The sequence below is a fragment of the Maribacter dokdonensis DSW-8 genome (assembly GCF_001447995.1).
In the GTDB taxonomy this organism is placed as follows: Bacteria; Bacteroidota; Bacteroidia; order Flavobacteriales; family Flavobacteriaceae; genus Maribacter; species Maribacter dokdonensis.
In genome coordinates, this window is record NZ_LDPE01000001.1 from 922,744 (window position 1) to 980,414 (window position 57,671).

The following is a 57,671-nucleotide window of genomic DNA, read 5'->3' on the forward strand; positions in this document are numbered from 1 at the left end:
CAATAGCAACAACCTCATCTGGGTTTACACCTTTAGAAGGTTTTTTACCAAAGAATTTCTCAACAGCTTCTTGTACCGCTGGTATTCTAGTAGAACCACCAACTAGGATAATCTCATCAATATCGCTCTTAGAAAGTCCCGCTGCTTTCATAGCAGTTTCACATGGCTCAATAGTTCTCTTTACCAAATCAGCAATCAATTGCTCAAACTTAGATCTAGTCAAAGTTCTTACTAAGTGCTTAGGTCCAGAAGCAGTTGCGGTAACGTAAGGCAAGTTAATTTCCGTTTGTGCAGATGAAGACAATTCTATCTTAGCTTTTTCAGCAGCCTCACGTAAACGTTGTAACGCCATAGAGTCTTCTCTTAGATCCAAACCTTCTTCAGCCTTGAACTCTTCTGCCAACCAGTCAATGATTTTTTGGTCTACGTCATCACCACCTAAGTGTGTATCACCATCAGTAGCCAATACTTCAAATACTCCATCGCCCAACTCTAATATAGATACATCATGTGTACCACCACCAAAGTCAAACACAACTATTTTCTGGTCGGTATCTTTTTTATCCATACCGTAAGCCAAAGATGCAGCTGTAGGTTCGTTAATGATACGTTCTACAGTTAAACCGGCAATTTCACCAGCTTCTTTGGTTGCTTGTCTCTGTGCATCGTTAAAGTATGCTGGTACAGTAATAACCGCACGAGAAACATCTTGACCTAAATAGTCTTCTGCAGTTTTCTTCATTTTCTGAAGAATCATTGCAGATAATTCTTGTGGAGAATATAAACGGCCATCAATATCTACTCTAGGCGTATCATTATCTCCTTTAACAACTTTATAAGGTACTCTTCCTGCCTCTTTACTTGATTCAGAAAATTTATTACCCATAAACCTTTTAATAGAATAAATGGTTTTATGAGGGTTGGTTACCGCTTGTCTTTTTGCTGGATCACCAACTTTAATTTCACCACCATCAACAAAAGCGATGACAGATGGTGTAGTTCTTTTTCCTTCTGCATTTGGAATTACCACTGGCTCATTACCTTCCATTACGGAAACACAGGAGTTGGTAGTACCCAAATCTATTCCTATAATCTTACTCATTTTATATGTTTTAAATTAAGTGCTTTATTTTACAATCGGTATGTAAATGACAAACAATATGCCAAGCACAAAAAACTGACATGATGTCATTATTATGTTTTAAAGGAAATTAAATATGCCAATTTAGTATGGTAAAAGGTTGCCGAAACATTGTACCTTAGCCTACAAAACTAATAAGATTTGGAGATAGAAAGCATTAGTGTTTTTGATATGTTAAAGATAGGCGTTGGTCCTTCCAGTTCACATACTCTTGGACCATGGCGTGCCGCAGAACGTTGGCTGGCACGGTTAAACTCTAAAAACAATCTTGAAAACGTTGAAGAAGTAGAGGTACATTTATATGGCTCTCTATCATTAACGGGTAAAGGGCATGCCACAGACTATGCCGTAATGTTAGGGCTATTGGGTGCCGATCCGGAATTAGTGCCTATTGAAAGTATAGACCCTATGATATCTTCAATAAAAAATGACCATGTGTTGCTTTTAGACGGTAAGTACAGTATTGTATTTGATCCGGAAAAACATATTATTTTCAATAAGAAGTTTTTGCCCTTTCATGCTAATGGCCTAAAATTTCAGGCAAAATTGAAATCTGGAAGAAAAATCTCAAAAACCTACTATTCTATTGGCGGTGGATTTGTAATTGGAGAAGACCGAAAAAATGCCAAGCGCAAAGTTGACATGTTCAAAAAATTTCCTTTTCCAGTGCAAAAAGGGACTGAGTTACTTGAGTTCTGCAAAAATGAAGACCTAAAGATATCTGACCTTGTTTTGCAGAATGAACGTTCTTTAAGAGAAGATAAGGTCATAGACCACGAACTTAATAGAATTTGGTCTACCATGCTAGAGTGCATGTACACCGGATGCCATACCGAAGGTACTTTACCCGGCGGGCTAAAAGTTAAGCGCAGGGCATTTGAAATGCATAACAAATTAAAAAGTGACCTACCCTACTCTACACCGCAGGAATGGTTGCAAAGTATTAGACAAACCGAGGTAAAATTTAGGCAAATTTTGCAATGGGTAAGCTGTTTTGCCCTAAGTGTAAATGAAGTAAATGCTTCTTTGGGCCGTGTAGTCACTGCACCTACAAACGGTAGTGCAGGTGTTATACCTGCCGTATTAATGTATTACATGGTCATTGAAAACCATGCCGGTAATTTTGAGCATGTAAAACAATTTTTATTAGTGGCGGGAGAAATAGGAAGTATCTTTAAAAAAGGAGCTACAATATCAGCGGCCATGGGTGGTTGCCAAGCAGAGATAGGAGTTTCGTCAGCAATGGCAGCGGGAGCTTTGACCGAACTTTTAGGCGGCACTCCAGAACAAGTTCTCATGGCTGCGGAAATAGCCATGGAGCATCATTTAGGACTTACTTGTGACCCTATAGGTGGTCTGGTACAGATACCATGTATAGAAAGAAATTCAATGGGAGCCATTAAAGCGATCAACGCCGCTGAACTTGCATTGGGTTCTGACCCTTCTGCAGCTAAAGTACCGCTAGATAAAGTTGTACAGACCATGTGGGAAACCGCCAAGGATATGAACTCTAAATACAAAGAAACCTCTGAAGGAGGACTAGCAGTAGGCGTTTTCTTAAGTGATTGCTAAGCTTAAAACAAGCTGGTTTTTGTCATGAAAGCGCAAACATTGTCCGGACCTTTTTTTATCATCTTTAATTCTGCTAACTTTATTTTATGAAAAATCTTATTTCTGAAAGAGTAGCGGATTTTATTAAGAATTACCCTCCGTTCAACGCACTTGACCATAAGTCATTATTTCAATTGGCCGAACACGTAGTCATTATTTATAAAGAGAAAAATAGCATCATTTTCTCTGTTGATGAAAACCAACACGCTCATTTCTATTTGGTTCATAAGGGCGCGATAACGTTGAACAACCCTACGACCTCCAATATTCTTGACTATTGCGATGAAGGCGATATTTTTGGCCTACGACCGCTTTTTGCCAATGAAAACTACAAATTAGAGGCTAGAGCACATGAAGAATCTATTATCTATGGTATTCCTATAGACATATTCAAACCAATTGCAAAACAGAACGAGCAAGTAACGATTTTTTTAATGGAGAGTTTTGCCTCCAATACGCGCAACCCTTACGCCAAAAGTCAAAAAGGTCAGCTTTACGATACGGAAGACAGTGAAACAACCAATAATGAAGTAGTACTACCAGATTTACAATTAGCTAGTTATTCTAAAAAGCTAATTACCTGTTCAACACGTACTACCATACAAAAGGCAGCTGAGATAATGACCAAAAAGCAAATTGGATCCATTCTTGTTGTCAACAAAGAACTACCTGTAGGTATCATAACAGATAAAGATTTTAGAAATAAGGTAATAACGGGCAAACAGCCTATAACCGCATCGGTAAAGACTATTATGGCTTCACCGGTAATAACCTACCCAAAAAATCTAACCATTACACAGGCTCAAATGGCTATGATGAAAAGTAACATCAGTCATTTGGTGATCACCGAAGATGGTACTCCAAACACCCCAGCTTTAGGTATATTATCTAAACATGACGTAATGGTTTCCTTGGGTGACAACCCCGCAGTTTTGGTCAAAGCCATAAAACGAACAACGCGCATAAAGAAAATAAAGCAGCTCAGAAAAAGTATTATGGTGCTTTTAACGGGGTATTTGGAACAAAATATTCCACTAGGATTAATCGCAAAAATTATCTCAGAACTTAATGACACCTGTATAAAACAAGTAGTAGAAATATCCATAGCAAAAATGGACACCCCTCCACCAACCAATTTTGCATGGTTGGCTTTAGGAAGTCAAGGTAGAAGTGAACAATTGTTACACACTGATCAAGATAATGCCTTAGTTTTTGAAGATGTGCCAGAAGAGGATTTACCAAAGACTACCACGTATTTTTTAGAGCTTGCCAAACATATAACCAAAGGACTTAATACTATTGGATATGAGTATTGCCCTGCAGATATGATGGCATCAAACCCTAAATGGTGTTTAAGTTTACAAGAATGGAAAAATAAACTATCATACTGGATCAGCAACCCTGGACCAAATGAAGTATTAATGTCATCTATATTTTTTGATTACAGTTTGGCTTACGGAGAAAGAAGTTTGTTGGACAACATGTCTGAACACATATTTAGAACTGTAGAAAAGTACCCTATTTTCTTGGTGCATTTGGCAAATGGCGCATTACAGAGTCCGTCACCCACCGGCTTCTTTAGACAGTTTTTAGTAGAGCAGGATGGACAGCATAAAGATTTTTTCGATTTAAAAAGTAGAGCATTAAGACCTTTGATAGATGCAGCCAGGGTATTAATATTATCGCATTCAGTAAAAGCTATTAGCAACACTTGGGAGCGTTATGAAAAATTGGCGGAGTTGGAACCAAACAATCAAGAATTATATTTAGCTTGCTCTTACGCTACAAAGGCTTTACTTAAATTTAGAACAAGACAAGGGCTTTTACATCATGATTCTGGTAGATTTATTGAATTGGAGCAATTGACAAAACAGGAAAAAATGAAATTGAAGCGCACCTTTAAAGCGATAAAAGAAATACAAGAATTGATCACGCTTCGTTTTAAGGTCACCAATATTTTAGGATAATGAGGCTATTTAAAAAAACACCCAAGCATTTACCTGATTTTTGGTTGAAATACGAGAACCTCTTTAAAGAACCTCAAAGTAAAAATTTCAATGAACTTGTTTTTGTAGTACTTGATACAGAAACCACAGGATTTAGTTTTGAAGAAGACAGAATACTTTCAATAGGTGCTGTAAAGGTCAAAGGGGAAACCATCTCTGTACAGGAAGTCTTTGATATTTATTTGGAACAAGAAAAATTCAATAAAGAAACCGTTCCTGTTCACGGTTTATTGAAAAATGGACAACGAGAATGTATTCAAGAAATTCTAGCCTTAGAAAAATTCTTGGCATATGTTGGCAATGCCATTATCGTTGCGCACCATGCAGGTTTTGATATGGGGATGCTAAATACCGCTTTAGAAAGGCATGGTTTACCCAAATTAAAAAACAAGGTCTTAGATACCGGTGTAATTTATAAGAAAACCCTTTTAAAATCTTATTTGGTGCAGCCCAAAGCCCAGTATTCATTAGATGAGCTTGCAGAAAAGTTCTCTATCTCCAAAAAAGATAGGCATACTGCATTAGGCGACGCTTACATAACAGCAGTCGCCTTTTTAAAAATCATTTCAAGATTAAAAGAAAAGAAAAACTTTACGTTTAAATCTTTGATCAGGTAACACTATAGACTCTCAAGATAATTTAAAACGTTTCTGTTGATTCTATCATGAATATGCGTAGTATCTGCCTTTACAAAAGGTTCTCCGGTGATATGCTCATATAATTCAATATATCTTTCCGAAACCGATTCAATATACTCATCTGACATCTCAGGTACCGTCTGTCCTTCCAAACCTTGAAAATTATTGGCAATCAACCATTGTCTTACAAACTCTTTTGACAATTGTTTTTGAGGTTCATTGGCATCTTGTCTTTCCTGATACCCTTCAGAATAAAAGTACCTTGAAGAATCTGGGGTATGTATTTCATCTATCAATACAATTTCACCTTCTTTGGTTTTTCCAAATTCATATTTGGTATCCACTAAAATCAAACCTCTTTCTGCAGCTATTTTTGTGCCTCTTTCAAAAAGAGCATAAGTATATTTCTCCAGTAAGGCATAATCCTCTTTAGAGACAATCCCTTTACTTAAAATATCCTCTTTAGAAATATCCTCATCATGATCACCCATTTCCGCTTTGGTCGCAGGTGTAATTATCGGATTGGGAAATTTATCGTTTTCCTTCATTCCGTCTGGCATTGCAACGCCACAAAGCATTCTTTTGCCCAACTTATATTCCCTAGCGGCATGACCAGATAAATATCCACGAATAACCATTTCAATTTTAAAAGGCTCACAAGCTACGCCTACTGCTACATTTGGGTCAGGTGTTGCCGTTAGCCAATTAGGCACAATATCTTCGGTAGATGCCATCATTTGAGTTGCAATTTGATTCAAAATCTGCCCTTTATAAGGAATTCCTTTGGGCATAACCACATCAAATGCAGACAACCTATCGGTCGCTATCATTACCAACCTATCATTTTCTAATGTGTATACCGATCGTACCTTGCCCTTATAGACATCTTTTTGACCAGGAAAATTAAATTCTGTTTCGTAAATAGTATTATTTGCCATGAAATTTTTTAATTGTGATGTTCTATAGTTTTATACGCGTCAATAACTTTTTTAACCAACTTATGGCGTATTACATCTTTGTCATCTAGATATATGACTTCTATACCCTCTACATTATTTAAAATAAGTAATGCTTCCTTTAATCCAGAAATGGTTCTACGTGGTAAATCTATTTGTCCTGGATCACCAGTTATTAAAAATCGTGCATTTCTACCCATTCTTGTCAAAAACATTTTCATTTGGGCATGGGTAGTATTCTGCGCCTCATCTAATATAACAAAGGCATTATCCAAGGTTCTACCACGCATAAAGGCCATTGGGGCAATTTGTATGGTTCCGTTCTCGATATAATGCACCAACTTCTCCGCCGGGATCATATCCCTTAACGCGTCATACAAAGGCTGCATATAAGGATCTAGCTTTTCCTTTAAATCACCTGGTAAAAAACCTAAGTTCTCACCAGCTTCAACCGCTGGTCTGGTCAATATGATTTTTTTAACCTGTTTTTCTTTTAAAGCTTTTACCGCAAGCGCAACACCGGTGTAAGTTTTACCAGTTCCGGCAGGTCCAATGGCAAAAACCATATCATTCTTTTTAGAAGCATCTACCAAGCGACGTTGGTTGGCTGTCTGTGCCTTGATCAACCTACCACTAACACCATGCACCAAAGTTTCACCACTATTCTTTGAAGATTTCAATTCTTCGTCATCAGAGCTGGTAAGTACACGCTCAATACTATTTTCATCTAATTTATTGTATTTGATGAAATGCTGTGTAAGCATATCAAACCGCCTCTCAAACTCTTCCAGAAGTTCTTCGTCCCCAAAAGCCTTTATCTTATTGCCACGGGCAACAATCTTCAACTTCGGAAAGTACTTTTTCAATAAATCAATATGCTCATTTTGCTGCCCAAAAAATTCTCTTGGGCTAATTTCGGTAAGTTCTAGAATTATCTCGTTCAAACAGTCGTTTTTATAATGATTTATAGTTAGCGAATATTAATTTCTAATCGCTGTTTTTTTGTTTAGTTTTGTATATCAAATTTAAGCAAATTTTAAGTTTGACTAACCAAAAACATATCAACATTGCTGTATGGCAATAATTACCCTCACAACAGATTTTGGACTTAAAGATCACTTTGTAGCTGTATTGAAAGGCTCCATATATACCGAATTGCCCGATGCTAAAATTGTTGATATTTCGCATGACATCATGCCATTCAATATTCAAGAATGTGCCTACGTGCTATCTAATTCATACAATAGTTTTCCCAAAGGCACTATACATATAGTTGGTGTAGACTCAGAAGAAACCCCAGACAATAAACATATTGTAGCATTGGTAAACGGTCATTATTTTATAAGTGCAAATACCGGTGTTATAGGGTTGATCACTTCTGAAATGACACCGGAAAAAGTGTTTGAAATAAATTTACCGGATTCCATTGCAAATTCTTTTCCCGTGCTCAATGTCTTTATACAAGTTGCCTGTCATATAGCCCGTGGAGGTACTTTAGAATTGGTAGGCAAGCCATTTACCGAACTAAGGGACCTAAGGGAGTTTTCACCTAGAATTACTGAAGAAGGCAAAAAAATTATTGGCAGTGTCATTTATATAGACAACTATGGCAATGTGGTAACTAATATTAGAAAAAATCTATTTGACGCTTATCGCAAAGATAGACCGTATACGCTATTGGTTCGTAACCATAAAATAAACACGATCCATAAAGCATATAATGATTTTATAGATTACAGTTTAGAGAAGAGCCAGAGAAAAAGTGCAGGTGATTTATTGGCGATATTTAATTCATCTAACTATATAGAATTGGCAATATTTAAAAGTAACCTTACTACCGTAGGCGGAGCCTCTACCCTATTAGGATTAGATTACAGGGATACGATCATGGTAGATTTTGAGTAGCCTTACAAACAGAAATATTTTGTTTTAACAGGTGTACTTTTAATAAAACTCAAAACGGTAAAAGTTAATAACTAATGTACTTATGAAAATTATATGAGCATAATGCCGTAAAAACTAGTAGTATACCGTACCTTGAACAACAACAAACTGTTAATAAGTTTGTTTCCTTAAAAAGGGCAATTAAAATATCTTTGTTGATAATGAAAACTGCCAACATTAAGGATTAAAACCTATTTTTCTTGATGATTTCAGGAACAATATCAATAAAATTTAAAGAATGAAATTTATAGTTTCAAGTACCTATTTGCTAAAACAACTCCAAATATTAGGAGGTGTAATCAACAACAGTAATACATTACCAATACTGGATAATTTCCTGTTCGACTTGCAAAAGGACAAACTAACTGTATCAGCGTCTGACCTAGAAACCACTATGAGTTCCGTTATAACGGTAGATTCGGATAACGAGGGAACCATTGCAGTACCTGCCAGATTACTTTTAGAAACGTTGAAAACTTTTCCGGAACAACCTTTGACATTTGTTGTTGAAGATAACAATACCGTAGAAATTAGTTCTAATCACGGTAAATATGCCTTAGCATATGCCGATGGAGCAGAATTTCCAAAAGCTGTGGAATTAACTAGCCCTAGTTCAACAACGTTACTTGGAGATATTCTTGCCACTGCTATCAACAAAACCATTTTTGCTGCCGGTAATGATGACCTAAGACCTGTAATGAGCGGTGTTTTCTTTCAATTTTCACCAGAGAATTTAACTTTTGTAGCAACAGATGCTCACAAATTGGTAAAATATCAACGTACAGATGTTAGAGCCTCACAGGTAGCAGAATTCATTATGCCCAAAAAACCTTTAACCTTATTAAAGGGAATTTTGGCGGGCAGCGAATCTGACGTTCTTATAGAATACAATGAAAGTAATGCCAAGTTTAGTTTTGAAGACACAGAGCTTATCTGTAGATTGATCGATGGTAAGTATCCAAACTATGAAGCGGTAATACCTAAAGAGAATCCAAACAAACTTACAATAGCCAGAAATCAATTCTTAAGTTCAGTAAGAAGGGTTTCTATTTTCTCAAATAAAACAACGCACCAGATCAGATTAAAAATTGCCGGTGCTGAATTGAACATTTCCGCAGAAGATATTGATTACTCTAACAAGGCAGAAGAAAGATTAACGTGTTCTTACCAAGGTGATGATATGCAAATAGGATTTAACTCAAGATTTTTAACTGAAATGCTGAACAACTTAAGTTCTGACGAAGTTTCTTTAGAAATGAGTTTACCTAACCGTGCCGGTATACTTACTCCTTCAGACGGTTTGGATGAAGGTGAATATGTAACCATGTTGGTAATGCCTGTTATGTTGAACAGTTAATTTCCTAAGTTTAAAATAGTAAAAAGGGTCAGTTTAAAAACTGACCCTTTTTTTATTGCTTTATAAATTAGCTTATGAGATAAAACGTATGGTACCAAAATAACTTGGCGATTCTCCGTTACTAGCTCTTATGGCGTTAATAGCAGGCATTACCAAAGATAAAATTCCTGCAAAAACCAACAATAAGATTCCAAGTCCAAATAATAAAATACCAGGAATACCAATTATAAGATACAAAATCAATGATAATTGAAAATTAATTACAGACTTACCATGTTCATTCATTCCTATAACCGTGTCTTTGGTGGTTAACCAAATTACCAACGGCACAAGAAGTCCGCCAAAGCCTGTTACAAAATCTAAATATTGAGATAAATGCGTTATGACCAATAGATTTCGGTCTTCACGTACTGCGACTGCGTTTTTATTTACTAGTTCCATTTTTGATTGATTTAATGATGAATTCTATAAATAAGACGCACAACCCCCGTAATTGTTACAAAAAAGAATAAATTATAATTTTCTATTCAGTTTTTTTAATTTTTCTTGCTCTTTCATGATCTTCATTTGACCCTTAGCTATCTTATCTTCTTTTTTCTGAATATCCACCGGAGAGAGCGTACCTTTTAACTTTCCTTTCTCTAATTGAGACTGTAACTTTTCAATTTGCTTCTTTTCACTTGAAATAGACTTCTCTTTCGATTTGATCTGCTTTTGAAGTTTCTCCTGCTTTTTTTTCTCAGCAGCTTCTTTCTTTTCTTTCTTGGCTTTCGCCTCCGCTTTTTCTACTTTCTTTTGAACCTCTTCCATTTCTTTCTGTTCCTCTATAGTAATCTCGGTAGAAGAACCATCAGTATCACTTTGAGCAACACCTGTAATAGAAACAAACATAAATACAACTAAAACAAATACTTTTTTCATTTTCTGATTAAAATTTAAACCGTGTAAAATTACTATATAAATGAATACTGAAAACAAAATACCAGTAAAATAAGAAAAGAAGAACAGTTATTAAATGATTATTTTTGCACGATGATTAAAACGGAAACTATCATAGCATTGGCCACTCCTGCAGGCGCAGGGGCAATTGCGGTCATAAGACTTTCTGGTCCAGATGCCATCACAATTGCGTCTAAGCACTTTAAGTCTGCATCAGGGAAAATTCTTAAAGACCAAAAAACCCATACCATTCATTTAGGTTATATCATGGATGGTGAAAATGTTATGGACCAAGCCCTTGTTTCTATTTTTAAAGATCCGCATTCATACACAGGCGAAAACGTCATAGAAATATCTTGTCACGGCTCGCCATATATTCAGCAGCAGATCATTCAGTTGTTTCTTAGAAATGGTTGTAGAACCGCAGACCCTGGAGAGTTTACGTTACGTGCCTTTCTTAACGGAAAAATGGATCTAAGTCAGGCAGAAGCAGTAGCCGATCTTATTTCTAGTGATAATGCAGCAAGCCATCAAATAGCCATGCAACAAATGCGTGGGGGTTTCAGTAATGAAATAAAACATTTACGCACAGAGCTTCTCAATTTTGCCTCATTAATAGAATTAGAACTCGATTTTTCAGAGGAAGATGTAGAATTTGCCGATCGTACCGCGTTCAAAGAATTATTGGCCAGAATTCAAAAGGTACTTCAAGGATTAATTGACTCTTTTGCTGTTGGCAATGTGATAAAAAACGGAATACCTGTTGCAATTGTAGGTGAGCCAAATGTGGGTAAATCTACACTATTGAATGCATTTTTAAATGAAGAGCGTGCATTGGTATCCGATATAGCAGGAACCACCAGGGACACCATAGAAGACGAAATTTCTATTGGCGGCATAGGATTTCGATTTATTGATACTGCCGGAATTAGGGAAACCGAAGATGTTGTGGAAGGAATGGGGATTAAAAAAACCTTTGAAAAAATTGAACAAGCACAAGTTATTTTATTGCTCGTTGATGGATCAAAACTTCTGGTAAATGACCAAAAGTTAAAAAACACAGTAATCGATTTTGAGAAAATAAAAAATAAGAATCCATTAAAGCCCTTGGTTCTTCTAGTAAATAAAGCCGATACCCTTTCTGAAACGGATAAGGAAAAAATTGCATCTCAATTAGACGAAGTAAAATACCTATCCGCAAAAACAGGTGAAGGTGTAGAAGATTTACAAAACAGCCTTTTGGAATTTGTAAATACAGGAGCACTCAGAAATAATGAAACCATTGTCACCAATACCCGCCATTACAACTCCCTTTTAAAAGCTTTAGAAGAAATAGAAAAAGTGCAGTTTGGTATGAAAGCAGAAATTTCTAGTGATTTAATGGCCATTGACGTTCGCGAAGCACTTTATCATTTAGGTGAGATTACCGGTCAAGTAACTAATGATGAGTTGTTAGGAAATATTTTCGCTAATTTTTGTATCGGGAAGTAAAAGAAGTTCACATTTATATAACTACGATTAAATTGTTAAGCTTATGAAAATCCTAAATTTATTACAATTACTATAGATTTTATTATTCCCCAGCGTTGCTTAATTCCAATTTATTAAACCAGATTAACCCCTTTACTCGTGTAGGATTCCAAAATCTTGGCAGAGGGCTCTAGCTCTGTGACTAAATCAGTTAGTGTATTAATTTCACATATTTTATAACGACTTACAGTATTTAACTTTTTACTGATGGTTAAAGCCACCAATCTTTTAGACGAATCTATCATAGCCTTCTTTAACTGCGCAATTTCCAAATCGGTTTCAGTAATTCCTTTTTCACTATCTAAATATCCCGTGCCTAAAAAACAGACATCCACAGAAATATCCGTTAAACTATTAATAGACACTCCCCCAGTAACCAATTGGGATTCCTTTGACAGCTTACCTCCTATTATGTATACTTCATGATGATGAGTTTTATTATTCAAAAGTTCAATTGCCATAGGTAAACTTGGCGTAAAAAAGGTAAGGTCCATTTTTCTAGGAATAAGTTTAGCTAGCTCCAAGTTGGTAGACCCGCCACTTATAAGAACAACATCACCATTTTTTAAAAGAGAGATGCCTTTTTTTGCAATCTTCACTTTACTATCCTGTTCAAAAATCTCCTTAGACCGATCGGAATAGGTATTGAATCCATTAGAGATTGCTCCTCCATGAACTTTTCGCAATTTCTTTAATTCATCAAGCTCTTTTATATCTCGCCTAACGGTATCCATTGACACATTTAGAATGTTGGCTAAATCTGTCAATAACACCCTATTATGTAATTGAACCTCTTCTACTATAACTTGATGTCTATCGGTTTTTTGCAAAATATATTCTTTAAAAACTATTACAAGGATATCAAATTAATAATAAACAACTAGCATTTGCAACAAAATACTGCAAAACATATACTTCATTTTAGAATACAATAAATATTTCTAGATTTAATTGCTTTGTTGCAATAAAATATTGCAAAACATAAAATATTCTGCTAGGTTTGTTAGCACAACTACTTAAAACTAATATTATGAAGAAAACCTATCATGTTCTCTCGGTGCTCTTGCTGATGCTATTTTCACTCAGTACTTATGCACAAACTTCAACAGTCTCAGGTACTGTTATTGCCGAAGACGGTCTTCCGTTGCCAGGCGCTACCATCTTATTAAAAGGAACCACTACGGGGGCTTCCACTGATTTTGATGGTAATTTCAGCATACAGCTTTCTAATGCTAATAGCAAAACACTAGTTATTAGTTACATTGGTTACAAAACAGAGGAAATTGCTCTAACGGGCATGAATCAAACTATCAATGTTACCTTGATGGAAGATTCAAATGCTTTAGACGAAGTAGTCCTAGTGGGTTCATCTGTTACCCAATCTAGAAAAAAATTGGGTAATGCCATTACTACCGTAAAGTCGGTAGAGCTAGTAAAAGCTTCACCTGCAAATATCACGACATCCTTACAAGGTAAAGTTCCTGGTGCACAAATAACACAAAATTCAGGTGATCCCGCCGGTGGTTTTTCTATTAGACTTAGAGGACCAAGTACGATCAAAGGATCTTCAGAACCTTTATACGTAGTTGACGGAGTAATTACGAGTAACTTAACTACCAATGTTACCAACTTAAATGTTGATGCGGGCGATGCTGCCCCAGGACAAAATAGAATGGTAGACATTAACCCCAACGATATTGAAAATGTCAACATCTTAAATGGTGCTGCCGCTGCTGCAATTTACGGTTCTAGAGCATCCAACGGTGTTGTGGTAATAACAACAAAAAAAGGTGGCAATTATGAAGACGGACCAGAATTTTATTTTAAATCTACTTTCAGCGTAAATACAATTCGTAAGAAACTAGATTTAAACCTCATAGGTGAAGAATTTGAAACTGTACCTAACAGTGATCTTTCTGGTAGGTTATGGCCAATTTTTGGTTTTGACCCAAATGACGGAAATGCCCTTACCACATATAGAAATTTATCAACCGATAAGTTTGAAACTACTAGATATGATTATCAAGATGAGATTTTTCAAACAGGTTTTGGTAGCGACAATTATTTCTCAACAAAAGGAGGTAATGAAAAAATGGGCTATATGGCTTCTATTGGCTATTTGACCAATGAAGGTATCATCAAAAACACCAAGTTCGATAGATTTTCTGCAAGAGTTAATTTTAATCATAAAGTAACCGATTGGATGTCTTATGACCTAGGGTTATACTATGCCAATAGTAAATCTGATGAAAAACCAGATGGTAATGTTTTTTGGAGTCCAATCAACTCCATAAATATAACCAACAACACATTCGACATCACTCAAAGAGATGCCAATGGAAATTTAATGGCTGTTGAAAATACCAGAGTAAATCCATTGACTATTATTGAAACTTTTGATATTACTCAAGATGTAAATCACTTTATCCCTAATCTACATCTTAAAATTAAGCCCACGGAAAAGTTATCCATAGATCAAATTATTGGTGTTGACACTTACAATCAAAAAGGTAACATCTATATACCAGTTTATCCTTATGAAAATGTAAACCCTGCGTATTATGACGATGGTTATATAGGTAGTGCCGAGGCGAAGGTATTTAACTGGAACTATGACATTAACATGGCATACAACACCAATATTACAGACAAATTAAACTCGGTTACAACTGCAGGATATAGTTTTCAAAGTAGTGAACTTTCTTTTGAAGGTACTCAAGGAAGAGGGTTGGATAGCAATAATGAACCTACTATTCCATTACAAACACAACCCATTGACACCAACTTGGATATTTACGGATTCTTTTTACAAGAGACCTTATCATGGGATAACAAATTGTTTTTAACACTTGCCGGTAGAATTGATGGTGCTACCAATTTTGATGTTGACGAAAGATCTAATTTCTATCCAAAAGTTTCTGGATCATACGTTCTTTCAAATGAGCCATTTTGGAATACGGAAAGTTTCTTGAATTCCGCAAGGTTAAGAGCATCATACGGTGAAGCCGGTAACTTAACTGCAATAAGCCCTTACGAAAGATATGGTAGCTATACCTCAAATGATTTCTTAGGCTCCTCAACATTACAACAAAATACCAGATTGGGTAACGAAGGATTAAAGCCTGAGCGCACCAAAGAATTTGAAATAGGTACAGACTTAAGTTTCTTTAACAACAGGGCATCATTATTATTTACCTATTACCGTCAAAACATTGAAGACTTAATTGTAAGTCGTGTATTGGCACCTTCATTAGGTGGTTCAACAAGAACAGAAAATGTTGGTACAATGCGTAATAACGGTATTGAGCTTTATGCAAAAATAACACCTATTAAAACTGATGATTTAACATGGGATCTTAATTTCAACTATAGTAGTAATAGAAACAAGGTACTAAGCACGGTAGGTGGCGATATTACTATTGAAAGTGTAACCGGTGCTCCGCCAATTGTAAGAGAAGGTGAAGCTCTGGGCGTATTCTATGGTACTTACTATGCTACAGATGACAATGGCGAATTAATATTAACAGGTGAATCTACAGATGGTAGTCCGGTTGGGGTTCCTCAACAAGAAAGAGGTGACCTTACAACCAATACACCACAGCGTGATGCAGACGGACAACCGACTGGAGATGTTTTAAGAAAAGTTATTGGTGACCCTAATCCAGACTACATCCTTGGAATTGGGACTGACCTTACATACAAGAATTTCAATTTCAGTATGCTTTGGGAAGCGGTACAGGGCTTTGATGTCTTTGATGCTGACAAAAGAACCAGACAAGGTGTAGGTGTTGGTCAATTAGCAGCGCAAGAATTAACAGGAGAGTTACCTAGAGGATATATCGCTGGTATTTATCCTATTGAAGAATTCAGAATTGAAGATGGTTCTTTTGTTAAACTTAGAGAAGTTTCTTTAGGTTATGAATTTCCGTCATTGTTCAACTCTAGTTTAGAAAATGTAAGACTTTCATTGATTGGAAGAAACCTTGTTTCTTTTGACAAATTCTTTAGCTATGACCCTGAAACAAATGCTGGAGGGCAATCAAACTTATTGCGCTCAGTGAATTTTGGTAACGTGCCAATTCCAATGACAATCTCATTATCACTAAGCGCTAACTTCTAAAAAGACAGATATGAAAAATATAGTAAAAACAATAACTATCACATTGCTCATTGCAACCACGTCTTGTAATACTGAATATTTGGATCCTAATTCTACATTAGAACCAGATGTAGTCAACAACACAGATAATCTGGTACGCCTTATCAATGGTGTTCAGCAAAGATGGAGTACAGAAAGAACCGGATTAATTTACACAGGCACACATATTTCTGGATTAAATACTGATGAATTAAGATTATTGAATCCTGGAAATCTTGGTGAAAATGAAATCTTACTTGGAGGAGATGATGTTAGCGGAAGCAATGAATTATTAATTAACACTTGGACCAATGCATTATTAACCCGAAAGGAAGCTACTACAGTGATCGATGCTGCTGATAATGTTAGCGAAAGTACTTCTGTTTCGGGTTCTTTAAAAGCCTACGGTCTATTCTATAGAGCGCTGGCTCACGGTACACTAATTCAATATTTTGAAAGCATACCACTAGAAATTGTTGAGGATGCCGATTTTATTGAACGTTCAGCTGTTTTAGATGATGTATTAGCTGACTTAAACGAAGCTAAGGGATATATTGATGCTGGTTTAGATACATCCATTACTGCAGATATCTTTACTTCTGTTGATATTGAAAATTCTGTAAATGCGCTATTAGCAAGGTTTAATTTAATGGCAGGGAATTATGACGCGGCAATTACAGCTGCCAATAATGTTGATCTTTCAGTAAAATCTACTTGGGAGTATGATGCATCTATCCCTAATCCTTTAGCATTTTGGTTTGGCTCACAAAATGTGACCCAAGCCAAAGATTTAACATTCGGTCTACCAACAGATTTATTACCCGATGAAAATGACGAGAGAATACCATTCTATATAACCGCTGAAGATTTAGAAGCCGAAACACCAAATTACCAGGTTGTAGGTTTTTGGAGTGACAATGTAGATGAAATACCAGTATATCTTCCGGGAGAAATAATGCTGATAAAAGCTGAAGCATATGCTAGAAGTAATGATTTAACAAGTGCTGTAACAGAATTGAATGCTGTGTTAACCAAAACATCCAGTTCTGACATTTATGGTTTAGGTGCAAATCTACCCGAGTATGATGGTGCTTTGGAACAATCTGCAATTCTAGATGAAATTTATAAAAATAGAAGAGTAGAATTATACTTGACCGGACTCTCTTTAGAGGACAGCAGAAGGTTTGATAGACCAGGTGCAACGGAAACGGATGCCGAAAGAAACAGGGACTATTACCCCTACCCTAATTCTGAAAGAGACAACAACACAAATACCCCCGCAAACCCTACTTCTTAGTAAGTTTAAATTCAACAACCACTATCTAAATTAGGGCAGTTTAATAACTGCCCTAATTTTTAATTAAAATTACCAATTGAAACCTACAACAATCATTCTAATTATTGCCTTTTACTTTGCTGTACTTATGATTATATCATATTTCACCTCAAAGAAAAACAGTGATGATACATTTTTTACTGGCGACAAAAAATCACCATGGTATTTAGTAGCATTCGGTATGGTGGGTGCTGGTTTATCCGGTGTCACCTTTGTGTCCTTACCTGGTATGGTGGCAAACAATAACTTCTATTTTTATCAATTTATACTCGGAAACATTGTAGGCTATTTCTTTATAGCCTTTGTATTAACTCCTTTATACTACAAACTTCAACTCGTTTCCATTTACACCTTTCTCAAAGTGAGGTTTGGAAACAATACATACAAGACAGGTTCATTGTTTTTTCTGGTATCTCAATCTTTCGGTGCGGCATTACGTTTAATGTTAGCCGCCAAAATTCTACAATATGCAGTTTTTGACTATTTCAATATTCCTTTTTATGTAACCATAATCATTATTTTGATTTTGGTGTGGCTTTACACAAACAAGTCAGGCATTAAAACAATTGTATGGACAGATACTATGCAAACTATATTTTTAATACTTGGTGCCTCAATAACCATTTATACAATAATAAACACGTTAGACTTAAGTATTACCGAATCCTTTGAACATATAACTTCCCACGAATATTTTAAAATATTCAATTGGGAATCTGATTCTGGAAATAACTTCTACAAACAATTTATAGCAGGTATTTTAGTAGCGATTGCTATGATTGGACTTGATCAAAACATGATGCAAAAAACACTCACTTGCAAAAATGTTTGGGATGCTCAAAAAAACACATTGACCTACAGTATTATTTTAGCAATGACACAATTTCTATTTATGGGTCTTGGAGTGTTAATGTATGTCTATGCAAACGAAATGGGCATACTATTACCCAAGGGCGAAAATGGATTGTTTTTAAATACCGACAACCTTTTTCCTAACCTTGCACTGAACCATCTTGGTACTTTAGCGGGTATATTCTTTATACTAGGCATCATAGCAGCTTCTTTCTCTAGTGTAGATTCCGCACTTACCGCATTGACTACTTCTTTTACCTATGATTTTTTAGATATTTCAAACAAATCAAGTAAAACAAAAAAGCAGTTAAAGAATCTAGTCATAATACTTTTCTCCTGCATAATATTCGTAATTATACTTTCCTTTTCTAATAGCAAGGGAGATGTTATTTCCTTAATATTTAAAGTTGCAGGTTACACCTATGGTCCACTGTTAGGATTATACCTTCTTGGCATGTTTTCAAAAATAAAATTAAAAGATAAATGGGTTCCTGTAATATGCTTATCCGCACCGATAATAACTTATCTACTAGGACAATTCTCAATAAACACATTCAACTTTGATTTCGGATTTATAAACATAGCAGTCAATGCAAGCTTAACCGTAATAGGGTTATTGCTTATTAAAAAATAATACTATGAATACACTTAAACCCACTACAGAACAGTCATCAAATTACGATGATTTAGAAAAAATGACCGTTAACGAATTGCTAGTTAACATGAATCAAGAAGACAAGGCCGTTCCGTTGGCCATAGAAAGAGCTATCCCTAGCATTGAACATTTTGTAGAGCAGACATTAGTTAGAATGAAAAAAGGTGGTAGACTATTCTATATAGGAGCAGGCACCAGCGGCAGATTAGGCGTTCTAGACGCCTCCGAATGTCCTCCAACATTTGGAGTTTCAGATGATTGGATTATTGGCCTTATAGCCGGTGGAGATAAGGCATTAAGAAAAGCCGTTGAAAATGCAGAAGATAATGAAGCCATGGCATGGAAAGATCTTGAGATCCATAAAATAAATGAAAACGATGTTTTGTTAGGTATAGCAGCATCTGGATCTACACCTTATGTTATTGGAGGACTTAAAGCAGCTAAAGACAATAACGTGCTTACAGGGAGTATTTCATGCAATCAAAATTCTTTAGTATCAGAAATTGCAACCTGCCCTATGGAACTAGTTGTAGGTCCAGAGTTTGTTACTGGCAGCACGAGAATGAAAGCAGGTACAGCCCAAAAGCTGGCTTTGAATATGATTTCTACTTCAATTATGATTAACCTTGGTAGAGTTAAAGGAAATAAAATGGTAGACATGCAACTATCAAACAAAAAACTAGTAGATCGCGGAACTAAAATGATAATGGAAGAATTAGGGATAAATGAAAGCCTTGCAAAATCATTATTACTAAAGCATGGTAGTGTTAGAAAGTCTATTGAGTTCTATAAACAATAAAAAGATTATGATTAATCTTAGAATAGTACTTGGAATGATATCATAGATAAAGATATTCACTTGATTATGTTTGAACGAAAGATGATTAGTACATACATTTTTTAAAACTTATTGCTTCTCTATAAGTCAAAAACGCAATAGGAATTAAGCTTCCGCTCTGTACAAAGCGAATAATCAATAACAGATTATATTTAAGACATTATTTTAGAAGTAAATTCCAAATTAAAATCAGATGAAGCATTATTATATAAAACGTAATTAACTATTTAGTATCAGAAAACTTAAACGCACTAAATCGATTTATCCAGCCATTTTCAACAATTGGTTCTGCTTTTAACATCTCACTAATTTCAACTAAATCCACTTGCGTGTTTTCGTTTTGAAACTTTATTTTAAAAGCCTCGTGTTCTTCAAATATTTTAAGAAAATCAAATAAAGCACCTTCTAAAACTTCTTTAGTATATTTTTCAATTTCACTTTTTTGACTTTTAGTCATATTACAAAAGAGATTCTCATAACCTTTTGTTTCCGCAAGATCTGATACGTCATTTTTGATAAATCCATATTGTTTATCAAATACCTCGGATATTAATATTCTTCCAAATTCATCTAAAATTTCTTGATTCGTCTTCATAATTTTATTTTTACTTTCCATGATACAGACTTCCTTCCAAACATAATACTGTCTCCTAAATTAACACCTTAAAACATAAGGATTAATTTACCGGTTTTTTCTGAAGCGAAGAATTCAAATCCAAAATTGATAACCTAAAAATAGAATTTCCTTAATTCTATCAATTCTAGATAAAGTGTACTATAATGCACTTTAAATGATTATTTCAAATAAACAAAATTTAGAATTCCAAATAGTGCATTTTAAAGCACTATTTGTTGTTAAATTGAAATATATAACTATATTTACATAAAAAAGAGCCATATAATGCACTTTGAAAGTCTAATAAATAGTATAAAAGAACGCAGAGAAATACTAAATGTAACTCAAGAAACATTAGCAGATCTTTCAGGAGTAGGATTGCGTACGCTTAAACAGTTTGAAAGTGGGAAAGGTAACCCAACAGCAGAAACTTTGAATAAGTTGGGTAATGCCCTGGGTATGGAATTGACATTCCAAATAAAAACAACAACATCTGAAGAATGAGACAAGCATTGATATTATACAAGAAAGAAGAAGCGGGCAGATTAACTCAACTTAATGATGGAAGTTTCAAATTCAGATATCTAGACGTATGGTTTCAATCAAATGACAAACCAGCTATTAGTCTTACGCTACCTAAAAATAAGCAAGAGTATAATTCAGAACATCTGTTTCCATTTTTTTATAATATGTTACCTGAAGGATCGAACAAACAAAATATATGTTTTGAATTACGTATTGATCCTGAAGACTATTTTGGTCTGTTATTGACTACAGCAAAATATGATACCATTGGAGCCATACAAATTAAAGAAATTAAACTTAACTAAATGATTATAAACAACTGTCCAAGTACTTTAAAGAAAGGTCTTGATACATACAGCAAGACCGCCTTAAATCGTTTATTCAATGGAAGAAAGGTAGGCCCTACCCTACCTTATGAATCACCTATATCAAATACCGATACCGAAGAACTTTTCAAAGAAAACAAAAAACGGTTGTCCATTTCTGGTGTACAAGAAAAATTCTCTGTATTACTAGAAAGGAACAAACTACGCCTGATAAATGAAGGAGAACAAGGTCAGTACATTTTAAAACCTATTCCCAATGTGGGAAGCAAAACAGAACAGATGCCTGCAAATGAACATCTGAGCATGCAAATAGCAAGACAAGTTTTTGGAATTGAAACAGCTGAAAATGGTTTAGTATTTTTTCAAAACGGGGACCCAGCCTATATAACCAAACGTTTTGATCTAAATGAAGACGGAACAAAATTGGCTGTAGAAGATTTTGCAACATTAGCCAAAAGGACACCACAAACCCATGGAACAGATTTTAAATATTCAGGTAACTATTTAGAAATGTTCGATCTTTTAAAACAGTATGTTCCCGCTTATCCAATAGAAGCTTTAAAATTATTTAAATTAATCCTTTTTAATTATCTCATCTCTAACGGCGATGCCCATTTTAAGAATTTCTCAATAATAGAAACATCTATGGGAGATTTTAAACTGAGTCCGGCATATGATTTGTTAAATAGTAGAATACATATTGAGGATAGAGATTTTGCTCTAGAGGATGGACTTTTACCCCTAGATAAGACAACAGGAAAAATTACTGAACAGTTTTTAAAGCTTGCAGAACTTGTAGGTATTTCAGAAAAGCAAAACAGTAAAATATTAAACGAGATCACCTCTCATGAGGATAAAGTTCTGGACTTAATTGAACTTTCATATCTTCATGAAAAAACGAAAAGAAACTATGCTCAAGCTTATCAAACAAGACTTAAAAAACTACTTAGAACCTAAGAAATAAGAATTAAAACAATTCAGCTAGTAAAACCCATTAGTCACTAAAAATGAAACAGAGTTAAAAGTATTTTTAAATTTCTCAGTGAAATTATGGAAGAATAGTTAATTTCATTTCTTGTTAAACTCAAAACGCTAATTTCCGTACACTTTTCAATACTTATTGTACCCCAATTCACCTGAGACACTATATTTATTGACATTACAATTCCTGTATCGGCAAATAACTAAATTTTAATTTTAACCATGTTCAACTTTTTTTCTAAAAAACATTTTTTAATTGATCATCTTGAAGGTTTTATTGATATACACAATCATATTTTACCAGGCATTGATGATGGCGCAAAAACTGTTGAAGATTCCATTGAATTAATAAAAGGTTTTAATGAATTTGGGGTAAATGATTTTATTTGCACCCCACATATTATGGAGAATTATTATCCTAATAATCCATCTACAATTCAAAGTTCTTTATCGTTATTGAAAAATGCTTTAAAGATGAATAATCTTGAGCACATCAATATAGAAGCTGCTGCAGAACATATGATCGATTCAGGATTTGAAACAATTTTAAATGAACATAAAGTAATGTCGGTTGCAAAAAGTTACCTTTTAATAGAGATGTCTTATTTACAAGCTTCCATTAATTTTGATAGCTCCGTTCAAAAAATTAAAACAAATGGCTTATTTCCAATTTTAGCACATCCTGAGCGATACATGTATCTTCATAATAAAATGGATAAGTATAAACATTTTAAAACCGATGGTGTGCTTCTTCAATTAAATTTGTTATCACTTGGTGATTATTACGGAAGTGAAGTGCAGAAAGTTGCATACTGGCTATTAAAGAACAATTTAATTGATTTTGCAGCCAGTGACGTCCATAAAACATCTCAGTTAAACACATTAAAAAAAATAAGCATCAAAGAAAAAACTTTGATGCTTATAAAGCCTATAATTGAAAAAACGATTTATAATTTCAGATAAAGTGGTTTAAAATTTCCACCATTTTTTAGTTGTTTTACTGTAACCATAGCCGTATTTTCCACCATATCCTAATTCATCTAGAGTAACATCATTAACTACAAAAGATATTCCTTTGAGCTTACCTTCATCGCGTAGACCTAGTGGAAACTTTACTGCAGCTTCATCAGTTACACCTGCTCTTGTAACATAAACAATATGATTAGCATATGGAGCAATCAATAAAGTATCACTTACCACCATCATTGGTGCGGTATCCACAATCACATAATCATATAATTCCGAAACCTCATCCAACAAACCTTCAACTTTAGAACTCATTAGAAGTTCTGCCGGGTTTGGTGGTATTTTACCTGAATAAATCACATCTATAGTATTATGATGTACTAGCATAGGCCTAATGATATCTTTAACCTGTATAGAATCATCCAACAAGAACTCTGTTAAACCCGCATCTTTATTTCTTGAAGTAGTTTTTAATTTATCCACTGAATCCCCTGAGAAAAATGAATACAATTTCGGATTTCTAATATCCGCACCTACCAATAAGACTTTTTTATCAGTACTGGCTAAAATCATAGATAAATTGGTAGACACAAATGTTTTACCCTCACCAGGTGTGCTTGATGTTATAAAAACAATATTATTCTTATTACTATTCGTTGCATTTTTAGTCCTAATTAAAAAATCAAGATTTGTTCTAATAATACGTAAAGCCTCTGCTAACACCGACCTATCATCATTAATAATAATTTTATTGTCTTTCTTGGTCAATCTAGGCAGCTCTCCTAAAACAGGAACATCACTAGTATAAGCTTCCAAACTATGTTTGTTATGAATTTTTGTATCCAATAAATCCTTTCCATAAATAATACCAAAAGGAACGAGTAACCCTAAAATAAATGACGCAAGATAAACGATACCATTCTTTGGCTTTACTGGCTCTTGCTGAATCAAATGAGCACTATCAATGACTTTAGATTTAGGCGCACTGGAAGCCATTGCAATTTGAGATTCTTCTCGTTTCTGCAAGAGATATAAAAATAAAGACTCTGTTGTTTGTTGCTGTCTTTCAATATCTCTTAATTGTCGAGAGTTACTAGGAGCCGAATATATTTTTGAATTTATTCGTGAAAGTTGTCCACTTAAATTATTCACCTGCATACCAAGATTCCTCTCCATACCAGACAAACTACTTTTAATTGTTCCTTTTAGACCTGCAAGTTGTTCATCCAAATTTACGATTATTGGGTTTTGCTCATCAGCACTTTTCAACAAACGTTTACGCTCTAAAGCTAATTCATTATACTTTGCCGTAGTATTTGCAATACTGGGATCTGAAAGCCCAACATTGGCAGGTAAAACTTCATAACCGTTTTCCTCAGATATAATCTGATTCATTCCACTAGCAATATTCAACTGAGTTCTAGCATTTTCTAACTCCTGTCTATTTGCTGCACTTAAATTTAATGCGATATTCGATTCATTTGCAATATCAGTAACACCCTTTGAAGTCTTAAAATCTTGAGCGTCTTGGTCTACTGAACTTAATTCTCCTGAAATCTCTTTAATTCGTTCATCAATAAAATTAGAAGTTCTATCTGCAATTATCTTTTTGTCTTCTATCCCGTTTTGATTATATTCAGATATTAATCCATTCAATATATCTAAACTTTTTTGAGGTATGGGATCAATAAGCTCTATATTTATAATATTTGACAACTCACCAGTTGTGGTTATAAGTGTATTAGTTTGATAAGCCTCTGCCATTTTAAAAACAGGGATTAGTTCAATATGAAACCTTTTCCCTACAAATTGTTTAAGAAACTCTGTTTTTGGTGTCAGAACCATATCACCAATTGGTGTCTCTATATTCTTACCGTAAGAATATATTTTTACAGGACCATCTTCCGTGAAATTAAACCCAAAGTTATTAGTATCGTGAATATCTACATAAAAATCCAATTGTGAATTGTTGACTATAGAATCATTAGCAATAAAATTAACATTGAAAGGTCTTCTTCTATATATTTCAGAAGTCTTGACATTACCTAAGACATTATATTTTATATTTAACTTCAAATCCCTTACTACTTCAATAAAATTAGATCTAGAATTCAAAATTTCAATTTCATCTTCAACTTTATTTTTACCACCAATACCCAAAATATCCAAATCACTAAAAGCAGCTAACTCGGATGATGCATTTTTTTCCTCAATTATATGAATTTTTGCTTGTCCAGCATATTGTGGCGTAGCATATCTTAAATATATGGAAGCCAATAAAATTGCGATTACCGCACCGATTAAAAACCATTTCCACTTTTTGGTATAAATATTAAGTATTTCACTTAAATTTTGACCATTATTCAAACTTTCATTCATAAGACAATTGTAAAATTGAAATTATTAAACACTATTAGTTTCTAGTTAAAACTAAAACAGTAGATGTAATTAGAACAGAGGCTATAGATACCCAAATGGTGGCTCTATTGTCCAAGGCAGATGCTGTGATTGCTGACTTATTTGGTTCAACATAAACTACATCGTTCTGCGTTAAATAATAAACAGGTGAATCCAATGCTTCCTTACTAGTAAGATTTATCCTATGATAGACTTTAGTTCCGTCAAAATCACGTATGACCAAAATATTATCCCTTTTACCTTTTATGGTTAAATCATTTGCAAGCCCTAATGCTTCCAAAATTGTTATCTGTTCCCCTATTACAGGGTAAGTACCTGGAGATTTAACTTCTCCTAAAATAGTTACAGTAAAATTCTTAAGTCGAATATTAATGATTGGATCTTTTAAGTAATTGCTTAATTTCTCTTTCAACAATTCCTTTGTTTTCTCAGCCGTTAGCCCAGCAATTTTCACCTGACCAATTACCGGAAAATCAATATTACCACTTTTATCAACAATATAATCTAACTGTTCTGCTCTCATACCGCCCTCATCAATTCCTCCAACTAAATTGAATGGCATACTTGCCTGCGGGTCTAATGTAGAAACATTAATCGATACCACATCGTCCACCTTAAATGTTTGTGAATGATTATTTTCACCAACCTTAGTCTCGTAATCTCCTACCCCTTGAAAATAAACAACATCTTTATGAGAAGCACAAGAGTGCAGCATAACAATAGATATTGATAATAAAAAAAATTTAAATAAGTTTACTTTTAAATGTTTCATTAATGTCTAATTTAAGATGGAGTTTATGATTTTACTACTTTTAGTTTTTGTTCTGGACTTTGATTAGAATCAACTTTATCAAAATCGCATAATTCAGAGTTTTTTGATATGTATTCAGGAACTATTTCCTTCATTAATTTTACCGTATTACCACTAAAAAACATATTCGTTATACACAATTCATCAATTTTCGATCTCACTTTCGCGTATTCCACATCACGAACTTTACTAATCTTTATTTTTTGATGATACGTTGGCAATGTATTCTCCCCGTTGGCTAAAAGCTCTTCATATAACTTTTCTCCTGGTCTCAAACCAGTAATTTTAATATCAATATCTTCTGGGTATCGTAAACCAGAAAGTTTTATCATGTTTTTGGCTAAATCATAAATCTTAACGGATTCACCCATATCAAAAATAAAAATTTCACCACCTTCTCCCATGGCTCCAGCTTCTAGTACTAACTGAGAAGCTTCGGGAATCGTCATAAAATATCGGGTAATATCCTTATGCGTCAGAGTTAAAGGCCCTCCTTTTTCAATTTGTTTTCTAAATAAAGGAATCACGGATCCATTAGAGCCTAAAACATTTCCAAATCTGGTTGTAATAAATTTAGTTTTATTTTCCTTTTGCATGCAACTAATATACATCTCGGCAATGCGCTTTGTTGCCCCCATTACATTGGTCGGGTTAACCGCTTTGTCCGTGGATACAAAAACAAATTTCTCCACGTTATGCAAAATGGATAAGTCCGCAACATTCTTTGTTCCTCCAACATTTATTTTAATTGCCTCGTATGAATTGTATTCCATTAAGGGTACATGCTTGTAAGCAGCTGCATGAAATACTACATTAGGTTTATGCTCACCGAACAAGGCATTCATTCTATTTTTATCTCTTATATCCGTAACAATTGGAATAAAATTATGAAAACCGTTTTGTTTTAATTCCTGTTGTAAATCATATAAGGCAGATTCTGCCGAATCAATAACAATTAAAGATTTATAATCGTAGTTACAAATCTGGCGTACAATTTCACTTCCAATAGACCCAGCACCACCAGTCACCATTACCGATTTATTCATCAGCTCCATGGCAATTTTACTATTTTTAATTGTAATTGGAGCACGATCCAACAAATCTTCAATCTGAACTTGTTTAATTTGCGAAACTTTTAATTCTCCGTTTATCCAATCTTCTATCGGAGGCACTATTTTTACCACTATAGGTAAATCAACCAAGCCTTCTACCGTCTTTCTTAATTTCACAGAATCAATATTCTGTATTGAAAATATAATTTCAGATATATTATTCTTGACAATAAATGCTTCTGTCAAAGTTCTTCTTGCAAATACGGGAACTCCATTTATATTCTTTCCAATTTTTTTCGCATCTCTATCAATATAACCTATAACCTTATATCTACTTTTAGCATTGTTAGCTATTGCTCCATGGGTTAATACACCAGAATCACCGGCTCCATAAATTAATATATTCTTAGATACCTTAATATTACTATTCATTTTGTTGTAAAATGATTTAAAAACAAAACGTGAAGCTGCAAGACCTACGAACGTAATTAAACTGTTAATAATAATAATGGATAATGGAATTGTAAATTGGCTTAGAATATTCATTTGCCCATTAACCATTACAACAAATATGACCAAAATACTAAAAAGACAAACCGCATTAAAAATATTATAAACATCTCTGACTCCCGTATGACGGACAACTCCTTTATATGAGCCAACAATCAAAAATGCTAATAATGAAGTAACAGCTACAAGTGGTATTTGCACTAATAAGTTCTTAACTTCAAAATTCAAGGTTAAATTAAATCGTATAAAATAAGATAAGATAAAAGAAAAAATTACCGTTATCAGGTCAATACATAACACAAGCCATTTAGAAGCATATCGCTGTGCACTATAATTAAGATATTTCTGTATCATGATAAAACGTTTTTGATAGTTGTTACTACGCGATCCAAATCTTCTTTAGTTAAGTTAGACCCGCTAGGTAAACAAAGCCCTCTTTCAAACAATGATTCTGAAGTACCATCTACATAATGTTGATTTCCATTAAAAATAGGTTGCAAATGTAAAGGTTTCCATAAAGGTCTAGATTCTATATTCTCATCTAAAAGGCTCATTCTAAGCTTTTCCCTAATTTCAAATGATGGCGTTAAGATACAACTTAACCACCTATTCGAAAAATAACCCTCCGGTTCCCCTAGAAATTCTAATTGAGAAAATTCCTCAAGAGAATCCGTGTAAAATTGATAATTAGCCCTACGAGCATTTACTCGATCATCCAAAACTTCCATTTGACCTCTTCCTATACCAGCTAAAACATTACTCATCCTATAATTATAACCTATATTAGAATGCTGATAATGAGGTGCATCGTCCCTAGCTTGCGTTGCTAAAAACACAGCTCTCTCTACAAACTCTTTATTTTTAGAAACTAATGCTCCTCCTCCTGATGTTGTAATAATTTTATTACCGTTAAAAGATAGAATACCTATATCTCCGAAAGTGCCACAAGGTATTCCTTTATAAATACTTCCCAATGCCTCTGCACTATCTTCTAGAATAGGAATCTGAAATTCATCCGCCACCGTCCGTATTTCGGCAATTTTATACGGCATCCCGTATAAGTGAACAGCTATTATTGCTTTAGGCTTTTTACCTTTTTCAATTCCATTTTCTATAGCCTTACGCAATAAAGCAGGCGATATATTCCAAGTTTCCAATTCACTATCAACAAAAACAGGAGAAGCTCCTACATAAGTAATTGGATTTGCAGATGCCGAAAAAGTAAAGCTTTGACAAATGACATCGTCTCCTTTACCAACACCTAAAAGCTCAAGACCTAAATGAATTGCTGCTGTACCTGCACTTAATGCAGCTACATGAACATCATTTCCTAGTGTATTCCCAATAGATTGCTCAAAAGCATTTACATTGGGACCCAAAGGAGCTATCCAGTTAGTCTCAAATGCTTCATTTACATATTTTTGCTCAGAACCTCCCATATGCGGAGAAGAAAGCCAAATTTTAGTAGGTGTAGATACGGTTTTCAATAGTTGTCAATTTAGGGTTACAAATTTTAGAAGTCAAAATTAACTATACATTTTCTGAAAACAACGAATAATATATATATTTCGTTTAATATGTGTAAATTATCGGTCAAAGTAAAAATGTTCATCCTTTAATCGTAGCTAAAGGTTTTTGAACCCTGTAAATAACGAGTTCATCTAAAATATATTTCTTTATAGCGCGTTATTTTTTAATCTTTGCTTTTTTAAATCCTATATACAATTAATGAAAAAGATTACAAAAATATGTTGTATTGGTGCCGGCTATGTGGGCGGACCTACTATGTCGGTTATTGCCAAACAATGCCCAGAAATAAAAGTAACGGTTGTTGATATTAACAAAGCTCGTATTGACCAATGGAATACAGATGACTTAGACCAACTTCCAATTTACGAGCCCGGGTTAAAAGAGATTGTAAAAGAAACAAGAGGTAAAAACCTTTTCTTTTCTACAGAAGTAGACAAGGCAATTGATGAAGCAGAAATGATTTTCATCTCTGTAAACACTCCTACAAAGACATATGGTAAAGGGAAAGGGCAGGCTGCTGACCTTAAATTTATTGAGCTTTGCGCTCGCAATATTGCCAAGGTTGCAAAAGATGATAAAATCGTTGTGGAAAAATCAACATTACCAGTTAGAACTGCACAAGCTATTCAAAATATTTTAGACAATACTGGAAATTCCGTCAAATTTGAAATATTATCAAATCCTGAGTTCTTAGCTGAAGGTACAGCCATAGAGGACCTTTTGAATGCTGACCGAGTACTTATTGGAGGTAACGACACTGCAGCTGGACAAGCTGCCAAAGATGCACTTAGTGCTGTTTATGAACATTGGCTTCCAAAAGAACGCATTTTACAAACAAACGTTTGGTCATCAGAGTTATCAAAGCTTGTTGCCAATGCATTTTTAGCCCAACGAGTTTCTTCTATTAACACAATATCTGCACTTTGCGAAAAAACAGATGCCAACATTCAGGAAATATCAAGAGCTATAGGCTTTGATAGCCGTATAGGTTCTAAATTCCTAAATGCATCTGTTGGCTTTGGTGGATCTTGTTTTCAAAAAGATATTTTAAACCTAGTATATATTGCAAGGTCTTACGGATTAGATGAAGTCGCCGATTATTGGGAGCAAGTTATTATCGCTAATGATTATCAAAAGAGTCGTTTTGCAGAAAATATCATATCAACCCTTTACAACACTATATCTGGTAAAAAAATCATCATATACGGTTGGGCGTTTAAAAAAGACACCAATGACACTAGGGAGTCCGCTGCCATTGCAATAGCAGATGCTTTATTAGAAGAGCGTGCAGAAATTATCGTCTATGACCCAAAAGTATCGGAAGAACGTATCTATGCTGATTTAGATTATTTAGGCACTAGATCTCCAGAGGAAAACAGACGTTTATTGAAAGTCACTAAAAATCCAATGGAAGCTACTCAAGATGCCCATGCCATTGCAATTTTAACCGAATGGGATGAATTTAAAAGTTATGATTGGAAAACCATCTACGAACAAATGTTAAAGCCGGCATTTGTTTTTGATGGCAGACGTTTATTGGATACTAATAATATGGAATCCATTGGCTTTAATTATTATAAAATAGGCCAATCATGAAAATTTTAGTAACCGGTGCCGCTGGCTTTATCGGCTTTTTTGTTGCAAAATCGCTAGTAGAGAAAGGGCATACGGTGGTTGGCTTAGATAATATTAATGACTATTATGATGTCAACCTTAAATATGCTAGATTAAACGAACTTGGTATAACCAAAGAAAAAGCCGAAATTTTTAATGCTTTAAGCCCAAGTAATACTACTAAATCATTTTCTTTTATACGACTGACACTTGAAGATAGAGACAATTTACCTCGACTCTTCAATGCTCAAAATTTTGATGTGGTATGTAATTTAGCCGCCCAAGCAGGGGTTCGTTACAGTTTAGAAAATCCAGAAGCTTATGTAGATAGTAATTTGGTTGGATTTCTAAACATTTTAGAATGTTGTCGTAATTTTAAAATTAAACATCTAGTATACGCCAGTAGTTCAAGTGTTTATGGTTTAAATGAAAAAATTCCATTCGAAACAACCGATACTGTGGACAACCCCGTAAGTTTATATGCTGCCACAAAAAAAAGTAATGAATTAATGGCTCATGCATACAGTCATTTGTACGGATTTAAAACGACTGGTTTACGATTTTTTACCGTTTATGGCCCTTGGGGAAGACCAGATATGGCTATGTTTCTATTTACCGATGCTATTGTTAACAACAAACCCATTAAAGTTTTTAATAACGGAAAATTAGAACGCGATTTTACTTATATAGACGATATTACGGAAGGTGTTGTCCGCATAATACAAAAGCCGGTTGTAGAAAAATCAGGAATTAAAGGTGAATTTAAAATTTACAATATTGGCAATAGCAAATCTGTAAAATTAATGGATTTTATCACTGCTATTGAAGAAAGTTTAGGTGGTGTAGCAAAAAAAGACATGTACCCCATGCAACCGGGTGATGTTGAAAAAACCTGGGCCAATGTAGACGATTTGATTAAAGATTATGACTATCGCCCCAATACACCTATTAAAAAAGGTGTTCAGCAATTTGTAGAGTGGTATAAGAATTTTTACATCTCTTAGCACAATATTGGTACAACTTGCTTGTTATTGATGTAACAAAGTATTTCTCTAAAAAAGAACTGAAAAACACAAAAACCATACATGAGTTTATATAACCTTAAATCAAATTTTCACATCTTAGTAACAGGTGGTGCCGGCTTTATTGGTTCCAACTTGTGCAACGAGTTAATTCAAAACGGAAACCAAGTAATTTGTTTAGATAATTTTGCAACTGGAAAGCGCAAAAACTTGGCTTCAATAGTAAATCATCAAAATTTCACTTTAATTGAAGGTGACATCAGAAACTTGAGCGATTGTCAAAAGGCTTGTGACGGAGTAGACTATATTTTACACCAAGCAGCTTTAGGATCCGTTCCAAGGTCTATTAATGACCCTATAACCAGTAATAACGTTAACGTTTCAGGATTTTTAAATATGCTAGTGGCTGCTAGAGATGCTAAAGTAAAGCGTTTTATTTATGCCGCTAGTTCTTCAACTTATGGAGATTCTACCAATATGCCCAAAGTAGAGGATATTATAGGCAAACCACTCTCCCCGTATGCCATAACAAAATATGTAAATGAATTATATGCCGATGTCTTTAGCAAAACTTATGGTATGGAAACCATTGGTTTACGCTATTTTAATGTCTTCGGAAGAAAGCAAGACCCTAAGGGTGCCTATGCAGCAGTAATTCCAAAATTTGTAATGCAATTGATGAAACATGAATCTCCCGTTATTAATGGCGATGGTTCATTTTCCAGAGACTTCACCTATATAGACAATGTCATACAAATGAATATTCGCGCAATTGTCTGCGACAACCAAAATGCAATGAATACCGTATATAATACAGCTTATGGTGAACGTACAGACTTAAATGAACTTACCGAACTGTTAAAAGAGTACTTAGGTGAATTTGACCCTAAAATAAAAGAAGTAAAAAATGTGTATGGACCAACAAGAGCAGGAGATGTACCACATTCTTTAGCCTCAGTTGACAAAGCCAAAGCGTTATTACATTATGACCCTCAGTATGACATTAAAACCGGATTAAAAGAAGCGGTGAAGTGGTATTGGGAAAATTTGAAATAAAATACGCTAGGAGTTAAAAATATAAATACTATGGTTGCTTTTCGCAACCTTACTAATAAATTTAGGTTACTGATAATAACCGAAGTAATAAGAATATGAAAGATATAAAAATTGCCATTATTGGTTTAGGGTATGTAGGCTTGCCACTTGCTAGATTATTTGCAACAAAATATCCTGTTATCGGTTTTGATATTAATAAAGACCGTATAGCTGAACTTAGAAAAGGTCATGATAGTACCTTAGAAGTAGAAGATGACATTTTACAAGCTGTACTCAAAGATGGACCAAAAATGGAGACCGGTCTATTTTGCAGTAATCAATTAGAAGATATTGCAGACTGTAATTATTATATTGTTACCGTACCTACACCAGTAGACAGCACCAATAGACCAATTTTGACCCCACTGTATAAAGCTTCTGAAACTGTTAGTAAAGTATTAAAGAAAGGAGATACCGTTATTTATGAATCTACAGTATATCCTGGGGTTACAGAAGATGAATGTATCCCTGTCTTGGAAAAAGAAAGTGGTCTGGTATATAACAAAGATTTTTTTGCCGGTTATTCCCCGGAACGGATCAATCCTGGCGACAAAGAACATACCGTAGAAAAAATATTAAAAGTCACCTCTGGTTCCACACCGGAAATTGGCAAAAAAGTAGATGAGCTATATGCCTCGGTAATTACCGCCGGCACCCATTTGGCACCGACCATTAAAGTAGCGGAAGCTGCTAAGGTTATTGAAAACTCACAACGTGATATTAATATCGCCTTTGTCAACGAATTGGCTAAAATTTTCAATCTTATGGGAATTGACACCCACGATGTCTTAGAAGCCGCAGGTACAAAATGGAACTTTTTACCTTTTAAACCAGGTTTGGTAGGTGGTCACTGTATTGGTGTTGACCCTTATTACTTAGCCCAAAAAGCACAAGAATTTGGTTACCATCCAGAAATTATCTTGGCCGGTAGACGTATGAATGATACTATGGGTAAATATGTATCTTCAGAAGTTGTAAAATTAATGGTACAAAAAGACATCAAAATTAAAGGAAGTAAAATATTGGTACTAGGAATAACCTTTAAAGAAAATTGTCCTGACGTTAGAAACACAAAAGCGGTAGACGTTATAAACAATCTAAAATCTTATGGCACCGCTGTTACTATTTATGATCCTTGGGCCTCAAAAGCCGAAGTTGAACATGAGTACAAAATGAACATTGTCAATGATATTCCTTCTGAAAAGTTTGATGCTATAGTATTGACCGTGGCCCACCAACAATTTCTAAATATTGATTTCACCAACTTATTGACTGACAACGGAATTATATATGACGTTAAAGGAATACTAACCGGTAAGGTTGACGGTAGATTGTAAACTCCATTTTATTAACAACGCTGCAAAAAATCAAGCAATGCTATAGTATTTAACATAGCATTGCTTTTTTTTTAATACAAAAGCACACCACCATATATTTTACCTTTCAAAATCCCCCCTCACTTCTAATCATCTGCTTTTATTGCTGTTGAACTAATTTTTATTTTCGTATTAAAATTACTACATAGTTTTACGTAAAATTTGAATAGTTTAAAAGAAAATAGTTTTTTTTAAAGTTAGAGTTCCAGCTCGCTAAAAATGTTATATCACACTAAACCAATATCCATGAACAATGTAAAAATATCTGAAACATTGATTTCAACCCCATCAGAATTGGCTAAAGAAATTTGCTCTACGGCAATTAGCAACAGAGACGTTACAGAGTCCGAGAGAAAATTAGCACCATCAATTATAGAAGAACTCAAAAGCCACCAGTTATTTAAAATGGCCCTTTCTAAACATCTGGGAGGATGGGAAGGCAACCCTGTTGAAACTTTAAAAGTGTATGAAACTTTGGCTAGTGCAGAAACGTCTGTTGCTTGGATTGTATGGAACAATCATTTGGCTTGTACCTTTGGACGATTTCTAAATTCTGAAAGTTTGAATGAAATCTACAAAAATCCAAATGATGTTTATGCTAATTCTACTAGACCAGAAGGTGTTGCAAAAATAATTGAAGGTGGTTACATGGTATCTGGCAGGTGGAGCTTAGTTTCCGGATGTGAACTTGCAGATTGGTTTGTATTGCGCTGTTTGGTAACCGGCGGGGATCTCCCTAACCAATTAGGACCCGGTGCAAAATTAAAGCTAATGTATGTCCCTAAAGATAAAGTAAAGGTAATAGACACTTGGAACGTTGGCGGATTAAGAGGTACCGGAAGTCATGATATCGAAATTGAAGAAACATTTGTAAAAGACAGCTACGCTGTTGATTTTGAAAGTCATGTTGAAAATGATAGTGCTTACAATAGACTTCCTATTGGGGCAATCAATTCCTCGGGATGTGCAGCTATGGCCTTAGGTCTGTTAAAGGGCGCCATAGATGAACTTACCAAAATGTGTTTAGAAAGGGTTACTCCGGGTAAAAACCCAGACTTACGTGATAGACTTACGGTACAAATGGCGTTAGCTAAGGCAAAAACAATTTTAGCTGCTCATAGAACACAGTTACATCATGCGGTCAATATAATATGGGAAGAATCTTTAAAAGAAAACTCCTTTACTGATGTACAATTAGCAGATGTGTGGGCTGCATCTTATGAAGCGGCAACCGCAGCAAGAACTATGGTTTCTGAAATTTATGCCGTAGCGGGTACATCCTCATTGTATTCCAAATTCAGGATAGAAAGAATTCACAGGGATATTTATGCGGTTTTACAACATGGCATTATCCAACCTCATTGGATGAACCAAGCCGGTATGGCTTATGTAGGCTTAAAACCTACAGCGGCAATGTTTAGGATTTAACACCATACTAAAGACCGATTTTCTAAATAAAAAATTGTGATTTTAAGGTTTATCTATATTCAATTAAAAAACCTAGACTCAAATTAATTAAAAACACACATCTTATGATAGAGACAATTGAACACAAAGAAAAATGGGTTGAACAATTGGCCAAAATCGGCAATACTGATTTTTACTTTACATATGATTATCATCATTTATCTAAAAGCGAAGGTGAACAGCCAATTCTGTTGAAATACACTCAAGGCAACCAAAGTATCTTGTTACCCCTACTCTTAAGAAATATTTCAGGTACCGAATATAAAGACGCCATTTCCGTTTATGGCTATGCTGGTATATTAACTAATGATAATAGTTCAAATATCAATGCATCAGAATTTCAAAAGAGCCTTAAAGCATTTTTTGTCGAGAAAAACATAGTATCAGTATTTTCTAGGTTACATCCTTTTATGGACGCTCAAGAAGATTTACTAGAAGGTTTAGGAGAAATTACAGAGCAAGGGATGGTAGTTTATTTAGATCTTACATTACCTATTGATGTTCAGAGAGCTAATTTTAACAGAAGGCTAAAAACGTACTTAAACAAGGCTAGAAAAGTTTGTACCGTTATTGAAGGCAATCACAAAGAAGATTTAAAAAAATTCATAGAATTGTATCATGAAAACATGAGGCGTGTAGATGCCACCGATAGTTACTTTTTTAATGAAGAATATTTTGAGCGTATTATGGCCAGTAAAGACTATACCCCTCAACTAATGATCTGTAAGGACAATGAGACCCAGAAAACTATAGGTGGTGCAATTTTTATTAAAAAGGACAATATTGTACAATATCACCTATCTGGTTTAGATGCTGACTTTTTTGATTTAAATCCCATAAAACTTATTATAGATGAAATGCGGCTAAAATCAGTTGAAGAAGGATACACTTATTTAAACCTTGGTGGAGGAAGAGGCGGCAGCAATGAAGATTCTCTTTTCAGATTTAAAAGCGGATTTTCCAAAGATTTCAAAAACTTTAAATTATGGAAATTTGTAGTCAATGAAGAAGCATACGAAAAACTAACTATAGACCATTTAAATAAGTATCCTGGAATTGACAAAAATGACATTTCATTTTTTCCAAAATATAGAGCAGTAATCCAAAATATGGACATTGCAGTATAATCTTATTATTTTTAACATAAAGGCGTTTCTATTTTTAGGGACGCCTTTTTATTTATACAGATTTTGGTGTTAAAATAGCTCCACTACAAGTTTACGATAAATTTACATACTGGAATAAAATGTTAAAAAAAACTGCTTTTTATCGATTTTGAATATTTTTTTAATCCAAAAGATAAACTTCGTCCGTATAATTGAGGAACAATTGATGTATTTCAACGAATAAAATGTTTATTTCATCGTTATTCTAAAAAAAAGAAATATTTTTAAATTCCTAAATCTTAAGTAATTAAACACTTTTAACCCATTATGCGAAACCTACAAATTACTACACGCATGGCAGCCCTACTGTGTCTTGTTTTCATTTTTCACTCTTGCAGTAAAGATGCCGATTTATTATCTGAGTATGTTATTACTAAAAGTGATAACGCTACTAACCTACAAACCTATGTTGTTAATGATGTATTTTACATTGAAAATAGCACCCATATTGTTTTAGATGTCTTAAACAATGACAATTTTGATGAATTAAGCCATGTATCTATCACTAATACTTCCACAGCCCAGAACGGAACTATTGTAATTAATAGTGATAATACCCTAACGTATACTCCTAAGGAAGAAGTAACCGCAACAGAAGAGTTTGAAGACACTTTTACATATACTGCAGAAGAAGTTGATGAAGAAGGTACGGTTACAGAAGAAGAGGCAATAGTTACGGTAAGTAATGATGACTCTATTTTTGAAGACACCCATAGAAACCCCACTCAAATAAGTGAAGATGTTAAAGAATGGCAGGAAAAATTTGATGTAGAATGGAATCGAGCAAAAAGTTTTTATACCAGCCAAACGAGTGGTCCAGAAGTTAGTGGTCAAAGGCGATATTACGATTTTAGGGTTATTGATGGATTAATTTATATGTTTCAAGCAACTGGAGACATTAAATATATCGAGAATTTTTTCTGGTATGTTGACCGCATAAAAGGATTAGCTCAACCCAGCACTTCTCATAATGACGGATATTATGATTGGGAAGTTCCTAGCGGAAATGATAAAATTGCAAATCAATTATACGACGGACATGGATTGCGAAATATCTTCAAAATGCTATGGCTATTAAAAAAATATCCCGAAATAAGAAGTAAATCAAATTTTCAGGAAAAATACGATGAATATGTTCCATGGTTCACTCGTAATCTTTGGGAAAAATGGGCGTCTAGGGGTGTAAATAAAATTATCCGAAGTAAAACACATATGGCATCACATATGTCATCAAATACAGCTCTATATCTTTATCTGTTGGAAGACGATGTTGAAAAAAGCAATGAATATTTAGGTTGGGTACAAGCCTTCAATAATAATTTATCATCAAAGTCTAATAGCTATAATGGCGGCTTTAGAAATCAATTAAGGTTAAATGATCCACATGACGGGTATGTTTGGTCTGGAACTTGGGGCAACATGAATGGAGCAAATGATTTAACCCATGCCAATGCTGAAATACAGGCCGTAATAAATCAATACGAACATAGTATTGAGTGGAGTGACGCTGATATTGATTTGTTTGTAAAAACTGTTAATCATATTATCGATAAAGCAACTACTGATGATTTAATTGATGTTCCATTCTATATTGATTTGAGCGATAATAATGAAAATGTAAGAACCTTTTCTTACGGTTGGGCAATGTTAGGTCGATTTGATGAGGCTACACAGTTAAAATTAAAGAAGTTTTCTATTAAAAAAAATCAAGATAGCTATTATTATAATGTTTACTTAGGAATTATGGCTTTTAATAGGTCTTATTTAAATGAATCAGTTGTTTATCCAGAATAGAAATTGGATTATATAACCTATTAGATCGTAATTTAAAATCCTTGGGTAATATATGTACAGATTTGATGAAGAATTTAAATTATTCATCAAATCTGACCTAAATGACCTCATCCCTTTAAACTAGACAGTTTAGAAGTAGAGAATGTTGGGCAAATAAATGTTTAACTTCAGACAAGTATTTGCTTATGAAACAATCAAAGTATTCGGCAGCGCATATACGATTTGCGATTAAAAAGGTAGAGACGGGCACCCATATCCAATAGGTGTGCCGTAAGATATGAATCAGGGAGATCATTTTTTTTCAATTGGAAAAAGAAATATAGAGGGCTCGGTATTTCTAAACTACGTAGGTTGAAGAGCCTCGAGAAAGATAATTCACAGTTGAATAAACTGGTCGTCGACCTTAGCCTGGACAAACAGATTTTGCAGAACGTACTGAAAAAAAAGTTCTGAGACCATCCGGAAAACGCGGGATGGTCAATAACATCAGGACGGAGTACAACATCTGCATCCAGAATTGCTGCAAGCTTGTCTTTCTGCACAAAAGCGTGTTCTATTGCAAGACCAAGGGGAGAAACGATTAACTGTGGCGCAAGTAGATTAATGAAATAGCTTCCGTAAGGGTACGTTATGGGTTCTAGCGCATCCATGTTCTTTTAAAAAGGAAAGGTTTTGAACAACCACAAGCGCATTTACAGGGTCTATTTCAAGGTAGTATTGAACTTGAGTAATAAGCAGCACAGGCATAACCCTTCTGCCACAAATAGGCAAACAAATGAAGGCAATTCCTGCAGTTTAATCGAGTACATCCTGGAGTATGGATTTTGGCTCTAACCAGCTTTACAACGGCAGTAAGCTCCAGGGCTTGACCGTAGTGGATAATCATAGTAGAAAATGCCTTGCCATCCATGCAGGCAAATTCTTTAATGGAAGTGATGTATTACATACAGGTCATAGAAATCGTTACCTTTGGAGGCGAAGTGCTTCCAAAACGCATAAAAGTGGACCTCGGAAGCGAGTTAATCAGCAAGGTATTGGATAGATGGGCTTATGAAAATAAAGTGGAACTGGATTTCTCAGGACCTGGAAAACCTAAGAATAATCGGTTTACCGAAAGTTTCAACGGTTCGTTCAGGGACGAATGCCTGAACGCCAATTGATTTTTTTCCTCGGAAGATACACAGGAAAAGTTAGATATTTGGAGAGAAGACTATAATGGATTTAGACCGTACAGCTCGTTGGGGGACATGTCCCCCGACGAGTAATCGAAATGATTGAAAATAGCCCGGATTCTCTAGTTACGACCACTACCTAATTATGGGAGGAGGTCAGAAGCCTATAAAAAGGGGAAGCCTGCAATACAATCTATTTTAGGTCAATTTAATAATAAAATTTCTAGTTAAAAATATAACCATATCTTATTGGTTTATTTTAAATATCTTATTGATCATCTGAAATATAGGGTCAAAATCGTTTATTTTAAAATTGAAAATTTGTCTCAAAGGAATATCAACTTCCTTGCTATATATAATTATAAAGATTATTGCAGCAAAAGAATAGCTAATTGTTGACGACATTGCTGCACCGTCACTACCAAATTTTGGAATAAGGTAAAGATTTAACAAGACATTGATAATCAAACCTGGAAGCATTGCTTTAATAGCAACCCAAGGTTTCCCTTTCCCATGTAAATCAGTATTGAGAATTTTATAAAATGTAAGTAATAATACACCCGGCACTAAAATCATTAAAACACTTGAACTTTCCGCAAAAGCCTTACCGTAAAATAACGTAACAATGAAGTTCGATAGTAATTCCAACACTAATCCTGCAACACCAATAATTACCAAAGAAATTCTTAATAGTTGTACTACTTTAAGGGAGAAAACTTTATCATCTTTTGAAATGGCACTTCTAGCAAAAACAACTGTATTAAACAACATGGGTATTTGCCATAAATATTCTGTTATCACCGCGCCTTTTGTATAAATACCTACCTCAAAAGAAGTGCTTAATTGATTTAGCAAAATAATATCAATTTGATAATGTAATTTAACAATCACCAATGAAATAGCATAGACAGAACCTAATTGTAACATTTGTTTAATTACAGACCAATTAGGGATACCTTTAAAATATTTAAAAAGATCACTTTTAAATAAAAGAACAATAAAAATAAAAACTGGACCTCCTAAATAAGCATAAAAGAATCCTTTAATACCAAAATCAAAAATTACTAAAAAAACAACTGTCAATAATAAAGTTATAACATAAGGTATCCAGCTGATTTTATTAAAAATATCAATTTGATTTTTACCTAAATAGACACCTGAATTATAAGTATTTAACAACGTAAATGGTATAGGAAGTATCGCTAAAAGAATCAACCAATAATCCTTTTCTAGATTTGAAAAATAATATAATAGTATAAAACAAGAAATAACACTAAACATAGTTGTAAAACACCAAATAAAACCAATAGCTTTTTTAATTTGATTTTCTGCTATTAACCCCTTGCCTAAAAAATAAGTTGAAGCATTTGAAATCCCTAAAGAACTAAAAATTAAAAACATAGAAGGATACACTAATATGGATGCTATGATACCATTATTTTCTGGCCCTAAGGTTCGAGCAACAATTACTGAATTCAATACTCCACTAATGATAATTAGGAATTTTGAAAAACCAACTTTAGATATATCCTTTAAAAATGTTGCCATATAATATTTCAGCTCTGTTGTAAAATAACAGATAAGTTTTAGTGTACTTTTATACTATTGTTTTTTGAAACAGGATTGTTCACAACCAATGCAGAACTCAATAATAATGCAAAGAAAAACCAAAAGAGCATCATATTTATACCGCCACCGACTTTCATTAAATTAATAACAATCATAAAGAATAATATAAGATATGTAACATTACGTGTCTCCTTATATGAATTATACAAGCCCAAAAATACTCTATAAATGAAAAGAATATAAAATAAAAAACCTATAACTCCAGTCGTGACTAATACATATAGAAATATATTGTGTGGGTATAAAAAATGCCCTGTATGCTTATACATTTCCGGAAAAATACCCGTAAATCCTACACCAATTATAGGATGTTTTTGAAATATTTCAAAAGCTCCTTCCCACAATTCATTACGACCAATATCACCACTCTCCAAACTATTCTCTAATCTTTTCTGAAGTAATTCATTACTTTGAAGTACTAAATTATATAGAAGTCCTGATAAAAATATACCAATAACAAATATGCTTATTTTTTTCAAAGGTGTCATTTTCTTGAATGCTAAAATCAATATAAATCCTATAAAAATAGATAAAAAAGCACCTCTCGATCCAGATGCTAATATCAAAGTTATCGAAGCAGGAATCACTAAATTAAATGGATTAAATAATTTTTTTGTTGAAAAAGGTCCCGAAAAAAGCCGTCCAAGAACTACAATTAAGGCCATAATTGCCTTAATACCAATAATATTAGGATTTTCTTTAAAAATTAAAACACGACCTTGAAAAAAAGTAACTCCTATACCAAGTGTAAATAAAACAAACATTACTATAATACTTAATAAATAAGTATTAAAAGCAATTTTTATTAATTCCGGTTTATTATATAAATGATTTGTTATTAATAGCATGAGAAAAATAAGCAATAACACTCTAAAATTATACGCTTGACTTATATCGATTAAATGTTCTGGTCTTAATGAAGTTGATAATAATCCGGTTATTATAAATAAAACTAATAAAGATGTATACTTTCTGAAAATGAATAAATTTAAATTGGTTTTTAAAAAAGGAATCCAAGATGATATATAAATTATACTCACAATAAATGCTACTGAAAGAGAACCTGCAGTATTTAAGGGGTCCCATTTCTCAAATGTGATTGAAAATATCAAAAGATATAGAGCATAATTATTCACTCTTTTTAAAAATTCCATGATTTCCCCTAATTTAACGGTTGTATGAAAATTGTGTTTTTAATTTTCCTGATTATTAATAAAAAAAATTAAGCATTCTAATTAAATTAAGAATCGAAGATAATTCTATATTTAATCATAAAATAGAATTATAAGACCATTAACTAAAAAATCAGTCTTAAATATTTTAATTCATTTTTTTAAATGTTATTAAAATAGTTCTTTAAAAAAGGATTATATAACTAATCCGCATTTGGAATTACTCTTTTTATGTCAATTGTTTTAATCTTAACAGCAGGAGAACCTGCCAACACAACATTAGATTCAATAAAAGATTTATTCACACTTGAGTTAGCTCCTATAACAATGTTATTAGCAAGGGTTATATCGCCAAAAATTTTTGCGCCAGGACCTATATATATATTATCTCCTAATTGTGGAGCTTTACTACTTCCACCCGAAGCCCCAATATTTGTACAGGCATGTATTCGGCAATTTTTACCGATTTTCGCGTTCGCACTAACTATAATAGTTCCATAATGAACTATTGCTAAACCGGGACCAAAGGTATTAATAGGAATTGAAAAACCTAGCAATAAAGACTGTTTTCTAAACTTTATTCTATGTAAGCCATACATTATTTTACCAACTACATCTGGTCTACAGTTTTTATAATATTCTAATTTTCTAAGCCTTTTTTGATAGGCCCATATGTAATCTGGAAAAAATATTTGACGTAAGCGATTACCAACATTATTCGATTTATTAAGAGCAATGCGATCTGCTTCTACAAACTTTTTATAATCTAATTTAGATTTTATCATAATCCTACCTTCCATAAATTATAAGTTACAAGCCCAAAATAGAAACATATACATTTTTCGTTTTACTTCCTATAGTTGACCAATTGTAAAACATCTCAATCTCATTCCATACAGTCTCTATGGGATATTCCTTAGCTGTTTCACTGGCTTTTAGAATAGCTGATTTTAATTCACTAACGCTGTATTCCTTTAACACATACCCAATCTTTCCAAATTTGAAAGGATCTTTTAGACCTCCAACATCTGTTACAATAACCCGCTTATGTTCACTTAATGCGGACAATAAAACTCCACTTTGCGATATTGCTTTATATGGTAGTAAGACAAAATCCGAAATACGTAAAAAAGCTAAAAATTCCACATCTGTCAAATACCTATTTTCTATATGTACGTTGTCAGTTTTAGCAAGTTCTGAAACTTTTTCTACACTACCTGAACCAGCAATTAACAATTGAATATTTTTATTTTCTGACAATGTTTTGTCTTTCCAAGTATCAACTATTAGATTAATACCTTTGTATTCATTTAAACCACCGAGAACAGAAAAAACAATTTTATTTTTAATTTTTAATTCTTTCCTAGTTTCAGTAACCTTTACACGCACAAATTCATGATCTATTTCATTAGATAAATCTAAAACTCCATGAGGGATAACCACTATTTTGTTGGATGAAATACTAAATTTTTCTATTAGTTCCTGCTTGGTATTCTCTGCATGAACTATAATAGTATTCACTGTATGGTAAATTTTAGCGTAGCTTTTAAAATAGATTTCACCAGAATTATGTGGTAGCACGTTATGAGCTGTTAAGATTAGATGATTACTAAATCGTCTTAAAACCTTTAAAACATAATAATCCATTGATGGAATTTTTAACCATTGAAAATGAATTATGGCTGGCGGATTTTTAACACAAAAAAAAATCAATTGCAGCTGCGATAAAAAATAACTTATTATTTTAATAATTCCTTTTTTATTGCTATAGGAATAAAATCTATATGTTTTATTAGGTAATTTTTTTTGATTATAAAGCAAATTACAGAAATAACTAACATTTACATTTTTAATATTAGATAGTAATGAGTAATCATATAAGCCTAAGTTATTGTAACTCATTGGGTTTACATAATATATTTTATTTCTTCTTTTCATATAACTTTAACCGCAACTTTGATTTATCAATTACAACATTATTTACCTGAACAGCAGTTGAATACGACACTACGAAATAAAGTCAAGGATATCTTTAGCACGGTTCGTAATTTCAAACTTTTTAGCATATGCAATAGCATTAGTACTCATTTCCTTTCTTTTGTCCTCATTGTCTAAAATAGTATTTACGGCTACACGTATTTTCCGTTCATCCATTGGATCTACAAGTATAGAAGAATCAGGTTTACATTGAAACTGTATTTCAGGTATATCTGAAGAAACAATGGGAAGACCACATGCCATTGCTTCTATAATTGCATTACAAGACCCCTCATGTAAAGTTGGTAACACAAAGACATCGGCAGCAGATAAATAGTCAGGCACCAAATCTGTAGGCACTTTACCTTTAAAAGCAATTTTATCACTTATTAATTCTTGCTCACCTTTACCCACAAACATAAGTGCTACACCAGGTTTATCTTCAAGTGCCTTTAAAACCCTTAACGGACCTTTATCATGTACAAAACGTCCCACAAAAATAACTAATTTCTTATCTAATGGTAAGCCTAATTTTTCTCTAACCCAACGTTTATCTTTTGGATTAAACTTTGTTAAATCTACCGCATTAGGTTTGATAATAATTTTTTCTTCTTCTATACCAACTTCTATTAAATTATCTTTTATTTGAGGAGATACTGCAACAAAACCTTTAATTTTAGATATTAGCTTATGGTAGGTAACTGCCTTGTAATATTTTTTACGTAAATTAATATTCTTCAACTCTCCCTCTGCTACATAAATAGGCTTACCATAATCGTGTAGTGCTTTAACAGCAATTATTCCGTTTACTAGAAAATGTGCATAAACCACATCAAACTTTATTCTATTTTCTTCTACTGTTTTTTTAACCGCGCGAACAGAAAAATACTCTCCAATTAAATGGGTATTATAACCCAGAATCCATTTATTAGATGCTGTTATTATTTTAGGATAATGAATGGAGGCGTTTTCTGAACCATAATTAGGAGCACTTGTATCCCCCCCCCCTTTAACTATGTTAGAACATGCAATTACATTTACCTCATGCCCTAATGCAACAAATTTTTGAATTAAGTTATAAACAAAAACACCATAGGTTGGTGCAGCATTTGATGGGTAATTATTTGATATTACTAATATTCTCATATAAATCTGGTAAATTATAAAAGCTTAAAATCCAAAAAAAAAATCTTTACTTATCTCAAATAGAAATTACATAAATAAAAAAATCAAAGTAACATTTAAACTATAACGCAAAAACTGAACTATATTGTTATTTAATCTTATTTTCCAATTTTATTAAGTTATTATAATATTGCATTTTTTGTTGTACTGATTTACTGAATTTTTAACATATAAAATCATATTACATTAACAATACAAAACTAAAATACTTTATATAAATATTTTAATTAGCCAAGAAACTTAATTACACAAAATCATACCGATGTACTTTAATATATATCGAATAGAGTAAATATTTTTTATTAATGATGGTAATAATTATAAGTTTATAAATAATCTCTATGACATAAAATTTATTTCAACAATCCAATAATTAAATTGATATGCCGTTTCATTAAATAGTTTCCATACTAACTTTTAAAATACTAGATGTCTTTATCTAAGAATAACAAAAGAATTTATCAAATAGATTTATTCCGATTTATTGCAGCATTATCAGTTGTCTTTTTTCATTATTTTTTTAATGGCTATTTATCTGGTTTATCAAATCTCAACTTTGGTCAAATAGGTGAAATTTTCAAATATGGCTATCTTGGAGTTAATTTATTCTTTATAATTAGTGGTTTTGTAATTCCTCTATCAATCAGTCAAAGATCATTAAAAAAGTTTGTAGTTTCAAGGTTTGTTAGACTATATCCAACTTATTGGTTATGTGTAACAATTACTTTTCTAGCTATTCTATTTTTCGGCTACCCAAAATTCTCAGTAAACCCAACACAATTCCTGGTCAATCTTACCATGTTTCAAAACTATGTGAAAATTGAAAGTATTGACGGCGTTTATTGGACATTGTTTATAGAAATGAAATTTTACATATTTATTATAGGTATTTATTTAATTCTAAATAAAATTAGAACTTTCAAGATAGACTATGTCATCTATATATGGTTAGTACTTACAATTTTGAATTTGCTATTTACTGATTTATTTCTCTTTAAAATTTTAAATTACTTCTTGGTTCTTGAATGGAGTTCCTATTTTATTTCTGGAATAATCTTTCATGAAATTTATAAGTTTGGATTGAAGAAAAAATTCGCTTTCCTTTTGACTATTTCTATGATAATTTCAATATTTAAAGCAGCTTCTAATGCTCAAAATTTAGAATCTATATACTCAACCAATTTTTCACCAGTAATAATCGCTGCTATAATATTTTTCTTCTATTTACAAATGTTTCTAGTTTCAATTGGGAAACTAAATAATATAAATTCAAATAAACTTACAAAAATAGGTATGCTTACGTATCCCCTTTATCTGATTCATCAAAACGTGGGTTTTATATTAATCAATAATTTAGAGAATTATTTTCCTAAAAAAATTTTAATGTTTTTTGTAATCTCAATTATGCTAGTTTTATCTTATATCATAAGTGAATTTTACGACCCAAAGATATCCTCAAAATTAAAATATCAAATTGAAAAATTTATTAAAAAATAAGTAATCATATATTATAAATAATGAACATTTTATACTTACATCAATACTTCACAACACCTGACAAACCGGGTGGAACACGTTCTTATTGGAATAGCTTAGAGTTATTAAAAAATGGTCATAAAGTAACAGTAATTTCGTTAGGGAAAGAAAATACGAAAAGATTTGAACGCAAGACGGTAGATGGTATAGACGTTATCTATGTTAGAGTACCATATTCTCAAACTATGAGTATAGCGTCGCGTTTAAAATCTTTTTTACATTTTATGATATTTTCTACGTACTTAGCACTAAAAGAAAAAAATATTGATTTTGTAATAGCAACCTCTACCCCATTAACCATTGGTTTTCCAGCATTGGTTTTAAAAAAAATTAAAAACATTCCTTATCTATTCGAAGTAAGAGATCTTTGGCCAGAAGTACCCATTCAAATGGGCGGGCTAAACAATAATACAGCCATTAAACTTGCTAAATGGTTTGAACGTACCATCTATAAAAATGCCAGTCATATCATTGCACTTTCACCAGGTATGCAAGATGGTGTTTTGAAAGAAAACACACCTAAGCATAAGGTTACCATGATTCCTAACATGGCAAAAATAGATGCCTTTTGGTCAAGAGAACCAGATTTTGCATTAATGAAAGAATTGAACATTTCACAAGGTACCTTTAAAGTAATTTATTTTGGTGCTTTAGGTAAAGCCAATGCTATAGAATATGTATTAGAAAGTGCAGCGTTATTGAAAGAAAACAAAACCATTGAATTTCTATTTATAGGCAGTGGACCAGGTAAAGCATTAATAGAAGCCTACAACGCAAAAGAAGGCTATAACAATGTAAGATACTTAGGCTTTTTTAATATGGAAAAAACGTCTGAAGTTGTTAACTTTTGCGATGTTTCCTTAGTTACTTTCAAGAATTTACCTATTCTAGCCACTAACTCTCCAAACAAATTATTTGATTCCTTATCTGCAGAGAAACCAATCATTGTTAATTCCGCCGGTTGGACGAAAGATTTAGTTGAAAATAATAAATGTGGCATATTTGTAGATCCAGAATCTCCTCAAGACTTTGCAGATAAATTGACTTTACTTTCGCAAAATCAAGAAAACCTAAAAGTAATGGGCAAAAATTCAAGAAAACTTGCAGAAACCGTTTATGACAAAACGTTACTATGCAAACAATTTGCAGAAGTTGTAAACAAAGTCAAAATTTAACTTAAATAGTCCCCTTAATCATGTATATATACTTAAAACGATTATTTGATATTGTTCTTTCCTTATTTGGTCTACTGGTATTATCTCCAATTTTACTAGTAGTAGCTATAATTTTAGCTTTAGACTTTAAGGACACCCCATTTTTTACACAAAGTAGGCCTGGTAAAAATGAAAAAATATTCAAGGTTTTAAAATTCAAGACCATGAACAATAAAAAAGATAAAAATGGAGAGCTATTAAGTGATACTGAACGGTTAACTTCTCTTGGAATTTTCATAAGAAAAACATCTATAGACGAGCTACCACAATTGTTCAACGTATTAATTGGAGATATGAGTTTAATTGGTCCAAGACCATTACTAGTTAAATACCTACCCTATTATAAGCCCGAAGAACGAATACGATTTTCCGTACGCCCAGGCATTACAGGTTTAGCCCAAGTTACCGGGCGAAACTATATGAGCTGGGATGAAAAATTTAGGAAAGACATTTATTATGTCAAGAATTTAAGCTTTAAACAAGATGCACATATTTTTTACAAAACACTAATTAAAGTATTCCAAACTTCTGATGTGGAGTTAGATCAGAGTTCCTATATGGCCGATTTGGACATTGAAAGGAAAGATTATACGATTACTTCTTAAAATAAACCTTATTTTTGACCAACTGTTAAAGTTAACTTAAAACAGTCATTAAAACTTTTCAGTAAGTTATACTAGTATATCAGCCAACATAATTCTTTAAATGAACAATATATTAATTACTTCAATAGGTAGGAGAGTATCCTTAGCGAAATTTTTTAAAAATGAATTGAAGTCTATTTTCCCCAATGCAAAGGTATATGGCTCAGACATGAACCCCAAATTATCCGCTGCATGTAGAGTTGCCGATGGAAGTTTTACTATGCCAAAAGCAAGTGATAATAATTATATTACATTGTTAATTGAAAAATGTACCAATTTAGGTATTAGCTTAATAATACCTACTATAGACCCCTCTTTATTACCATTGTCACAGCATAAAGAATTATTAAAAAAGAATGGAATAACCGTAGTGGTACCCGATGAAGATTTTGTTGCAAAATGTAGGGATAAACGAATGATCCATGATTTTTTTGAATCCAAAGGGGTTAATGTAGCGGAAGAGTATTGTAAAAATACTTTTCAGTTACCACTTTATATTAAACCCTACGACGGTAGTAGCAGTATTGACAACTTCGTCATAAAAAATAAGGATGAATTGACCGAATATCATTATGAAAATAAAAAGCTAATGTTTTTAGAATACTTGGACCACGACCTTTATGATGAATTCACGTGTGATCTTTATTATACTAAAAATGGTCATTTAAGATGTGCGGTACCAAGACAGCGACTTTATGTAAGAGCAGGTGAAGTAAATAAGGGAATTACCAAAAAGAATGAATTAGTACCCTTTATTAAAAAACAGTTAGGACACCTAGATGGCATAAGAGGCTGCTTAACGGTTCAATTTTTTATGCACAAAGAAACCAAAGACATTTATGGTATAGAAGTGAACCCAAGATTTGGAGGTGGCTACCCTTTAACGCATAGTGCTGGTGCAAACTATGTAAAATGGATTTTACAAGAATACTTATTAGGAGAAGAATTAACAGGTTATTTCGATGATTGGAAAGAAGATTTACTTATGCTTCGATATGACGGTGAAGTTTTAGTGCATGGATATAAAGATTGATAGATCTACAGCTTTGGTATTTGATTTAGATGATACCTTATATAATGAAATAGAATATTTAAAATCTGCCTATTGGTATATTTGTTCAGAGCTTACTGAAAAAGATACTGAAATTCTCTATAATCATGTATTTTCAATTTATAGAAATGGTAATAATCCCTTTTTATATTTAGCTGAAAAATACGATGTATCAATAGACCATCTGATATTTCAGTATAGGAACCATTTCCCTACAATTAAACCTTTTCCTGGCGTTTTGGAACTCCTTCAAGGCATTAAGAAAAGACAGGGGAAAATTGGTATTGTTACTGACGGCAGAACCGTTACACAATCCAATAAATTAAAGGCGTTAGGTATATGGAACCTTATTGATTGCTGTATTATTTCCGAAAGTGTTGGTACCGAAAAACCAAGTAAAAGAAACTTCAAATTAATAGAGAAAGATTTAAAGGTTTCGAAATATTATTATTTTGGAGATAATTTTAAAAAAGACTTTATAGCACCTGCGTATTTAGGTTGGCATACTGTTGGTCTTATTGACAATGGATTAAACATACACCCTAACAGTTGTTACAACGCATTAAACTCACCAGAAAGCTTAATAAGGTCATTTAATGAAATAAGTGTCGTATAATACGTATTAAGAATAAAAAACCGCATTGTAGAATAACAACACGGTTTATTTTTTGTGATATCTAACTAATTAGATCTTTAGTAAACATTCTACTTTTCATGTATCTATTAAACTTAATATAATAGTACGAACTACTCACTGTCCACCCCATCCAAGCCATTTTTTTATCATATAATAATGGTTTAACCTTTACCAAGTATCTAAATGTCTTTTCCGGACTCCAAATAAATTCTTTTAAAAGCTGTATTTTGGATTGAGACAATTGACTTGGATCATAAACCATACCTACTTTATTTCCCCCAACATTTTGATAAAAACCTTTAGAGATCAGTTGTATAAATTTCAACTTCTTCCTATTAGTAAACAATCCCAACCTCAACGCAAGTCCTGTTATGTAATTTTGAACCATAGTATCAGAATAAGTAAGTCCATTTAATGATTTCATCAAATCATCGAATTGCGTATCCATAAACTTTTGAATAGGCGATATAAATTCATCAAATACCTTTTTTTCATTAGGCTCATGGTATTCTATAGTAGGAAATTCGGGATTATTCTTATAACCTAAGGTACTTCCGTGTGGGGCTGCCAATAATTGCTCATACAATTGACCATTTGCTTGAAGAATATGGTCAGAATAACCTTTTTTAGGATACACCGTAAAATTTAGGCCGTATCTTTTTGTTTTACTTTCTATAGTATAAATTTCGCGCAAACCTATGTAATATCCGGTAACCGGTACTTCGCAATTTAAGTATTGATAAATGCATTCTTGCATGGTACCTCCCCAACCCACATCAACTAAAGTCATACCATCTGACTTAAAGTCAACGTTAAATGAATTTAAATAATTATTAAAAGCATCGCGTTGCCCTACCCTATGTAACTCATAGGCTTCTTTAAAAGCGTCATTAGCTCGTAACTTAATAACAACGTCCGATGCACTGAAATTTTCAATTTCTTCATCTTTATCTACACCAACCGCCGAAGCAATTGTTAATATATCTTTTTCTTCAATATTAAAAGATTCCAGAAACTGGGCAGTTGTCATGACATCATAGTTCTTTTTTATAGGAGCAAATTTTTCTTCTTCAATAGGTTTTAGAGAAACTTGTTTAGCAGAATGCCTTGAAGCTTTGAAATAATGTGTTTTTATTTGATTCTCTGAACTTATTCCATTAAATTTCTGATAAGCATCAAATAAATGCTTTAAATAATGACCTTCACGTGCCAAAAAGAATAAATCCTTTATACCTTTCTTTTTTGCTTCAGTATACAATCTTTCGGTAAAAAAATAAAAATGAATGATATATTCACTAAATGGATAATCACTTTTCTTACAATTCTTTTCTACCTTTTTACAAGCCTTAACGAACTCCTTTTCTACATTACCGAATAAATTCTTTTTATTTCTAAATTTATGTGAATAATGCTTTAAGAAGTTTCCTGAAATACCGTGTTTAACGGAATTAATAACATCACTGGTTTTATTATCTCCCATCATGGCTGTTTCCGCTGCAACAGAACCTGTTGCTTCTAAAACTAAAGGGTACAAATTACCTGCACTTTCTTTACTCTTTTTATAATCACATGAAATAAAAACTTCATTGAAAATATCAGTGATACCATGAAAATCTAACAATCTTAAAATAATACTTTTAGGCAAGTGATAATCTGAAACTATATAAATACTATAATTTTCAGACTTCAAAAATTTTAGACCATCTACCAATGAAGCGTTTATAAACTGTACAGAAGTTTCACTTCTATAATCTGCTTCCATAGTAATATTATAAAATTCTAACCATTCTACGTTATCCATAATATTAGAATTTATCAATCTATAGTACACTTCCTTCATTACTAGCTCATAAGGCACCTCAACCTTACTTAATTTCATATCGGCAGCTAGCTTAGATACAACATTTGCTCTAATCTTAAATAAAACCCCAACATCTAATGTTAATCCCAAATCTCTAATGAGAAATTTAGCCCAAATTCTATATACATAATTTGGATGAACTGTTCTATGTATTAAAGTATCAAACAAATCTGTAAAAACGACATTTATACTAGAATCGTTCTTTATCTTTTGTATTGTATTATTCAATTTGAATTGTTTTAATGGCTACTAATAAATATAATTTATAAAGCTGGTTAAGATCTAAACATAAATACCTATGCCTGCTGACAAATTAAACCTTAAATAATAAGTTTTATTATAATTATTCGATAAAACTATATAATTAACAGCATAACATGATTGAAACAAGAAAGTCGTGCTAAAGTAAAAAACTTTAACACGACTTAAATTATAAAACAAATGTTACCTTCTTAAAATTAGTCTCTTAGAAACAGGTTCATCATTATTCAATACAACAGTAACAACATATACATCTGCGGTTAAAATTTCTAATGATATTCTATACGTGCCACTTACAAAAATTTCATTAGGGGTGTACTGCTTAATTAATCTACCCGCGGAATCATGGAGCATAAAACCGATGATATCTTCATCATCAACAATACCATTTAAAGTTATTTCAACAAAATCTACAGACGGATTAGGTGATAATACCATATCCAACGCTACTTCTTCAAGTACTTCATTTTCTTCTACCACAATGGACAATGAAGTTGAGTCCGTTAAACCTTCCTCATCTGTTACCGTTAAAACAACTTCATATGTACCAGCTGTTTCAAATTCAAATTCAGTATCAGCCTCAAATACTATGTTACCATCACCAAAATTCCATTCATAAGAAACAATACCGTTATCATCAGTTGAATTACTTCCTATAAATGATACCGTAAGCGGAGCTTCACCTGTAGCCACATCTGAACTAGCCACAGCAACTGGTGCTTCGTTGAATTCATTTTCAACAACCACCGTAATCACTAGAGATGCTTCATCTGTTAAGCCTTCATCATCGGTCACGGTCAATACCACCGTAAAATCACCGGCAGTTTCAAAAACATGCTCTGGATCAACTTCCATAGAAGTTCCACCATCACCAAAGTCCCATGAATAAGTAACAATGTTATTATCATCTGTAGAATTACTACCTACAAACGATACTGAAAGCGGTGCTTCACCTGTTGTTATATCTGAACTAGCTATGGCAACTGGTGCTTCATTTACAACTATACCCTCTTCAACCGTTATAGTCAGCGTTGTGGTATTGGACAATCCTTCTTCATCCGTAACGGTTAAGGCTACCTCAAATACACCTGCAGTTTCAAAAACATACTCTGGATCTGCTAAATTTGATGTACCGCCATCAATAAAATCCCAAGTATAGCTAGCTATACCATCATCATCTGTGGAGTTACTACCTACAAAAGACACAGTAAGTGGCGCTTCACCAGAAACAATATCTGAACTAGCTATGGCTACTGGTGCCACGTTTGGTTCATTTACGGTTATGGTCAATGAAGTATTATTGGTTTGACCTTCAGCATCGCTTACCGTTAATATCACCTCATAAACATTAACATCTTCAAAAGTATATACAGGATTCATTTCATTTGAAGTTTCACCATTTCCAAAATCCCATAAATAGGATACTACACCATTATCATCAGAAGACCCACTACCATTAAAGGAAACCGTTAGCGGAGCATCACCTTCCAATACATCTGCGGTAGCAAGCGCTATAGGAATACCATTTCCAGCCACAGAAATATTAGCGGCAGAAGTATCTACTTTACCATCTGCATCCGTAACCGTTAAGGAAACATTATAGGTATCAGAGGCAGCGTATACATGAATTGGATTTGGTTCGTCAGAGGTGTTTCCATCTCCAAAATCCCAAAAATAAGATACAATTCCGTTATCATCCGTACTTGACGAAGAATCAAAACTTACCTGAAGTTCATCTATGGTATAATCAAAAGCACTTTCAGGTGCAGTGGTATCAGGTAAATATTGTATTAATGTAGCTTTTGTCTCAGTAGCACTATCATCTATAGAATTTGACACGCCACCTCTTCCACGTAAATGAATACTTACCAAATCATTAACTCCATCACTATAGACTTGAACCCTTAATCCGTCCATTTGAATAGGTGCTTGTTCCGTACCACCCCATTCGTAAATACCAGCATCGATCCAGCCACCTGCTCCTTCATCCAAAACAATCCAATCATTACCTACACGGTAACTAATTCTCCATAAAGAATTTGGCTGTGGTTGATTATCATATGCACCACCAAAGGTGATATAATTCACTAATTTACGTGAGGCCCAATCTACTTGCCATCTAAAACCATTGTCAACATCCGGTGTTCCTAAATTAGCACCAAACGGCTCTCCATATTCATTATAATCCGTACGAACAAAATAATCATCTCTTGCCGGATCGTATAATATAGACTGTACTGTTCCCCTAGGATTCGTGGCCGATCCAGTTACCGTTGCATCTGGTAATAAGGCAATATTAATACCTGCATTAGGTCCATTATCTGGTTGATCACTGGTTACAATAATATCTACAGATGCTTGATCCGTTAACCCTTGCTCATCTGTTACCGTTAAAGTAGCGGTATAGTTGCCAGGTTGAGTATAAACATATGTAGGATCTGCTTCCGTAGATGAATTGCCATCTCCAAAATCCCATGTATAGGTCACTACAGCAACATCATCACTTGAATTTCTACCTACAAAATCTTCCGTAAGTGGTGCTGCCCCCGTAATTAGACTTGTTTCTATTACGGCAACTGGCGCTTCATTTGCTGGTGCACCCAAGTTAATGACTTGAGTAGAGGTGTCGCTTAAACCGTCTGCATCGGTTACTGTTAACATAACGCTGTAAGAACCTGAAGTTGCAAACACGTTTGTTGGGTTTTGGTCAGTTGACGTATTACCATCTCCAAAATCCCATTCATAAGATATAATACCCATATCGTCAGTACTTAAAGTAGCATCAAAATCGACTTCAAGATCATTAATAACATATTCAAAACTGCTTTCAGGAGCTCCTGTGTCCGGCAAATATTGAATCAACGTAGCCTTTGTCTCCGTAGCACTATCATTTACTTTGTTGGACACACCGCCTCTACCTCTTAAGTGGATACTAATTAAATCATTAATACCGTCACTATATACTTGCACACGAAGTCCATCTATAGCCATTGGTGCCTGAGCTTGACCTCCCCATTCAAATATACCAGCATTGATCCAACCTCCTGTACCTTCTTCTAAGATAGACCAGCTATTTCCAACTCTATAACTAACTCTCCACAACGAATTTGGTTGTGGTTGGTTATCAAAAACACCACCGATGGTAATGTAATTCACATTTTTTCTATTGGCCCAGTCTACCTGCCATACAAATGCATTATCAACGTCAGGTGTTCCAAGGTTTTCACCTTTTGCAACCCCATACTCATTGAAATCTGTTATTTCATAATAATTATCTCTTGATGGGTCAAAAAGAATAGCTTGCGGTGTTCCTCTACCATTTAAAACAGATCCATTTAATACTGCATCTGGAAGTAATGCCAAATTTAAACCGGCATTTGGATTGTTGTCCACAGCTCCTCCATTAGCTAAAATAGTGAGTTCGTCTATATTGGTGTTACCATCTGCATCGGTAACCGTTAAAGTAACCGTATAGTTGCCAGATGCCGAGTAAGTATAATTTGGATTAGCCACATTGGCAGTTTCTCCATTTCCAAAATCCCATAAATAAGAGACCACACCAGCATCGTCACTAGAATCACTACCTCTAAACTGTACATTTAAAGGTGCAGGACCTACGGACACATCTGAAGTAGCAACCGCCACCGGTATAGAATTATCTTCCATTACAGTAATTTCTTGAACCGAAATATCACTTAAACCATTGCCATCCGTAACTGTTAAAGTAACATCATATGTACCAGAAGTTTCGTAAGTATGTACAGGGTTTGCACTGGTAGAACCGTTACCATCTCCAAAATCCCATGTATAGGAAACAATGCCAACATTATCTGTGCTTTCAGAAGAATCAAAAGTTACTTCCAAATTATTTATAGTGTAATCAAAAGCACTTTCTGGCGCACCGGTATCTGGTAAAAATTGTATTAAGGTAGCTTTTGTTAGGGTATCACTATCATCTAATCTATTAGAAATCCCACCTCGACCTCTTAGATGAATACTTACTACTTCATTTACACCATTACTATACACTTGAACCCTAAGACCGTCCATCTGAATGGGTGTTGTAGTTGCACCACCCCATTCAAAGATTCCAGCATCGATCCACCCACCAGTTCCTTCTTC

General features: G+C 33.6%; 44 protein-coding genes and 1 pseudogene (2 of these 45 only partly in view). 27 read left to right on the top strand and 18 right to left on the bottom strand.

Annotated elements, in window-relative coordinates; genetic code table 11:
- Nucleotides 1–1,102, bottom strand: the 5' portion of a protein-coding gene (gene dnaK / locus I600_RS04165) for a molecular chaperone DnaK (protein WP_058103234.1). Its footprint begins 803 nt before the window's first position; the window shows 1,102 of its 1,905 coding nt (coding positions 1–1,102); it begins with the start codon at nucleotides 1,100–1,102; the stop codon falls past the left edge of the window.
- A gap of 186 nt (nucleotides 1,103–1,288) precedes the next feature.
- On the opposite strand from dnaK, the gene I600_RS04170 reads away from it, so the two are divergent.
- The 3 genes from I600_RS04170 (at nucleotide 1,289) to I600_RS04180 (ending at nucleotide 5,375) form a co-directional block, all read left to right on the top strand.
- On the top strand, nucleotides 1,289–2,713 hold the full coding sequence (locus I600_RS04170; protein ID WP_058104271.1) for an L-serine ammonia-lyase: 1,425 nt from the start codon (nucleotides 1,289–1,291) through the stop codon (nucleotides 2,711–2,713).
- An 86-nt stretch (nucleotides 2,714–2,799) separates the two neighbouring features.
- Nucleotides 2,800–4,719 carry a DUF294 nucleotidyltransferase-like domain-containing protein gene (locus tag I600_RS04175; protein WP_058103235.1) on the top strand — a complete coding sequence of 640 codons (1,920 nt, stop codon included), beginning with the start codon at nucleotides 2,800–2,802 and terminating at the stop codon, nucleotides 4,717–4,719.
- Nucleotides 4,719–5,375 (top strand): 3'-5' exonuclease, encoded by a 657-nt coding sequence (locus I600_RS04180; protein ID WP_058103236.1) that lies wholly within the window; start codon nucleotides 4,719–4,721, stop codon nucleotides 5,373–5,375. The genes I600_RS04175 and I600_RS04180 overlap by 1 nt, the downstream gene beginning before the upstream one ends.
- A 2-nt stretch (nucleotides 5,376–5,377) precedes the next feature.
- On the opposite strand, the gene I600_RS04185 is transcribed toward I600_RS04180, so the two are convergent.
- Together I600_RS04185 and I600_RS04190 are read right to left on the bottom strand one after the other, a co-directional pair.
- Nucleotides 5,378–6,334 (bottom strand): phosphoribosylaminoimidazolesuccinocarboxamide synthase, encoded by a 957-nt coding sequence (locus I600_RS04185; RefSeq protein ID WP_058103237.1) that lies wholly within the window; start codon nucleotides 6,332–6,334, stop codon nucleotides 5,378–5,380.
- Nucleotides 6,335–6,342: 8 nt separating this feature from the next.
- On the bottom strand, nucleotides 6,343–7,296 hold the full coding sequence (locus tag I600_RS04190) for a PhoH family protein (RefSeq protein WP_058103238.1): 954 nt from the start codon (nucleotides 7,294–7,296) through the stop codon (nucleotides 6,343–6,345).
- Nucleotides 7,297–7,426: 130 nt separating this feature from the next.
- On the opposite strand from I600_RS04190, the gene I600_RS04195 reads away from it, so the two are divergent.
- Nucleotides 7,427–8,257: an SAM hydrolase/SAM-dependent halogenase family protein gene (locus I600_RS04195; RefSeq protein WP_058103239.1), complete on the top strand. Its 831-nt coding sequence runs from the start codon at nucleotides 7,427–7,429 to the stop codon at nucleotides 8,255–8,257.
- Nucleotides 8,258–8,534: 277 nt separating this feature from the next.
- A complete protein-coding gene (gene dnaN, locus I600_RS04200) occupies nucleotides 8,535–9,653 on the top strand; it encodes a DNA polymerase III subunit beta (RefSeq protein ID WP_058103240.1) in 1,119 nt (372 codons plus the stop codon).
- 72 nt (nucleotides 9,654–9,725) lie between these two features.
- Here the strand turns inward: dnaN and I600_RS04205 are convergent, their stop codons facing one another.
- Both I600_RS04205 and I600_RS04210 read right to left on the bottom strand, forming a co-directional pair.
- Nucleotides 9,726–10,094, bottom strand: a complete 369-nt coding sequence (locus tag I600_RS04205) for a DUF4870 domain-containing protein (RefSeq protein ID WP_058103241.1) — start codon at nucleotides 10,092–10,094, stop codon at nucleotides 9,726–9,728.
- 72 nt (nucleotides 10,095–10,166) lie between these two features.
- On the bottom strand, nucleotides 10,167–10,574 hold the full coding sequence (locus I600_RS04210; RefSeq protein ID WP_058103242.1) for a hypothetical protein: 408 nt from the start codon (nucleotides 10,572–10,574) through the stop codon (nucleotides 10,167–10,169).
- Between the two features lie 111 nt (nucleotides 10,575–10,685).
- Here I600_RS04210 and mnmE point away from each other — a divergent pair, with 111 nt between their 5' ends.
- On the top strand, nucleotides 10,686–12,083 hold the full coding sequence (gene mnmE / locus I600_RS04215) for a tRNA uridine-5-carboxymethylaminomethyl(34) synthesis GTPase MnmE (protein ID WP_058103243.1): 1,398 nt from the start codon (nucleotides 10,686–10,688) through the stop codon (nucleotides 12,081–12,083).
- 113 nt (nucleotides 12,084–12,196) lie between these two features.
- Here the strand turns inward: mnmE and I600_RS04220 are convergent, their stop codons facing one another.
- Nucleotides 12,197–12,952 carry a DeoR/GlpR family DNA-binding transcription regulator gene (locus I600_RS04220; protein ID WP_058103244.1) on the bottom strand — a complete coding sequence of 252 codons (756 nt, stop codon included), beginning with the start codon at nucleotides 12,950–12,952 and terminating at the stop codon, nucleotides 12,197–12,199.
- Between the two features lie 200 nt (nucleotides 12,953–13,152).
- Between I600_RS04220 and I600_RS04225 the strand changes: the two genes are divergently transcribed.
- From I600_RS04225 to murQ, 4 genes are all read left to right on the top strand, one after another.
- Nucleotides 13,153–16,242, top strand: coding sequence for a SusC/RagA family TonB-linked outer membrane protein (locus I600_RS04225; protein ID WP_058103245.1), 3,090 nt, complete (start codon nucleotides 13,153–13,155; stop codon nucleotides 16,240–16,242).
- A gap of 10 nt (nucleotides 16,243–16,252) precedes the next feature.
- Nucleotides 16,253–17,557, top strand: coding sequence for a RagB/SusD family nutrient uptake outer membrane protein (locus tag I600_RS04230; protein WP_058103246.1), 1,305 nt, complete (start codon nucleotides 16,253–16,255; stop codon nucleotides 17,555–17,557).
- 76 nt (nucleotides 17,558–17,633) lie between these two features.
- Nucleotides 17,634–19,082 (top strand): sodium:solute symporter, encoded by a 1,449-nt coding sequence (locus I600_RS04235; protein ID WP_082642884.1) that lies wholly within the window; start codon nucleotides 17,634–17,636, stop codon nucleotides 19,080–19,082.
- 4 nt (nucleotides 19,083–19,086) lie between these two features.
- Nucleotides 19,087–19,902 carry an N-acetylmuramic acid 6-phosphate etherase gene (gene murQ / locus I600_RS04240; RefSeq protein ID WP_058103248.1) on the top strand — a complete coding sequence of 272 codons (816 nt, stop codon included), beginning with the start codon at nucleotides 19,087–19,089 and terminating at the stop codon, nucleotides 19,900–19,902.
- Between the two features lie 262 nt (nucleotides 19,903–20,164).
- Here murQ and I600_RS04245 read toward each other — a convergent pair whose 3' ends face one another.
- The gene (locus I600_RS04245) at nucleotides 20,165–20,536 is read right to left on the bottom strand and encodes a hypothetical protein (protein ID WP_157490840.1); all 372 of its coding nucleotides are present in this window, start codon (nucleotides 20,534–20,536) and stop codon (nucleotides 20,165–20,167) included.
- Between the two features lie 306 nt (nucleotides 20,537–20,842).
- Between I600_RS04245 and I600_RS04250 the strand changes: the two genes are divergently transcribed.
- From I600_RS04250 to I600_RS04265, 4 genes are all read left to right on the top strand, one after another.
- A complete protein-coding gene (locus tag I600_RS04250; RefSeq protein ID WP_058103250.1) occupies nucleotides 20,843–21,061 on the top strand; it encodes a helix-turn-helix domain-containing protein in 219 nt (72 codons plus the stop codon).
- On the top strand, nucleotides 21,058–21,387 hold the full coding sequence (locus tag I600_RS19300) for a HipA N-terminal domain-containing protein (RefSeq protein ID WP_058103251.1): 330 nt from the start codon (nucleotides 21,058–21,060) through the stop codon (nucleotides 21,385–21,387). Before I600_RS04250 ends, I600_RS19300 begins: the two co-directional genes overlap by 4 nt.
- A complete protein-coding gene (locus I600_RS04260) occupies nucleotides 21,388–22,365 on the top strand; it encodes a type II toxin-antitoxin system HipA family toxin (RefSeq protein ID WP_058103252.1) in 978 nt (325 codons plus the stop codon). It abuts the gene before it with no gap.
- A 246-nt stretch (nucleotides 22,366–22,611) separates the two neighbouring features.
- Entirely contained in the window at nucleotides 22,612–23,352 is a 741-nt protein-coding gene (locus I600_RS04265; protein ID WP_058103253.1) for a tyrosine-protein phosphatase, read from the top strand.
- A gap of 6 nt (nucleotides 23,353–23,358) precedes the next feature.
- Here I600_RS04265 and I600_RS04270 read toward each other — a convergent pair whose 3' ends face one another.
- From I600_RS04270 to I600_RS04285, 4 genes are read right to left on the bottom strand one after another with little or no spacing between them, the layout of a single operon-like run.
- On the bottom strand, nucleotides 23,359–25,734 hold the full coding sequence (locus I600_RS04270) for a GumC family protein (RefSeq protein ID WP_058103254.1): 2,376 nt from the start codon (nucleotides 25,732–25,734) through the stop codon (nucleotides 23,359–23,361).
- Nucleotides 25,735–25,768: 34 nt separating this feature from the next.
- Nucleotides 25,769–26,545 carry a polysaccharide biosynthesis/export family protein gene (locus I600_RS04275; RefSeq protein WP_058103255.1) on the bottom strand — a complete coding sequence of 259 codons (777 nt, stop codon included), beginning with the start codon at nucleotides 26,543–26,545 and terminating at the stop codon, nucleotides 25,769–25,771.
- A 23-nt stretch (nucleotides 26,546–26,568) separates the two neighbouring features.
- Entirely contained in the window at nucleotides 26,569–28,500 is a 1,932-nt protein-coding gene (locus I600_RS04280; RefSeq protein ID WP_058103256.1) for a polysaccharide biosynthesis protein, read from the bottom strand.
- On the bottom strand, nucleotides 28,497–29,585 hold the full coding sequence (locus tag I600_RS04285) for a DegT/DnrJ/EryC1/StrS family aminotransferase (RefSeq protein WP_058104272.1): 1,089 nt from the start codon (nucleotides 29,583–29,585) through the stop codon (nucleotides 28,497–28,499). The genes I600_RS04280 and I600_RS04285 overlap by 4 nt, the downstream gene beginning before the upstream one ends.
- 289 nt (nucleotides 29,586–29,874) lie before the next feature.
- On the opposite strand from I600_RS04285, the gene I600_RS04290 reads away from it, so the two are divergent.
- The 8 genes and pseudogenes from I600_RS04290 to I600_RS18910 all read left to right on the top strand — a co-directional run bounded on the left by I600_RS04290 (nucleotide 29,875) and on the right by I600_RS18910 (nucleotide 40,475).
- Nucleotides 29,875–31,272, top strand: coding sequence for a nucleotide sugar dehydrogenase (locus I600_RS04290; protein WP_058103257.1), 1,398 nt, complete (start codon nucleotides 29,875–29,877; stop codon nucleotides 31,270–31,272).
- Nucleotides 31,269–32,294: an NAD-dependent epimerase gene (locus I600_RS04295; RefSeq protein WP_058103258.1), complete on the top strand. Its 1,026-nt coding sequence runs from the start codon at nucleotides 31,269–31,271 to the stop codon at nucleotides 32,292–32,294. Before I600_RS04290 ends, I600_RS04295 begins: the two co-directional genes overlap by 4 nt.
- 81 nt (nucleotides 32,295–32,375) lie before the next feature.
- Nucleotides 32,376–33,368 (top strand): SDR family oxidoreductase, encoded by a 993-nt coding sequence (locus I600_RS04300; protein WP_058103259.1) that lies wholly within the window; start codon nucleotides 32,376–32,378, stop codon nucleotides 33,366–33,368.
- A 95-nt stretch (nucleotides 33,369–33,463) separates the two neighbouring features.
- Complete coding sequence (locus I600_RS04305) at nucleotides 33,464–34,744, top strand: nucleotide sugar dehydrogenase (protein WP_058103260.1); 1,281 nt, start codon at nucleotides 33,464–33,466, stop codon at nucleotides 34,742–34,744.
- A 285-nt stretch (nucleotides 34,745–35,029) separates the two neighbouring features.
- Nucleotides 35,030–36,211, top strand: coding sequence for an acyl-CoA dehydrogenase family protein (locus I600_RS04310; RefSeq protein ID WP_167342520.1), 1,182 nt, complete (start codon nucleotides 35,030–35,032; stop codon nucleotides 36,209–36,211).
- A 104-nt stretch (nucleotides 36,212–36,315) separates the two neighbouring features.
- Nucleotides 36,316–37,377 carry a peptidoglycan bridge formation glycyltransferase FemA/FemB family protein gene (locus I600_RS04315; protein WP_058103262.1) on the top strand — a complete coding sequence of 354 codons (1,062 nt, stop codon included), beginning with the start codon at nucleotides 36,316–36,318 and terminating at the stop codon, nucleotides 37,375–37,377.
- A 333-nt stretch (nucleotides 37,378–37,710) separates the two neighbouring features.
- Nucleotides 37,711–39,210, top strand: a complete 1,500-nt coding sequence (locus tag I600_RS04320; protein ID WP_058103263.1) for an Ig-like domain-containing protein — start codon at nucleotides 37,711–37,713, stop codon at nucleotides 39,208–39,210.
- A gap of 935 nt (nucleotides 39,211–40,145) precedes the next feature.
- Nucleotides 40,146–40,475, top strand: a pseudogene (locus I600_RS18910) (integrase core domain-containing protein).
- Nucleotides 40,476–40,628: 153 nt separating this feature from the next.
- Here the strand turns inward: I600_RS18910 and I600_RS04330 are convergent.
- The 5 genes from I600_RS04330 to I600_RS04350 form a co-directional block, all read right to left on the bottom strand.
- Nucleotides 40,629–41,930: a flippase gene (locus tag I600_RS04330; protein WP_058103264.1), complete on the bottom strand. Its 1,302-nt coding sequence runs from the start codon at nucleotides 41,928–41,930 to the stop codon at nucleotides 40,629–40,631.
- Between the two features lie 38 nt (nucleotides 41,931–41,968).
- On the bottom strand, nucleotides 41,969–43,165 hold the full coding sequence (locus tag I600_RS04335) for an O-antigen ligase family protein (protein WP_058103265.1): 1,197 nt from the start codon (nucleotides 43,163–43,165) through the stop codon (nucleotides 41,969–41,971).
- A gap of 221 nt (nucleotides 43,166–43,386) precedes the next feature.
- Nucleotides 43,387–43,983: a serine O-acetyltransferase gene (locus tag I600_RS04340; protein WP_245188840.1), complete on the bottom strand. Its 597-nt coding sequence runs from the start codon at nucleotides 43,981–43,983 to the stop codon at nucleotides 43,387–43,389.
- Nucleotides 43,984–43,993: 10 nt separating this feature from the next.
- On the bottom strand, nucleotides 43,994–45,121 hold the full coding sequence (locus tag I600_RS04345) for a glycosyltransferase (protein WP_058103266.1): 1,128 nt from the start codon (nucleotides 45,119–45,121) through the stop codon (nucleotides 43,994–43,996).
- Between the two features lie 69 nt (nucleotides 45,122–45,190).
- Entirely contained in the window at nucleotides 45,191–46,306 is a 1,116-nt protein-coding gene (locus I600_RS04350) for a glycosyltransferase family 4 protein (RefSeq protein WP_058103267.1), read from the bottom strand.
- Nucleotides 46,307–46,774: 468 nt separating this feature from the next.
- Between I600_RS04350 and I600_RS04355 the strand changes: the two genes are divergently transcribed.
- The 5 genes from I600_RS04355 to I600_RS04375 all read left to right on the top strand — a co-directional run bounded on the left by I600_RS04355 (nucleotide 46,775) and on the right by I600_RS04375 (nucleotide 51,406).
- On the top strand, nucleotides 46,775–47,842 hold the full coding sequence (locus tag I600_RS04355) for an acyltransferase family protein (protein ID WP_058103268.1): 1,068 nt from the start codon (nucleotides 46,775–46,777) through the stop codon (nucleotides 47,840–47,842).
- Nucleotides 47,843–47,862: 20 nt separating this feature from the next.
- The gene (locus I600_RS04360; protein WP_058103269.1) at nucleotides 47,863–49,056 is read left to right on the top strand and encodes a glycosyltransferase family 4 protein; all 1,194 of its coding nucleotides are present in this window, start codon (nucleotides 47,863–47,865) and stop codon (nucleotides 49,054–49,056) included.
- Nucleotides 49,057–49,076: 20 nt separating this feature from the next.
- Nucleotides 49,077–49,700, top strand: coding sequence for a sugar transferase (locus I600_RS04365; protein ID WP_058103270.1), 624 nt, complete (start codon nucleotides 49,077–49,079; stop codon nucleotides 49,698–49,700).
- 100 nt (nucleotides 49,701–49,800) lie between these two features.
- Entirely contained in the window at nucleotides 49,801–50,772 is a 972-nt protein-coding gene (locus tag I600_RS04370) for an ATP-grasp domain-containing protein (RefSeq protein ID WP_058103271.1), read from the top strand.
- Nucleotides 50,756–51,406: an HAD family hydrolase gene (locus tag I600_RS04375; RefSeq protein ID WP_058103272.1), complete on the top strand. Its 651-nt coding sequence runs from the start codon at nucleotides 50,756–50,758 to the stop codon at nucleotides 51,404–51,406. Before I600_RS04370 ends, I600_RS04375 begins: the two co-directional genes overlap by 17 nt.
- A 61-nt stretch (nucleotides 51,407–51,467) precedes the next feature.
- On the opposite strand, the gene I600_RS04380 is transcribed toward I600_RS04375, so the two are convergent.
- Nucleotides 51,468–53,516, bottom strand: coding sequence for a hypothetical protein (locus I600_RS04380; protein WP_058103273.1), 2,049 nt, complete (start codon nucleotides 53,514–53,516; stop codon nucleotides 51,468–51,470).
- Between the two features lie 216 nt (nucleotides 53,517–53,732).
- Nucleotides 53,733–57,671: the end of a PKD domain-containing protein gene (locus tag I600_RS19575; RefSeq protein WP_058103274.1), read on the bottom strand. Its footprint extends 4,089 nt past the window's final position; only the last 3,939 of its 8,028 coding nucleotides appear in the window; its start codon lies beyond the right edge, outside the window; the stop codon is at nucleotides 53,733–53,735.

Excerpts from the sequence above, each read along its gene's own strand:
- I600_RS04300 (WP_058103259.1), top strand. The coding sequence starts at position 32,376 with ATGAGTTTATATAACCTTAAATCAAATTTTCACATCTTAGTAACAGGT.
- I600_RS04260 (WP_058103252.1), top strand. The coding sequence starts at position 21,388 with ATGATTATAAACAACTGTCCAAGTACTTTAAAGAAAGGTCTTGATACA.
- I600_RS04315 (WP_058103262.1), top strand. The coding sequence starts at position 36,316 with ATGATAGAGACAATTGAACACAAAGAAAAATGGGTTGAACAATTGGCC.
- I600_RS04285 (WP_058104272.1), bottom strand. The coding sequence starts at position 29,585 with ATGGGAGGTTCTGAGCAAAAATATGTAAATGAAGCATTTGAGACTAAC.
- I600_RS04320 (WP_058103263.1), top strand. The coding sequence starts at position 37,711 with ATGGCAGCCCTACTGTGTCTTGTTTTCATTTTTCACTCTTGCAGTAAA.
- I600_RS04205 (WP_058103241.1), bottom strand. The coding sequence starts at position 10,094 with ATGGAACTAGTAAATAAAAACGCAGTCGCAGTACGTGAAGACCGAAAT.
- dnaN (WP_058103240.1), top strand. The coding sequence starts at position 8,535 with ATGAAATTTATAGTTTCAAGTACCTATTTGCTAAAACAACTCCAAATA.
- mnmE (WP_058103243.1), top strand. The coding sequence starts at position 10,686 with ATGATTAAAACGGAAACTATCATAGCATTGGCCACTCCTGCAGGCGCA.
- I600_RS04355 (WP_058103268.1), top strand. The coding sequence starts at position 46,775 with ATGTCTTTATCTAAGAATAACAAAAGAATTTATCAAATAGATTTATTC.
- I600_RS04335 (WP_058103265.1), bottom strand. The coding sequence starts at position 43,165 with ATGGAATTTTTAAAAAGAGTGAATAATTATGCTCTATATCTTTTGATA.
- I600_RS04210 (WP_058103242.1), bottom strand. The coding sequence starts at position 10,574 with ATGAAAAAAGTATTTGTTTTAGTTGTATTTATGTTTGTTTCTATTACA.
- I600_RS04180 (WP_058103236.1), top strand. The coding sequence starts at position 4,719 with ATGAGGCTATTTAAAAAAACACCCAAGCATTTACCTGATTTTTGGTTG.
- I600_RS04230 (WP_058103246.1), top strand. The coding sequence starts at position 16,253 with ATGAAAAATATAGTAAAAACAATAACTATCACATTGCTCATTGCAACC.
- I600_RS04360 (WP_058103269.1), top strand. The coding sequence starts at position 47,863 with ATGAACATTTTATACTTACATCAATACTTCACAACACCTGACAAACCG.
- I600_RS04370 (WP_058103271.1), top strand. The coding sequence starts at position 49,801 with ATGAACAATATATTAATTACTTCAATAGGTAGGAGAGTATCCTTAGCG.
- I600_RS04175 (WP_058103235.1), top strand. The coding sequence starts at position 2,800 with ATGAAAAATCTTATTTCTGAAAGAGTAGCGGATTTTATTAAGAATTAC.
- I600_RS04270 (WP_058103254.1), bottom strand. The coding sequence starts at position 25,734 with ATGAATGAAAGTTTGAATAATGGTCAAAATTTAAGTGAAATACTTAAT.
- murQ (WP_058103248.1), top strand. The coding sequence starts at position 19,087 with ATGAATACACTTAAACCCACTACAGAACAGTCATCAAATTACGATGAT.
- I600_RS04250 (WP_058103250.1), top strand. The coding sequence starts at position 20,843 with ATGCACTTTGAAAGTCTAATAAATAGTATAAAAGAACGCAGAGAAATA.
- I600_RS04280 (WP_058103256.1), bottom strand. The coding sequence starts at position 28,500 with ATGATACAGAAATATCTTAATTATAGTGCACAGCGATATGCTTCTAAA.
- I600_RS04350 (WP_058103267.1), bottom strand. The coding sequence starts at position 46,306 with ATGAGAATATTAGTAATATCAAATAATTACCCATCAAATGCTGCACCA.
- I600_RS04245 (WP_157490840.1), bottom strand. The coding sequence starts at position 20,536 with ATGAAGACGAATCAAGAAATTTTAGATGAATTTGGAAGAATATTAATA.
- I600_RS04305 (WP_058103260.1), top strand. The coding sequence starts at position 33,464 with ATGAAAGATATAAAAATTGCCATTATTGGTTTAGGGTATGTAGGCTTG.
- I600_RS04225 (WP_058103245.1), top strand. The coding sequence starts at position 13,153 with ATGAAGAAAACCTATCATGTTCTCTCGGTGCTCTTGCTGATGCTATTT.
- I600_RS04185 (WP_058103237.1), bottom strand. The coding sequence starts at position 6,334 with ATGGCAAATAATACTATTTACGAAACAGAATTTAATTTTCCTGGTCAA.
- I600_RS04195 (WP_058103239.1), top strand. The coding sequence starts at position 7,427 with ATGGCAATAATTACCCTCACAACAGATTTTGGACTTAAAGATCACTTT.
- I600_RS04275 (WP_058103255.1), bottom strand. The coding sequence starts at position 26,545 with ATGAAACATTTAAAAGTAAACTTATTTAAATTTTTTTTATTATCAATA.
- I600_RS19300 (WP_058103251.1), top strand. The coding sequence starts at position 21,058 with ATGAGACAAGCATTGATATTATACAAGAAAGAAGAAGCGGGCAGATTA.
- I600_RS04345 (WP_058103266.1), bottom strand. The coding sequence starts at position 45,121 with ATGAAAAGAAGAAATAAAATATATTATGTAAACCCAATGAGTTACAAT.
- I600_RS04330 (WP_058103264.1), bottom strand. The coding sequence starts at position 41,930 with ATGGCAACATTTTTAAAGGATATATCTAAAGTTGGTTTTTCAAAATTC.
- I600_RS04375 (WP_058103272.1), top strand. The coding sequence starts at position 50,756 with ATGGATATAAAGATTGATAGATCTACAGCTTTGGTATTTGATTTAGAT.
- I600_RS04295 (WP_058103258.1), top strand. The coding sequence starts at position 31,269 with ATGAAAATTTTAGTAACCGGTGCCGCTGGCTTTATCGGCTTTTTTGTT.
- I600_RS04290 (WP_058103257.1), top strand. The coding sequence starts at position 29,875 with ATGAAAAAGATTACAAAAATATGTTGTATTGGTGCCGGCTATGTGGGC.
- I600_RS04265 (WP_058103253.1), top strand. The coding sequence starts at position 22,612 with ATGTTCAACTTTTTTTCTAAAAAACATTTTTTAATTGATCATCTTGAA.
- I600_RS04340 (WP_245188840.1), bottom strand. The coding sequence starts at position 43,983 with ATGGAAGGTAGGATTATGATAAAATCTAAATTAGATTATAAAAAGTTT.
- I600_RS04310 (WP_167342520.1), top strand. The coding sequence starts at position 35,030 with ATGAACAATGTAAAAATATCTGAAACATTGATTTCAACCCCATCAGAA.
- I600_RS04365 (WP_058103270.1), top strand. The coding sequence starts at position 49,077 with ATGTATATATACTTAAAACGATTATTTGATATTGTTCTTTCCTTATTT.